Below are 56,593 nucleotides of genomic sequence, written 5' to 3' on the forward strand. Positions count from 1 at the left end.
CCAGGTGCCCTTCTGGGAGCCAGTCGTCCATGGAAGGGGGCAGAAGATAATCAGTCTTGCGGTCAGTATCGAGGAAGTGGGCCATAAAATCACTCATCACATTGAATCGTAAGTAATTATACGATAATTTTAGGCAAAATGAAAGTCCGACAAGCTGCTAGATCGCCAGACCGAGCGATTTTCTGGCCTGCGCAAGATTGTTGCCCATCCGAATGACGCATTCTGTCTCTCCTGATTCAAACCCCACAGGTTTGCCTGAGTATATAATTTATTATATATTTGTCCGGTGACCAACCAAAAACCTATCGTATTCCAAGGCACTTCTCTGGAAGATCTGCGCACCTTTCCCCTGTCGACCAGACGCGAAGCAGGATACCAGTTGGATCAGGTACAAAAAGGTCGAGATCCGGACGACTGGAAGCCCATGAATAGCGTGGGTCAAGGCGTTCGGGAAATTCGGATACGAGATGAAACAGGGGCCTTTCGAGTGATCTATGTGGCAAAACTTCCAGAAGCCGTTTATGTGCTGCACTGCTTTCAGAAGAAGACCCAAAAGACTCGCAAAACGGATCTGGATCTTGCGGGACAGCGTTACCGAGATTTATTAAAGGAGATGAAATCATGAGCGAAGAACGATTTGCGAGTGTGTGGGATGCGATTGAGGATACGCGGGAGGACGCTGAGAACATGAAACTACGTTCTCAGTTGATGATGTCACTCAAGAACCATATCGCCCGTAGTGGAATGAGCCAGACCCAAGCAGCGCAACTTTTTGGCGTAACACAGCCGCGTGTTTCCGATCTGGTGCGCGGTAAGATTGATCTTTTTAGTCTGGACATGTTGGTAAATATGGCGACGGCGGCAGGACTACATATAGAACTGCGGATACTGGATGCGGCTTGAGGCTTGATTGGTGACAACCACATTATTGATGCGGTGGACGAATTACTTGGCAACTTTCAAGTACCGGTTTGCAATGGCGATTTAACAACAAATCATCCCTAACCTTTGGATGCTGCTCTCAAAAACACCTCTTGATTCAGATTCTCGATTTCAGTCTCTGCATAGCGGGTTTTAAGAGCGTATGACCAGGTCCCAGCCCAAGCCCCCGCTTCGCAGCTAATCCGCCGCTTTCTCTACTTGAAGGGCAGGGCTTCGTGCTGGATTGGACCATCGGGAATGGATCAGCCTTCAAGCTTCTGCAGAACACCATTCTGCAGACGCAACACCCGTCCCATATGTGCTGCCAACGCGGGCTCATGGGTGACAATAACCAGCGCGGTGCCCAATTCCCGGTTCAGGCTGAGCATCAGATCATGGACACTCTCGGCTGATTCACTGTCCAGATTCCCCGTCGGTTCATCGGCCAGAAGCAGGGCCGGTCGGGTTACCAGGGCACGGGCCAAGGCCACCCGCTGTCTTTCGCCTCCTGACAGCATGCCCGGCTTGTGCTGCAAGCGCTCACCCAGACCGACCCGTGCCAGAATTTCTTCGCCCCAGGCCTGCACCGAATGCCGGGGCACCCGACGAATCAGGAGCGGCAAGAGCACATTTTCCAGGGCGGTAAACTCCGGCAACAGGCGATGTAACTGATACACAAAGCCGACACTCTGGTTGCGCAGGCGGCTGCGGGCAGATTCCCGGAGTTTGTAGATTTCCTGACCGAGAATGCGGACCACCCCCCCTGAGGGTTTTTCCAGTCCCCCCATCAGATGCATCAGGGTACTTTTGCCCTGCCCCGATGCGCCAACAATGGCCAGGCTTTCGCCTTTGCGGATTTGCAAATTGACGTCGCGGATGACCTCCAGCTTGTCTCTGCCAATGGCAAAACTCTGACGCAAATGCTCTACGGACAGGACCAATTCATCATTCATAGCGCAAAGCCTCCGCCGGAGCGACCCGTGATGCCCTCCAGGAGGGGTACAAGGTGGCAATCCAGCTCATGATCAGGGCCGCCACGGCCACATGCACCACATCCCAGGGTTCGAGCTTGGAGGGCAACTGACTGATGGAATACACCTCCGGAGAGATGAACTGAGTATGCAGTAATTGTTCAAGGGCGGGCACCAGGGTGGGAATATTCAGGGCCAGCAGGACACCAAAAAATACCCCCAGCAAAGTCCCTACCAGGCCGATTACCGCTCCCTGCACCATGAAAATCAGCATGATACTGCGTGGCGTGACGCCCAGGGTGCGCAAAATGGCAATATCGGTTTCCTTGTCGGTCACCACCATGACCAGGGTCGCCACAATATTGAAAGCCGCCACCGCAATAATCAGGGATAAAATAACGAACATGACCAGTTTTTCCATGCTCAGGGCCTTGAAAAAGTTTTCATGGGTCTGGGTCCAGTCCTGAATATAAAAGGCGGGCCCCAGTTGTTTCTGGAGATGGGCGGCAAAAGCCGGTGCAGCAAAGGGATTTTTGATCTGCATACGCAGGCCGGTCACCCCTTTATCCAGCCCATAAAGGCGCTGGGCATCCCCCAGATTGATGTACGCCATGCCGCTGTCATAGGCGTAAATACCCACAGAAAACAAACCGACCACGGTAAACTGGCGCAACGACGGACTCACGCCCAGAGGGGTGACTCCGCCCTGAGGCGAAATCAGGGTGATCTTATCGCCTACGGTCACTCCCAATTGCCGGGCCAGAGCCGTACCCAGCACGATACTCCAGGGATGACTTTGCAGGCTTTGCAGCTTGCCTACTTTCATATCCCTGGCCAGCTTATCCACTCTCCCTTCCAGAGCAGGATCAATGCCCTCAATCATCGCTCCACTGACCAGACCATCATGGGAAATCAGTGCCTGCGCCTGCACATAGGGTGCCACGCCAGTCACATCCGGCACCCGCGACAAACGTCGGGTAGCGGTCTGCCAGTCCATGACCGGCACCCCGTTGCCCTGAATGATGACATCGGAGGTCACCGCCAGGATCCGCGAACGCAGGGTGTGGTCAAAACCATTCATGACCGCCATGACCGCAATCAGGGCGGCTACCCCGATGACCATTCCGAGGATGGCCGTTCCGGTAATAAAAGAAATGAAATGATTATTTCTTTTGGCCCGGGTATAGCGCAGCCCGATCCACAACTCATAAGGGCGCATGATTATTCCGGTCGCAAGTGCGGGAAGAGAATGACTTCACGAATACTGGGCTGATCCGCCAGCAACATGACCAGACGATCAATACCCAGCCCGACGCCCGCAGTGGGCGGCATGCCATATTCCAGGGCGCGGATATAATCGGCATCATAGAACATGGCTTCTTCATCACCGGCATCCTTGGCCTCTACCTGGGCGCGGAACCGGGCGGCCTGATCTTCGGGATCATTGAGCTCCGAAAAACCATTGGCCAGCTCACGTCCGGCAATCATCAACTCAAAGCGGTCCGTCACCTCCGGGTCCAGATCATTGCGGCGCGCCAGAGGGCTGACCTCCAGAGGATATTCGGTAATGAACGTCGGTTGCTGCAAATTCCCTTCCACGGTCTTTTCAAAGATCTCGATCAGCCGTTTGCCCCAGCCCCAGGAAGCCTCACAGGGCATGTGCATCTGCGCCAGCTTGGCAGCCAGGACTTCAGGATCACGCAGATCAGCGTCGGCCAGGTCCGGATTGTAGGCGCGCACTGACTCGCTCACGCTCATCCGCACAAAAGCCTTGCCCAGATCAATTTCCAGGCCCTGATACTGAATCCGGGTGCCACCCAGGGCCGCTTGTGCCGCAGCGCGAATCAGGGTTTCGGTCAAATCCATGGCATCCCGATAATCGGCATAGGCCTCATACCATTCGAGCATGGTGAATTCCGGATTATGGCGGGTGGAAACCCCTTCATTACGAAAATTACGGTTGATTTCAAAAACCTGCTCAATACCACCCACTACCAGGCGTTTCAGGTAAAGTTCCGGGGCAATGCGCAGGTACAGCGTCATATCCAGGGCATGATGATGGGTCATGAAAGGGCGCGCTGTGGCGCCACCGGGAATGGCATGCATCATGGGCGTTTCTGCTTCAAAAAACCCGCGCTGGCGCAAGCCTTCGCGGAGAGCGGCCACGGTTTCCGCCCGGATCTGAAACGTCCGGCGGGCCGATTCGGTAACAATAAGATCCACATAACGCTGCCGAAAGCGGGTTTCCGGATCACTCAACCCATGCCATTTTTCCGGCAGGGGACGCAAGGCTTTACTGAGCAGTTGCAGACTGTGGACTTTCAGGGACAGTTCGCCGGTTTTGGTGCGGAACAAAGTCCCTTCCACGCCGATAATGTCGCCAAAATCCAGGGCCTTGAAACGCGCATAGTGCTCTTCCCCCAGGGCATCACGACTGACAAAAAGCTGAATACGTCCAGACTGATCCTGAATGTCGGCAAAACTGGCTTTACCCATGACCCGCCGGGTCATCAGACGTCCACCCAGGCGGGCCTGGATCGGCTCCAGCTCCAGCGCCAAGGCATCCATATCGTTATAGCGCGCCTGCAGATCTCCCGCCAGGGCATCGCGCCGAAAGTGGTTGGGGTAGGCCTGTCCCTCATGCCGCCACTGGGTCAGCTTGTCCTGGCGTACCTGCATCTGATCATTCAGTTCCTGATCCACTTTGTTCTCCTCGCGCCAATTGTGCGTGACTGCATTTTATAAGCCGGCCTTCAGTGCCGCTTCGATAAACAGGTCCAGTGCCCCATCCAGAACTTTCTGGGTATCTCCCACTTCGACCCCGGTGCGCAGGTCTTTGATCCGTGACTGGTCAAGCACATAAGAACGAATCTGATGCCCCCAGCCAATGTCACTCTTGCTGTCTTCCAGCGCCTGTTTTTCCGCATCACGCTTTTTCATTTCCATTTCAAAAAGCTTGGAGCGCAACATACGCATGGCTTCGGCCCGGTTTTTATGCTGGGAACGATCCGTCTGACAGGCGACAATAATGCCCGATGGGACGTGGGTAATCCGAATGGCCGAATCCGTCTTGTTGACGTGCTGCCCACCGGCACCACTGGCGCGGTAGGTATCCACCTTGAGGTCTGCTGGATTAATTTCGATTTCAAAGCTGTCGTCAATTTCGGGATAAATGAACACGCTGGCGAAACTGGTATGACGACGATTTCCTGAATCAAAGGGCGATTTGCGCACCAGACGATGCACACCGGTTTCACTACGCAGCCAGCCGAAGGCATGATCGCCCTTGACGTGAATACTGGCCGACTTGATACCCGCCACTTCTCCTTCCGAGACTTCCACCAGTTCCGCAGCAAAACCGTGCTGCTCACACCAGCGCAAGTACATGCGCAAAATCATCTCTGCCCAATCCTGGGCTTCGGTACCGCCCGCCCCCGCCTGAATATCGACAAAGCAATCGGAAGCATCATGCTCTCCCGAAAACATCCGCTGAAATTCCAGTTTTTCGACCATCGCCAGGGCCGTATCCAGATCGGCATCCACTGAAGCCAGCAGTTCCTGATCCTGCTCACTGAGCGCAAGTTCCAGCATTTCGTTACCGTCCGCCAGACTGGCACTCAACTTGTCCATCGGTCCGATGATGGCTTCCAGAGCCGCTCGTTCCCGTCCCAATTCCTGGGCTTTTTCAGCCTGGGTCCAGATGCCCGGATCTTCCAGTTCGCGCTGAACTTCTTCTAAACGGCCACGCTTTTCTTCGAGGTCAAAGATACCCCCTCAGGCCGCTCACCCGGGCCTGGAGATCTTCGTGCAACGCACGCATCTCATTCACTTCTCTCATGATTATTCCTTTTCCAGCGGACTGCGCCGGGATCAAACCCGCGCCAGGCCGTTCACCTAGCACACAAAGCCCATAATTATGCGCAGTTTCGGTGCTGATCTCCAGTGGAGTTTTGACGGTGTTGAGAGCAGGTCATGCCGTTACCCAGTTTTCTACCTGCAAGCCTTCCACCCGGCAAAACTCGCGTTCGTTATTGGTAACCAAAATCCAGCCTTCGGCGCGGGCGTGTGCTGCTATCCTTAAATCATTATTACCAATGGGTTGTCCACAGCTTTCCAGAGCAGGGCGGATCCGCCCATATTGGATCCCAACCTGAGGGGTGAGTTGGGCTACCCGAATGCTCTCCTGCAGATTTTGAATACTGGCCAGGGCCTTATCCCGCGCCTGACTTTTTTTCACCCCCCAGCTTAATTCACCAAGAGTTCGGCATTGAGGTTGACGATGCCCTGGAAATGGCCGAGCAAACCGAAGTGTAACGAAATTGATGTCAACCTTGATATGGTGCAATGATTTCCCTACTATGAAGCCATGACCAACTACTCCGTAGGGGATGACTGGCGTATACGCATCAATGGCCGGGAGCAGCATCCGCTTCCGCACGTCCATGTGCAGTTTCGTGACGGATCCCGTGTGTCGCTGGCCATTGAAACAGGCGCGCTTCTAGTCGGCTATGTCTCGCCCCGAAAGCGATTGGAACCGGTGCGGACCTGGATTCAGGCGCATCGGGATGCCCTATTGACGGAATAACGGAGGTTGAATCCATGAATCAAGCACCCAAAATTGAAACGGCGACGATTACTGGCCTGTTCCAGGTAGAAATCCATTGGTCCACCGGAGAAGTGATTACTACGGACCTTAAGGATCTTATCGGTCCACCACGGGCGGAAGATCCCTTTTGTGCACTTCATGATCCGGCTTTCTTTGCTCAGGGGCATGCAGATGACTGGGGCGATGGTCTGTGAGTTGGCCCGGCGGACTGGATCTGGGCGCAGGCCGTCTCTATGCCTTGGGGAGGAAGCAGACCGGATTACCAACACGTGAGGATTTCATCCTGTGGATGGAGCGGAACAAGCTCAGCTTAAGCCGTGCGGCGGAAGCCATCGGTATGACTCGGCGCATGATGGCCTACTACAAAAATGGCTCCCGCCCGATACCAAAGACCGTTTGGCTGGCCTGCATCGGTTATGAGGTGATTGAACGCCACGCAGCTTGAATAAGGTGAATAATGGGCGATTTTGCAGCGGAAGCGGTCATTCAGCGGGCTGACTGTCATGATTTTGAAACTCTCTACCATGGCTGAAAAACCGCAGTTAGTGTAGCGCTACAATCTTGATGAATCTTAAGGTTGATCATTAGAGTCAACAGGTTTTTTGCTTAATCCCTGTTAATCAGCGTCATTCGTTTGCCAACTGTCAGCATCAGGTGTTTACCACCGCATCTCGCGGAAAATGAATCATTAATCCGTTGAAATATTATGTGCATTAGCGAAATACCGAGGTTCCAAAAGGGGAACAATCCAAACGCTGATTTCTGCTGAAAAATGGCTAATCACCAGCGCTGTTTGACAACCGTGAAAAACGTGCCTTGGCCGAAGGTGTGCTTACCGACGGCGGAGAGGGCACAACATTTCCTTCCAGTGAGGAGCTGCTCTCCTTAATGCGTGAGGCACATATTCCCAAGAGTTGAGGCTTGAAAAGCGGGTTTGGGTAATACTACTTCTACTGCATTCATGTAGCGACTCGCTGAACCATCACCGGTTTCCCTGCAATAACCACCGCATGGCGGACGCGCAATTGCAAGGACGTCTCGTCTCTGAAGGTATTGGCCTCCAGCTCGAAAGTTACCCGGACAAGCTGCCCCGTTTCCACGGGACACACTCCATCACGAACCGCCCCAAACCAGATGGCATCGAATCGATTTGGCCCGATGCCCAGCAACAATTTGAGGTGGGTGCCATCCCCGACGGGACGCACACTGAGAATCTGACCTTCCGTACAGAAGACGGGCGCCTCCCATTGCCGACCGAAAGGCTCCAAAAGTGCGAACTCTTTGAGCAGTTCCAAACTTGGGAGCTGTTCGAGCGCCCCATCACTCAGTATCCGGGGGCCCGGGGTCCACGCTGCCAGGGCACGGGTTGCAGCTGCATTGAAGGCTGTCGCGAAACGATCAAACCCCTCACGTTTCAAGGTGACGCCGCCAGCACCGGCATGACCGCCCCAGGCAACGAAGTCGTCCGGATAGGATTCTGCAATCCCTGCCAGCGCGTTGCGTATATGAAATCCAGGCACGGTGCGCAGCGAAGCGGTGATATGCTCGCTTTCCTGCTTGGGCGAGAAATAGGCAGCAGGCCGTCCATAGGCTTCCACCAGACGGGCAGCGCAGACCCCATGTACGCCCGGATGCCCTTCCGGATCGAACACGGTAATGGCCATAGCCCCGTCCACCGCCTGCTCCTCCGCCAATGGCAGGATACGGCGCAGCATCTTGGATTGGACCCGCTTGCGCTCGCTATTGTGCTCCACCAAAACATGCGCCAGGCGTATGGCTTCCGCCTCGTCGTCGCACATCAACAGGTCGACGGCCCCCAGTGCGCAATCCAGCCTGCCCCGGGCATTGATGATCGGCCCGAAGGTAAAACTCAATGTCGCCGCTGTAATCGGGCCGCTGCAACGAGAGACCTTGTACAGGGCACGCCACACAGGTCGCGCCTCCGGTACGTTCATCAATGCGAGGCCGCGTGTCAGAACCGCACGATTATTCGCCGAGCGGGCCAGATCAACACAATCCGCCATGGTTCCCAGCGCAACCAGGTCGAGGAGACCGCCCAGACGGGGCGCATTGGCCGGAAGGTGCCCCCAGTCGATGAGCTTTTGCCGTACAGCACAGCAGAGTAGCCAGGCCACATGCACGCCCGCGATGTAGGGGTCGGCAAAGCTTGAATCCGTGCGGACGGGATTGACACAGGCGATGGCGGCGTGCGGCGGGCCTTGCTCTGGAACCCCATGGTGGTCCGTCACTATTGTCGTCAGACCATGATCGCGGAGCTTCTCGATGCGATCATGGTCCGAACTGCCCTGGTCCGCAGTAATGACAAGTGCAGGACGCGGTGCCGAGTCCAGAATCCGCTGGGTGACGCTTTCCGATACGCCATACCCTTCCCGCAGGCGATGGCCGATGTAGCTGTGTATCCGGTGTTCGGGCACACCGAAGTAGTCACGCAACGCAAACTTCAGCACCGCGTGCCCGGACGCTCCATCACAGTCGAAGTCCGACAGCAGAATCAACGGCAACCCTTGTTTCACAGCCCTTGCTACAGCCTCAGCGGCGACGTTGATGTCGGGTAAACGGTCTGGTGGATCGAGCGCACTCAGCGGCGGGCGCACAAGCAATCCCACCCTTCCCGCATCCTCATCACCCAATCGACCGGCGATGATACGCGATTGGAGTGGCGTATAACCAGCCGCTACTGCCGCATTAAAAACATCTTGTGACAATGGCCTGTCGATGATTTTTATGGGTTCTGGCATCACGCGCTACTCTTGTTCTGATTGACTCCGTGCAACTTATCGCGCTCCTTTGACCACGCCCGCCTCGGGTATTTTCACAGCCATTCACCAGACTCCCGGAAGCGCATGACCCGGTCGGGCTAGCCTGCGCCAGAAGCGCCAGCGATCAGCACTGCGCAGGGTCAGTCGCTCCACCCCACCATGGGCGAGCACGCCGGTCAAACATTGCAGAGTTCCACCCCGGCGCCAGAAGTTTTGCAGGGCAGGATGCAGCGCCGCGAATGATTTTGCGGCATCGGGATACAACCAGGCTCCGGACCAGACCCAGAGCAGATTATCGGGAAGTTTACCGGCTGCTTGCAGTGCTTTAGGATAAGCGAGCGGTAACCCAAGCCAGGCAGCAGCGGCCTGCAGATAATCGGCCTCCGCCGCCAAACTTTGCCACTTTGTCAGCGGACGCTGTTCCGGCAAGCAACCCTCCCCCCAGGCCCAGAACAAACACCAGGATTCCATTCCCACTGCATGGATATCCTGATTGACGGGATGGGCCGCCAGAAACATCTGCAATTCATTGAGAAAGGCATTCCAGCGCCGGGCATCCGCCCCGGTGACCTGCAAAGCCAGAGGCTCACGGCCCCACACCTGTTCCAGATCAGGACAGTGCAGATCGGGACTTGTACTGCTCAGCACATACCAGCGCCGCGCTCCACGCTTTAAAATCCAGGGTGTTTCTGCCAAAAATTCGACCGCAGCGTCAAACAACGCCACCGCATCACTTTCTTCCAGACCCGGCAACGGCTGCAATACCGCCCGCCCTGCCTGACCGCGAAAAGCTACCGGCTCCAGAGCAATGACCCAATGTCCGGCGGTATTTATCCCTTCGGCTTCTGCCAGGAGCGCCGCCGCCGGGAGTGCTCCGGCAAATCCCAGCAAACGACCGGCCACTTCCAGAGAAGATTCCGCTACCAATCGGGTGCGCTGCCCACGCCCCCAGTAGCGCGGTAATACTGCGCCCAGGTCCTCCTCCGGCATGCCGTGCAACCCCGACAGCCAGAGGCAGACATCGGCCATCAGCGATCCAGTATGGCGCGCTGTACCGCATCCAGAGTGGCATTGACGGTCACCACCTCGCCGCCCTGGGAAATGGCCGTGTCGGGATCCTTGAGACCATGTCCGGTAAGCGTACAAACCACCGTAGCCCCCGCCTCGATTTTTCCGGCGCGGGCAGCAGCAACAACGCCCGCCACCGAAGTGGCGGAGGCAGGCTCACAAAACACGCCTTCAAATTTGGCTAACCAGCGCTGGGCTTCGAGGATTTGAGCATCGCTGTGGCTGCCAAACCAGCCACCACTTTCTTCCTGCACCCGATGCGCCTGATCCCAGGACATGGGATGCCCGATACGAATGGCCGTCGCAATGGTTTCCGGATTTTTCACAAACTCACCGGCCATAAACGGCGCGCTGCCCTCTGCCTGAAAACCGAGCATCTTCGGACGTTTTCCGGGTTTGCCATGACCATAGCGACACACCCCGTTGCAGAATTTGCAGGCCGTGGTCAACACCTGAGAGACATCAGCACGGCCATCGGTGGCTTCGCAATAACCCATCCAGTGCGCGGTAATATTACCCGCATTACCTACTGGCAATACGTGATAATCAGGCGCCTCGCCCAAGGCCTCGATAATTTCAAAGGCAGCGGTTTTCTGTCCCTGCAGACGGTAGGGGTTCACGGAATTGACCAGGGTAATGGGCGCATTGGCAGCCACTTCCTGCACAATCTGCATGCCTTCGTCAAAATTGCCGCGAATTTGCAAGACCAACGCGCCGTGCATCATGGCCTGAGATAACTTGCCCAAAGCAATTTTCCCTTCCGGGATCACCACAAAAGCCTGCATTCCGGCCCGCGCAGCATAGGCCGCTGCAGCCGCAGAAGTATTTCCCGTAGAAGCGCAGATGACCATCTCACTGCCATCTTCCTTGGCCTTGGTCACCGCCATGGTCATGCCCCGATCCTTGAAAGAACCGGTGGGATTCAGCCCTTCGAATTTGAGAAACAAGCGGATATCCACCCCCAATTGGCGCGGAAGATTCAGACATTCGATGAGCGGTGTATTCCCCTCACCGAGGCTGACTGCCTGGGTATCCGGGGCCAGAGGCAAAAAATCACGGTAACGATCAATAATACCGGTGTAACGCGTCATAACTAATTCCTGAAGCAATAAAAAATGGATTCGGAAAGCGGATTCACTGTTCGGCCAGACTTTCGACACGCAGCCGTAAAACGGGACGAGCCACTACCGGAAGGGCTTCAATCCGGCGGATAGCCTGCTCCAGATCGCCTTCACGGCAACGGTGCAGCAACAGAACGATAGGAACCGTATCGGCTTCCGGCGATTCTTTTTGCAGCAAAGCCTCAATGGAAATCTGGTGTTCCGCCAGCATGGTCGCCACCTGGGCTAAAACACCAGCACGATTATGGGCATGAATGCGCAAATAGTAAGCGCTCTCCACTTCGGCCATGGGCAGCAGCGGCAAGGCACTCAAGGCATCCGGCTGAAAGGCCAGATGCGGCACGCGGTTGCTGGGGTCGGCCGTCATCGTCCGGGCCACATCCACCAGATCAGCCACCACCGCGCTGGCCGTAGGATCACCGCCCGCACCGCGCCCGTAATACAGGCTCTGTCCGGCCGCATCGCTTTCGACGAGAATGGCGTTGAAGGGTCCTTCGACATTGGCCAGCAAATGACTTTCGGGAATCAGGGTCGGATGAACGCGCAGTTCCACACCATCGGCGCGACGCCGGGAGATACCCAGCAGCTTGATGCGATAACCGAGTTCTGCTGCATACACCACATCATCCCGCTCCAGAGCACGAATGCCCTCGACATGGCAGTGAGCGAAGTCCACCGGGATGCCGAAAGCGATGGAGGCCATCAGCGTGATTTTGTGGGCTGCATCTCCCCCGTCCACATCCAGTCCGGGGTCCGCTTCGGCGTAGCCCAGGCGCTGGGCCTCGGTCAGCGCCTGCTGAAAATCCCAGCCTTCACGGAACATCTGGGTCAGAATATAGTTACTGGTGCCGTTGATGATACCCGCCAGCCATTGAATGCGGTTACCTGCCAAACCTTCGCGGATGGCTTTGATAATCGGAATGGCTCCGGCTACGGCTGCTTCAAAGGCCACCATCACCCCCTGTTGCTGGGCGGCGGCAAAAATTTCGTTACCATGTTCAGCCAGCAGGGCTTTATTGGCTGTCACCACATGCTTGCCTGCGGCAATGGCTGCCAGAATCAGTTCCCTGGCCAGCCCCGTACCGCCCATGACTTCCACCAGCACATCCACTTCCGGATCGCGCACCACGGCCCAGGGATCGGTGCTGATCCGCGCCTGCAGGTCCAATGCTTCCAGACGCGCCGGATTACGCACCGCAGCATGGACTACCCGTAAATCCCGACCGACCCGACGGGTGATTTCTTCGGCATTACGTGCCAGCACCCGCACCGTGCCCTGACCGACAGTGCCCATTCCCAGAATACCAATACGCACAGGATCCATGCTGTCGCTCATCATAAATCCTCACGGAACATTTGTTTGATTCCACGGATGGCCTGACGGGTACGATGTTCGTTTTCCACCAGACCAAAACGCACATATTCGTCACCCAGTTCACCAAAGCCAATACCGGGACTGACCGCCACCTTGGCCCGGTCCAACACCAGCTTGGAAAACTCCAGCGAACCCATTTTGCGCAGATTTTCCGGAATACGCGCCCAGACAAACATGGTTGCCATGGGCTTTTCCACCACCCAACCTGCTGCATCCAGCCCCTCGCAAAGCACATCGCGGCGTTGTTCATACATCAGGCGAATGTCTTCCACACAATCCTGAGGACCTTCCAGTGCCGTAATGGCCGCCACCTGAATGGGGGTGAAGGTGCCGTAATCCAGATAGCTTTTCATGCGCGCCAGGGCACCCACCAGCTTGGGATTACCTACGGCAAAGCCGACCCGCCAGCCGGGCATGTTATAGCTCTTGGACAGTGTGAAAAATTCCACCCCCACATCTTTGGCCCCCGGCACCTGCAAAAAGCTGGGCGCCTTATAGCCATCAAAGACGATGTCAGCATAAGCCAGATCATGCACCACCCAGATGCGATGCTCCTTGGCAAACTCCACAATCCGCCTGAAGAAATCCAGATCGACCACCGCTGCCGTCGGATTATGCGGGAAATTGATGACCAGCATTTTCGGCTTGGGCCAGGCGGCCTTGACGGCCTTTTCCAGTTCTTCGAAAAAATCCACGCCCGGCAGCATCGGCACATGGCGCACGTCTGCGCCGGCAATCACAAAACCGTAGGGATGTATGGGATAAGTCGGACTGGGAACCAGCACCGTATCCCCGGGGCCCATGGTAGCCAGGGCCAGATGCGCAATACCTTCCTTGGAGCCAATGGTCACTATGGCCTCTGATTCAGGATCAAGAGCCACCCCGAAGCGCTGTTCGTACCAGGTCGTGATAGCGCGCCGCAGCCGGGGAATACCCCGGGATACGCTGTAACGATGGGTATCCCCGCGCTGGGCGGTCTCGCAGAGCTTATCGACAATATTCTGGGGCGTGGGCTGGTCGGGATTTCCCATACCAAAGTCGATAATATCCTCACCGCGCTTACGGGCCTGATTTTTCAGGTCAGTGACAATATTAAACACGTAAGGGGGCAAACGGCGGATACGTTCAAAATCACTGTTCATGGGACACAGGCCTTCAAGGGTTGTCGTGAATACCGAAACCGAAGAACAATAGAGAGGCTACGCTGGCCTGTCAATCCGCATCATGGAGGAAAGTCATGAAATTACACCTGCAACAGGACGCCCAATACAATCTCATCAATGGCTATGGACAAGACGGCATCGTGGTACGCGGCCAGCATTACCGCCATGGATTGTTGGTAGCGGCGGACTGGCTGCAGAGCCCCTGGGGACCGGAAAGTGCTGAAGGGCTCGGCCTGGAGCATTTTAACGAAGTGCTCGCCCGCAAGCCCGACGTCATGCTCCTGGGCACCGGTAAAAAACAGCATTTTCCTTTGCAACTGATGGCAGCCCTGCGCGATGCCGGCATTCCTGTGGAAGTCATGGATACCAGCGCAGCCTGTCGGACCTACAATATTTTAATGGCCGAAGACCGCATGGTGCTGGCCGCCCTGATGCATCCAGAGGCTTGAAATTTTTGGGCCAGCGGTTTTCAAGAGCAGGCTCCGGCAGGCCGGTGGCGGGGAGGCTTTGCAGCGACTTTGTCCCGCGCCGTTGTTGTTCTTGGTGAAATCCTGCGCCCGTCAGGAGAGCTGTTTGAGCCCAAAGGGCGAGTTCTCTCCTGACAGCAGGATGAGCCGTAGAACAACAGGCAAGGGACGTTGGAGCAAAAAGCCTCACCGCCACCGGCCTGCCGGAGCCTGCGAAAGCCTGCTTCAGCCGAACAGGGATTCTGTGGTCAGACCTTCTTCTTCAATACGGTGACGTAACGCCAGCAAGGCTTCCACCTGGATTTGCCGCACCCGCTCCCGGGTGATACCCAGACGGTTACCGACATCTTCCAGAGTCGCCCCCTCCGTACCATCCAGACCAAAGCGCCAGAACAGTACCTGCCGATGTTTTTCAGACATGGATCCAATCCAGTGATGAATCTGCAGGGACAAATCCTGCTCAGCAAAAGCCGCTTCAACGCCAGGATTTGCCATATCAGCAATAACATCGGCCAGGGGGCGCTCAGATTCACGACCATGAGGTACATCGAGGCTGGTCACCTTGCCGTCATTTTCCAGACAGCCGCGAATTTCGTCCACAGGCCGATCCATGGCTGCCGCCACTTCCTCAGCCGTTGGATCACGCTGCAGGGTCTGGCCCAGACAGCGTGCTGCACGCAAGACGCTACTCAGTTCTTTCATCACATGAATAGGCAGACGAATGGTGCGTGTCTGATTCATCAGGGCCCGTTCGATATTCTGGCGTATCCACCAGGTAGCGTAGGTCGAAAAACGAAAACCCTTTTCCGGATCAAATTTTTCCACGGCACGAATCAGGCCCAGATTCCCCTCTTCAATCAAATCCAGAAGAGGCAGACCACGGTGGATGTAACGTCTGGCCAATTTGACCACCAGACGCAAGTTACTCTCTATCATGGTGCTGCGCGCGGCCGCATCACCCGCCTGAACGAGCCGCCCCAGGGAAATTTCCTGCTCTGCCGTCAGCAACGGATTATGACCGATTTCCCTCAGATAACAGCGGGTAGCATCCCAGTCGGGGGCCTCGCCGTAATCCTCCTCAGCAATTTCCGGCGTCTCATCTGCCGTATCCACGGACTCCACGGAAAGATCTTCTTCCTCTTCTCTGATCGCGTCGTTCATGCTTAACACTCTCCAGAGGCTAATGAAACCGTACCAGCCAGTAAGGGAACAAAAAAACAGTCACCCAGATGACTGATCCGGGCTTCATGACCATCCCAATGGCTGACCTGCAAATGTTGCTTGCCCCGATCTTCCACCGGCATCACCAGACGACCGCCAGGCCTTAACTGGCGATATAAGGGGGCCAAAGCGCAAGGAACCGCCGCCGTAATCACAATGGCATCATACGGCCCCTGCTCCGGCCAGCCGCCACTACCATCACCATGCAACAGATGTACCTGGGAATAACCCAGTCGGCTCAGCACCTTGTCCGCATGATGATGCAGGGGACCAATGCGTTCCACAGTAAATACTTCCGCCCCCAGTTCCGCAAGAAGCGCCGTCTGATAAGCAGAACCGGTCCCGATTTCCAGAATGCGTCGGGGAATCGGGTTGTTTTCGAGAATAGCCTCCATCATCCGCGCCACAGTCCACGGCTGGGAGATGGTCTGACCATAACCAATGGGCAGGGAGACCAGTTCGTAGGCCCGTCCCGCCAGGGCCTGGGCCACAAAATGATGGCGCGGCACCTGATTCATCACATCCAGCACGCGTTCATCACGAATACCCGCCGCCCGCAGGCGTAGCACCATCCTCCCCCGGGTGCGGGGAGAAATCATTCCTACTTCCGGGTTCAGGACTGGCAAGTGCGCAGCCACTGACTTAAGCCTTCCAGAAAATTGTATCGGGTCATATCCAGATCCAGGGGCGTAATGGAGACATACCCCCGACGTACCGCATCAAAATCCGTACCCGGCCCGGCGTCTGCTTCCCGCCCGGAAGGACCAATCCAGTAGACCGGATCACCGCGCGGGTCCGCAGCCGGAATCACCATATCACTTTTGTGGCGTCGCCCCAGACGGGTGACTTCAAAGCCCCGCAATTGTTCGTAAGGCAAATCCGGCACATTCACATTGAGAATGGTATCTGCGGGCAGCGCATGGCTGAGCACGCCGGTAACCAGGGTGGCAGCGACTCTGGCCGCCGTTTCAAAGTGACTGCAATCACGACCCGCGAGGGAGACGGCAATGGCTGGCAGCCCCAGAAAACGACCTTCGGTCGCTGCGGCGACGGTGCCGGAATAAAGCACGTCGTCACCCATATTGGCGCCCCGGTTGATACCGGACACCACCATGTCTGGGGCTTCGGCAAAAAGACCAGTCACTGCCAGATGCACGCAATCCGTTGGGGTACCGCCGACCAGATAGTGAAAACCATTGAGGCCGGTACGCATGCGCAGGGGGCGATCAAGGGTCAGGGAATTACTGGCGCCGCTGCGATCCTGCTCCGGTGCCAGAACCTCTACTTCGCCGAGAGGAGTGATTGCCTGAGCCAGTGCTGCCAGTCCCGGTGCCAGATATCCGTCATCGTTACTGAGCAAGAAACGTGGCATTTGATCTCCCTGACGGTCTTTATCCAGGCTGATATACTAAGCTACGAGGGCGTTACCGGTCTATCCCAATTCTCAATCGGGACCAGACCGCAACCCGACTCAGTGCGCCTGATGCCCTTGCATGGGTGAGGGTGATGCTGGAGCGGTCGTTTCCGGAATCTGTTCCAGTTGGTGCTGCAATAACATAACCCGCATTTGGGCATTATCCACTTCCTGCTTCAGACCATTTACCCGTTGTAAATAACGGGCATAATTTCTTTCATTACCGGTGCGGATAGCTTTGCCCTGTTGATAATTGTGGGTCGCCTGCAGCAACTGCAGACGCGCCGCCACCAGTTCGGCTTCCAGCCGTTTACGGGCAGGATTGCTCGCGTTCAGCTCCGGCTTGTCTACTCCGGGCTGAACATTCGGTGCCGCTTCCGGAGGGCGCTGAACCTCTGCGGGCGTACTCACCGATTGCTGAGGCGCACCGGCAATTTGCTCAACCCTCTTGGCGCCTGCGGGCGGATTTTCTCCGTAACTCACCACACCGTTGCTACCCACCCAGCGGTATATGGTTTCTGCGTTGGCAAGCACGCTGAAAGTCCCGGCCAGCAGCAAAGTCAACATCACACTGCGGCGTACGAAAGTGCCTGCTCCACCAAAAATACTTGCATTTTTCATCAACCGATCTCCCCATCATCCAGCGCAACTTATATGGTCGCCCCGCTCATGATTGTCAAGGCGCAGTAATAAAAAGGCCCCGCATGCTGCGAGGCCTTTACCTGTGCAAATCAGCGGGCCACCCGCCCGCCATGAGCTCAGAGGCTGTAGTACATCTGGAATTCCACCGGATGGGTAGTGACGCGCAGAGCCTGCACTTCCGCCCATTTCACATCCAGATAACCATCCAGCCAGCTCTGGCTGAATACGCCACCCTTCATCAGGAACTCATGGTCCGCTTCCAAAGCGCGCAAAGCTTCTTCCAGAGAAGCGGCCACGCCCGGGATATTGGACTGCTCTTCGGCGGGCAGATCATAGAGGTTCTTGTCCATGGCATCGCCGGGATGAATCTTGTTCTGAATACCATCCAGACCGGCCATCATCATCGCCGCAAAAGCCAGGTAGGGATTGGCCGTGGAATCCGGGAAGCGGACTTCAATACGACGCGCCTTGGGGCTATTGACGAAAGGAATACGAATGGAAGCAGAGCGGTTTTTTGCCGAATAGGCCAGCAACACCGGCGCTTCATAGTGGGGGACCAAACGCTTGTAACTGTTGGTGCTGGGATTGGTCAGCGCATTGATGGCCTTGGCGTGCTTGATGATACCGCCAATGTAATAAATGGCCAGTTCCGACAAACCACCGTACAAATCACCCGAAAACAGGTTTTTGCCGTCCTTGGCCAGCGACTGATGGACGTGCATGCCACTACCGTTGTCACCGACAATGGGCTTGGGCATGAAGGTTGCGGTCTGACCATAAGCCGCAGCGACATTGTGAATCACATATTTCAGAATCTGTACTTCGTCGGCTTTGCGGGTCAGGGTGCTGAAGCCCACACCAATTTCATGCTGACCGGCGGTAGCCACTTCGTGGTGATGGACTTCGACCTTCAGACCCATTTCCTCTAGCGCCAGACACATGGCTGAACGCAGATCCTGAGCAGAATCCACCGGAGGTACCGGAAAATATCCGCCCTTCACACCGGGACGATGGCCCATGTTGCCGGATTCATATTCCTTACCGGAATTCCAGGCAGCTTCTTCCGCATCGACCTTGTAACCACAGCCACTCATGTCGATATTCCAGGTCACGGAATCGAAGACAAAAAATTCATTTTCGGGGCCAAAATAAGCGGTATCGGCAATGCCAGTACTTTTCAGATAGGCTTCGGCACGTTTAGCCACTGAACGCGGATCGCGCTCATAACCCTGACCGGTAGCCGGTTCGATAACGTCACAACGAATGTTCAGGGTCGCTTCGTCGGTAAAGGGATCGAGCACGGCGGAATCTGGATCAGGCAGCAGAATCATGTCGGATTCATTGATCCCTTTCCAGCCGGCAATGGAAGAACCATCAAAGGCCTTGCCTTCTACAAAAGTATCTTCTTCCATGGTGTGGGAAGGCACAGAAACATGCTGCTCCTTGCCCTTGGTGTCGGTGAAACGGAAATCAATAAATTTGATGTCTTTTTCTTTAATCAACTTCAGCACATCTTTCGGGGTGTGACCCATCTGCTTCTCCTCCAATCAAGAAATATGTACGACCTGAATACCATTAAGCATGCAAAACTGATACCACTTTCAAATGAAGCACCCACAGAATCCTGGTGGATTATTGCACCAAATTAGCACCCCATAACAGTGCAATCAAACGCTTTGCACCAACATTGTGCACAACCGCTCATTCCTTCTCCGTGGCAGACGTCTGCCAGGCGACATCTACCCGCTGCAGGCCGGAAACCTTTCCCTGCAAGGCTTCCTGAATCTGTTTTTCCTGTGCTTGCAGACTCTCCAGACTCGCCGCAGGCGGAAAAGGATAACGCAGGCAAATCACCACACCATCTTTCAGATAATGCAAGGTCATTTGTTGAGGTAAAGGCAAATTACGGGCCAGCAATACGGATTCTACCTTTTCATCAATGACACTGCGCGGCGGCAGCACCGCACCACCCTCTTCGTCATTTTCACTATCAATATGAATGGTGGCGTCCACCAGATCATCTACCGCCTGCAACAGGGACATACGCACCCGCTCGGCAATCTGGTGCCCCTCGGAGACACTGAGCAGCGGATTGGTTACCTGCAAATGCACCTCAGCCAGAGCCTGATGCCCGACCTTGCGTGTCTTGAGCAGGTGCAGGTCGCGCACACCTTCGCAACCCAGAATCACCTCGCGAATTTGCGCCAAAACTGCATCGTCCAGCCCCCGGTCTGCCAGTTCCTGCAATGCCTCCCAGGCGGTCACCAGGCCAATGCGCAGCACCATCAAGGCCACAATCAGAGCCACCACCGAATCCAGATAAGGGGCACCCAGAAGGCTTCCGCCAATACCAATCAACACAATGACGCTGGAAATCGCATCGGTACGATGATCCCAGGCATTGGCCCGTAACGCTGCCGAGCGGGTTTTACGCGCCACCCGAATGGTAATCTGATAGAGGGTTTCCTTGGCGAAAATGGCAAAGGCGGCAATATACAAAGTCCAGACCGCAGGCATCCCGTAATGTCCAATCACCAGACGTTGCACAGCCTCATAGCCAATACCCGTGCCATTCAGCGCCAGCAGCGTACCCGTGCCCAGCGCCGCCAGCGTCTCGAAACGCTCATGCCCGTATGGATGTTCCTGATCCGGCGGCTGGCTGCTGAAATGCATGGCCAGAATCAGGCCCAAATCCGAAAGCAGATCAGATAAAGAATGCACCGCATCGGCCACCAAAGCATCGGAGTGGCCGAAAATGCCCCCCGCCAATTTGGTAAAAAACAGCACCAAATTGGTCCCTGCCCCCATCAGGGTCACCCGCATATTCTTTTTACCGCGATCACTGCGGCTGATGGTTTCTGTCACGCTTCCTGACCTCTGATGTTGTTGGGACACTTCTGGTGCTTTGGTGGCGACATGATAGCCGGAAATGGGTGTGCGGGATAAGTGGGGATTACTGGTTGGCTTTGGCCGGTTGCAACATTTCAACCGTCATTGTTGATGAAGGGCTTTTGCTGGTCCTTGGCTTTTGACGCCGTTTTTCTACAGCCCCGTAAAACGATGAATCAACGAAAAATACCAGCGATAGGGCAGGCAGCGCAGAAATTTGAGCTTGCGGGTAAAGGCGCGGGGAAAGTGAATTTCAAACGCGCTGCTTTCCATACCCGCCAGAATTTCCGTGGCTGCCTGTTCGGGGCTGATTAAATTGGGCATGGGAAAGTCGTTGTGCGCAGTCAGGGGCGTTGCAACAAAACCGGGATGAATGACCTGAACCTTGATCCCCTTGGGTTCCAGATCCAGATGCAGGACTTCGGCGAAATGGGTCAGTGCCGCCTTGCTGGGTCCGTAATATAATGACTGGGGCAAACCACGCAGACCAGCAACGCTGGAGGTCAGGACGATCTGCCCCTGTCCGGCCGCGAGCCAATCGGCAAGTACCGTATGTACCGCATCTACCGCGCCCAGATAATTGGTACTGATGGCCTGACGGGCCTGGTCCGGGTTAAGTTCCCAGCTCCGTGCGGCCTGATAGGTGCCGGCAAGAAACATCAGCACATCCAGACCACCCCATTGTTCGCGAATATCTGTATAGGCTTTGTGTAGTTCATCCGGAGTCGTCACATCGGCGGGGCAAACCAGGGTGTTATCGTTACCCAGCTTGGCGGCCAAGTCCGCAAGCTTGGCTGGATTGCGCGCCGTCAGCGCCAGCCGGGCACCTTGGGCATTCAGTGCTGCGGCGCAGGCAGCACCGATTCCCGTACTGGCCCCGATCAACCAGCAACGTTTACCCTGACAATAGGACTTATCGCTCATACGGGCACCGCATCGCCCACACGCGGTAACTGCAGCATAGTTTTACGATTTTCTGGCGTATCCGCCAAGCGATGGATTTCTATACTCACGTCACCCACAAAAAAGCCTAAAAAGCGCATTTTGCTCCGGTTAACAACATGATCTTTATCAATCAAATACATCCAGTCGTCCACCCGCAAATTGAAAAACCGTTTACCCACCGGTTGCCTTACCGTATATCGCCAGCGCATGGCAAAGCCTTCGGCTTCTCCCTGAGCAAGCCCCACAATATCCCCTGCAGAACCTTGTGCAGTGGCGGTAAATTTATGGGCACCAGTTACCTGCAATTGCCACAAACGCTCAGCGTGACTGGCCTTACCGTCATTATCCAGAAACAGAAATTTTTCGCTCAGGGAACCGACAGAATCAGTCTGCCACGTCCCCAATAAATACATGATAAAGCGATTGACCACCTTACCCGAGCGGTCTTGGAAAACTCCCGTAGCCACCGCAGGACCATTAAAAAATTGATTGATATGAAATACCGGAAGTGATGATTCGTATTGTTTCATAGCGCGCCTGTCACTGGAATTTGTGAATACTGTTTAAACATCTTTATACAGCAAAAAAGAGGGATGCATAGCATCCCTCAAGGCCACCAGAATTCACAACTGGAGAAAACTCAAAAATAAAGGAAAATCAGGCAGAGGCCGCCAGTAATTGATACAAATCAGCTACCGCCCGGGCACCCGCAGACTGGCCTTGTGCCATTGAATCATCAATGGTTTCAGGACCTGTAGCTGCGCCACAAACATAAATGCCCCTGCGGGTTGTTCCTTGAGTGTTGGTATATTGCTCGGCGCGATCAATAAAGCCGTGCTTCTCAAGACCGATACCAAACACTTTGGCAATTTCAGGATTCAGTGCATTAGGATCCATGCCAATAGCGTGCACTACCATGTCCATGGGAATAACAATAGGACGTTTAACCAGGGTATCTTCGCCTTTGACCAGTAAGCGTCCATCCGGAGATTTCGTTACTTCGGCAATACGAGCCTTGACGAACTTGGTTTTGAATTCTTCCTGGCTTTTCCAGTAGAACTTGTCCTCGTAAAGACCGAAGGTACGAATGTCCATATAATAGATGAACACATCGGTGGTCGGTGACATCTCCTTGATTTCCATAGCCAGATTAGTCGACACCGTGCAGCAGATCTTGGAACACCACTCTCTGCCGATCTGGCGGTCGCGAGAACCTACGCACAACAATATCGCGACCCGCTCCGGAACTCTTCCATCCGAGGGACAACGAATTTGTCCGGTTGCGACCATCTGTTCCATCTGGGTTGTGGTCAGCACGTCCTCATAGGTACCGAACCCCCATTCAGGTTTATTTATAGAGTCAAAATGCGTAAACCCGGTGGCCAGAACCACCGCACCCGCATCTACTTTCTCACCGGAACTCAAAGTCGCCGTAAAATTGCCTGCTTCACCTTCAAACCGGGTTACTTTTGTTGAAGTATGAATCGCCACATCTTTATTGCCGGTGACTCGACTTACCATACGACCGATGGCGTCCTTGGCCCATTCACCCGAGGGGACCAGACGCGCATAGCCGGAAATGATGGGGGCTCCACCCAGAACATCTTCTTTCTCGACGATGACGGCTTTTTTACCCATGGAGGCAATGGTTGCTGCTGCTGAAAGACCTGCGGGACCCGCTCCTACTACCAGTACTGAATCGGTGTTTGCCATGACACGCTCCTGGAATTCAATCAACGATTGAAATTTAGACCACACCCACAACTTTGTCAATCATTTGTAGTAAACAAATGTTAGTCACTTCCAAGGAATGTTCAGGCCCATTCGCGAATGGCTTTCAACATATCCTGCAAGCGCACAAAACAGGGTTCATCCTTTGCAGCTCCCAGCTCCTGGCAACCACTACCCCCCAACCATAAGCTGACTCCTGCAGGCATGCGTTGTTGCAAGTCATGTAATAGCTGGCGATTCTGCGCATTGACTGAAGCTGCAGATACCGCCAGATGAATCACCTGCACATGACAGGCTTCTGCCGCCGCAATCAAATCATCCACTTCGGGCTCCGAACCAATGAACAAAACATCCACGCCCTCACCCATCAGCAGGGCGCGGGTCATCTGCAATTCCAGCGTGCGGCCTTCTCCGGGAAAACTCGCCAGCAAAACCCGCAGGCGGGTTTCACCACCCGGCAACTGGCTGGTCGCGACATAAAGACATTCCATCAGCAGTTCCTGAAGGCAGCCCTCCCGATAAGCCTTTATTTCACCCATCATTCGGGCGCGAGCGACGCGCTGCAGCAAAGGCGCGGCGACCTGCAGCACAAAGCGGGGGAGTCCTTCCTGCTGCAGCTGGCGGCGCATGTAACTACGCAACTGCTCGGGACGATCGGAGGCCAGCATATTGAGCGCTTCTGCCAGCACGGCAGGATCTTCGCGGGGTGCAGAGTGCTGCGCAGGAATTTCAGCCAACAGGTTGTCGATTTTCTGCGCATCGGCACCCACCACAGCACCCGGCCGATACCCTGCTGCCAGTAATTGATTAATCCGGTGCAACCGCTCAATCTGCGCACGACTATACAGACGGTTACCTGCCGCATCCCGACCCGGCACCGGAAAGGCGTATCGCCGTTCCCACATGCGCAGTAACTCTTTTGAAATACCGGTTTCCTGCTCAACCACACTGATTGGAAATTGCGATACTTCTGTTTCATCCGTGCTGATATCCACAACCGTTCCCTTTTTGTATATGACGCCTTATTGACATATGGACCCTGAACAGCAATCTATTTTATCATTGTCGCTCAGGTTCCTGCACACATTGACTGGATGTATCGTCCCATAAATGATCAGGAAAGCCCATGAGTTGAGAGGATTCTGGCGGTCACCCCGCTGCCTGACAACATCATGGCACAGAATCTGTTCTGCCTGTTATTGTGTCTTTGTCCAAGGAACGTGAATGTTAGCCCACAATTTTGTTGCAGATGCCATCCTGAACAACCCCGACCAGATCAATGCGCAAATGGCTGACCGGCAGAGTTTTGGCATCATTGCTCTGGACAGTCACGCTCAGGTAAAAATTTTTAACGCAGCAGAGGCGCGGCTCAGTGGTTTGTCTGCGGACGAAGTTCTGGGGCGTAATTTTTTCACGGAAGTCGCACCCTGCACAGCCAGCCGCCTGTTTCGTGGAAGATTCCGCCAAGGTATTCAGGAGGGGTCTCTGGACGCGCATTTTTACTATACGTTCACCTATCGTATCCGCCCTATCTCTGCCCATGTGCACATGTTTTACGATATGCGTAAAAGTCCGCTTTTTTTTATTTTTATTGATCGCATTATTCAGTTGTACGAGGATCTGGGCTGATGCAGATTCCTGCGGAAAACCAAGTCATTACCCAGTTTCTGGCGTATGCCGATGAACTGCTGCAAGCGCTGATAGATCTGCCCGAGATACATCAGGAACAACGGCAACTTTACCTGGTCTGCCTGAACAGCCTGTGGCAAATGCTGAACAACGCCTTTCAGCAGGATGGCGGTCATTTCCTGAACGAGCAGCAAATTGCGCTTTTACAAATGGTTGACCGGGAAATCCAGCACATTGAAAGTGACATTCCCGAAGATTTTCGTAACCAGCTGCACTTGTTGTTAAGGCAAATGAATTTGGATCTGGTGTCCTGAACTTGTCAGGTCGCCATAAATTTCTGCATCAACTGGCAGAAGGTCTGCATCAGGGTTTTGCACTGGATTGGCACCGGAATGGTAATACCCATGCCTGGCCGGGACAGTCGCTCTGGGCCAGAGCCGCCCGTATCAAAACCCGCTGGCGCCGCGCCAAAATCATCCCCGGAAGCAGAATTGCAGTCAGCCTGCCCAACAGTCCCGCATATTTGGCCTATATGCTGGCCTGCTGGATGGGTGACTGGACATTCTGCCCCGTCCCTACCCTGCACCCATTGGAAATCCAGCGCCGCCTGCAACTGCTCCAGCCCGCACTTTGGATACATTACTCATCAGATCGTGTTCAGGAAGAAGTTCAGGAAGGTGGCATCCATGACGATCAGGATGCGGCCCTGATTTTGTGGAGCTCGGGCAGTATGGGTTCCGGAAATGCTTACCGACTCAGCTTTGCAGCGTTAGATTGGCAGGTTGCCACCCATTTACCGGCACTGCAACTCAGCGCCGATAGCCTGCTCTGGAACACCCTACCCTGGGCCCATGCCTTTGCGGGTGTGCTGGAATTACTGCCCGCCTGCATGGCAGGTAGTGTTATTCAGGTAGAAGCACAGCGCGCTCGCCATCCCCCCCGGGACTGCACCCATCTCTTGACGGTTCCGCGTATAGCACGCCTGCTTACCCCAAAATTCTTGCATAGCTTACAAGGTGGCATCATTGGCGGAGCCCCCATTGGTAAAGTCCTTGCCAATCAACTCCAGGGCACTGCGCTGCGGGTGGGTTATGGACAAAGCGAGGCCGGGCCGGGAATCACGCTGGGGCCTCCCGGAGAGTTTCAGCCATTTATCCTGGGACATTCCCTGGTGGAATATGCGTTGCGTGGCGAAACCCTCCATTATCATTCACCCGGGCAAGCTGATGCCCGCCTGTCCGCGTCGGGTTGGCAAAACATTCAGGATGATCAGGGCTGGATCAACAGTGGCGATGAAGTCAGCCAGGATCCTGACGGCTGCTTGTTTTGGTGCGGCCGTGAAGATGGGGGATTCAGTCTGGCAAATGGCCACAGCATCCGTCCTGAAGCGGAGGAAGCCCGGTTGACGGACCAGTATCCAGAGGCCGAAAGCATTATCATTGGCGCGCCAGGAGCACGGCACCTGACCGCCGTTGCAAAAGTACCCGGCGAGCAGGTCTCTACATTACGCAAACAATGGCAAGAGCCCTATCTGCTGTGCATTCCAGCGGCACGGTTCTGGGACGATGCGCCAGTGCCGCAGGGCAAGCCCAGTCGGCGCTGGCTGTATTCACACTGGCCGGACTAACGCTCTCATCGCTTTCATAGGGCCATCCCCTTATAATTTTTCACTACAGTCAGAATAATGGGTATCCCGATTTATGCACTCCAGCTCCAAGTCCGTCAGCCCCAGTGAAATTTGGGGCCATGCGGTCGCCAACATTACCCCCTCGGCAATGCCCGCCGTTACCATTTCCCTGGTGGCGGTGCACAGTGGCAATTTTACCTGGCTGGCCTATAGCGTCATAGGCATCCTGATGATGCTGGTCGCCCTGCAAATTGGTATTTTGGCACGGCATTTCCCTTCTCCGGGCTCCTTGTTTTTTTATCTGAGCAAAGCCTTGCACCCCATAGCCGGGATGCTGGCGGGCTTTGTCATGATTGCCGGATATTTTGGTGCCCTGGCAGCTGCGCCCCTGTTAGGAGGCCTGTTTCTGGAGCAGGCCCTGGCCTTTTTCTGGCCCATTCACGGCATCGGCTGGATTGCGCTTATTGCTTTTGTATACCTGCTGATTGCCTGGAGACTGGCGCGGCGCGGCATTGAAATTTCCGCCCGCTGGGGACTTTGGGTGGAAATTTTTTCCATCGCCTGCATTGTGCTGATTGCCGCATTTACGCTGGGACATTTTGGCTGGCGGGATCCGGCTCAATGGCATTTTGCGCAACTGCAGCAAAGCCCGTTTACCCAGGCTTTAATATTATCCCTGCTGGCTTACGGCGGTTTTGAAACAGCCGGAAACCTTGCCGGGGAAACCCGGGCTGCGCGCACGGCTATTCCCAAGGTCATGCTCTTTTCCGTGGGGATGGTCGGCTTGTTTTTTGTGGCTATGGCCTACATTGAAATTCTGGCCTTTGCCCACATCCCCACCGCCATTGGTAACAGCCCTGCTCCTCTCAACCGGATTGCCGAGGCTATTGGCAGGCCCTGGCTGGGCATTTTTTCGGATCTGGCCATGGCTACTGCTGCTTTTTCAGCGACCATCGCCACCCTGAATAGTATTTCCCGCATTTTATTCAGCATGGCGGGACATCAAGTCATCAGTCAGTATTTGCATTTCCGGCACCCCTCGCATGGGACCCCTACCCGCGCCCTGGGTCTCCTCGCTATGCTGGTTCTGTTCAGTATAGTGGTGGTGAGCGTGGGCCATTTTTCCATTTTGTCCGTGGTCGGGACTTTTGGCACATTTACCGGATTGGCTTTTTTGTTGATTTACAGCCTCGCCAATATTGCTACGCCTCTGTATTTATTTCGACAAAAACATGTCTGGCGCTGGTTCAGCCTTATCATCGCCGTCATTTCCCTGCCGCTGCTGCTCAAAGTACTGGAAGTCAGTTTATGGCCCTTACCTGCCGGCGGAGAAGGTGCTGCCACGGTGCTGTTTGTGCTACTCGTGCTATTGGTATTTATCTGGGGTTTGCTATGGGCCCGCTTCAAACCCCAGAAATTGCAGCAACTGGTTGAACTTGTTGATGAATAAAACTATTTAATTGCGGCGACTTTTTCCCGATTAGCCGCCGTATCCGGCAATTTATGCATCTCCAGAAAGATGTTGCCGGCATGGAATCCATACCAGGTGACGTCAGTGTGATCCATGACCGTATCGGGAGTGATCATGTACATCCAGTCATTGGCGTGCAGATTGTAAAAGCTTTTACCGACCGGCTGACGCACATCGTAGGACCAGTGCAGGGCAAATCCGAAGGCATCACCAGAAGCCTTTTTGACATCACAGGCCGAACCTTCAGCACTGCCAACAAAGTGATGTGTACTGGTTTCAGTAAGATGCCAGACCCGCTGTTGATAGGTCTTTTTACCGGCAGCATCAAAATAGGTGAAGTTTTCCACCAGAGTTCCCTGATTCCCCTGCCAGGAGCCCATCATGCGCACCACAAAACGATTGACGACCTTACCTGAACGATTTTCAAAAACGCCCTGGGCCATCAAGGGGCCATTAAAAAACGTCTTCAAATCAAATTTAGGATGGCTTTGTGCGTATTCCTGCGGCTGAGTGGCACAACCAGCCAGCGCCATCACCAAAGACAAGCCCAAAACTTTATGTACTGTATTCATGATACCCTCCCAGATATGGAACCAGAAAAACGTAACTCCCGACCTTCTACCGACCAATAGCCCATCAAAATAATGGCGATGATTTTGGTCAGCGCCGGAATCACGGCATAACAAAAAGACAAGGCCCAAAGATCTTTCCCTGAGGAATAACCGAGAGCCTGCAAAAGTGGCAATATCAAACCGGCGCCCAAGGCTGTAGCGGCTTTGCCCACCCAATTCAACAACCCGAAATAATTTCCCGGTCGACTGCGACTGTCCTGATCACTGTGATCTGCCAGAAGACTGGGCGGCAGGGCCTGATCTGCCCCGAGAGTCAAACCGGTAAATACACAAATCAGCGCGTAGCCCCAGACATCACCGCTGCGTAGAAAAAAAGCACAGAAAAATGCCAGGGTGGCAATGAACATGGAAAGGCGCCAGGCCAGACTCTTACTGAAATGACTGGATAACCACAACCATAAAGGCATTCCCAATGCGCCCGAAAGAAAGTAGGCCAGTAGAAATAAGGGAGCCAATTGATGCGCACCAAGAATTTCATCCACAAAAAAGAAAAACAGGGTTCCAGCTACGGCATTGGCAGACTGCGACAAGGTATAAATAATCAGCAAGTGCCGTAATGACTTACGTCGCAACGCGGAAAAAAATGCCCACCACGGCGTTTTCTCGCCGACCACCGGGCGCTGCATACTGCGCCTTTGCAAAGGCATTACGGCCAGAATGAGCAACATCGCAAAAATACCCGCAAAAATTTCCAGACCATGATGACGCCCAAAATGCTTCATCAACAGGTCGGGTAATGCGGCTGCAAGTAACACCCCAATTAATGCACCAGCCTCGCGGCTGGTCGTCAGCCAGGTCCGGCCATTGTAGTCATGGGAGAGTTCTGCACCCAAGGCCTGATAATTGACACTACTGACACTGAAAAATATATAAAAAACAATGAGAGACAAGCTCAGACTCAACCAGATCATGCCTGCCAGCGGATTGAACAGCAGATAAAAACCCAGAATCATTCCGGGAATACCCAGAAGAATCAGCAGACGCCGCCCCCGGTGCTGTTCTGCCCAGCGATCACTCCAAAGCCCGATCAAGGGATCCTGCACGGCATCCAGCAAGCGGACTGCCAACAAAATTACCCCCAGCAAACTCAGGGACATCCCAAAATCCGTGGCATATAAATGGGGTATTAACAGATATACAGGCAAGGCACCAAATGCCAAAGGCATTCCCAGCGGAGCGTAAAGCAGGAGCATTTTCAGGGAGGGCCTGTCCTGCTTATTCATGCAGGTCCAAAAGCTTTTTGCGCAAACCCGGTACCTGGGTATGGGGACTCAACCAGATGGCAAAAAAGTCCGGACAAAATTGCGGGTCATCAATTTTGCTATGGAGCACGCCATTATAATAAAATGCCGTGTATTTCCCGGGCATACACAAGCCGACAATCTGATCACCGGATTGCACATCCGGGAATGCATGCTGGAGGTCAGTCCGATATTTTGCCAACTGAGCGGCATCCAGATCATCCAGTCGCCGCATTTCCTTGAGCGAAGTCTTGACCAGCTCGTGGCTGCTGAAACTGCGCTCATAGTCAATGCCCAAGGCAAAAGTCCGGGTGGGTGTGTACTGATCGCCGCTGATCCACAACGCCGCGTTATAAACACTGAAAAAAAGCCAGTTCAGATGTCCCGCACCCAGCAAATGCAAATCCGGAGCCGCCGTTTTTACCGCTGCCGGCAATGGCACCTTGGGCGCTGCAGACCAAGCGAACGGGCTCATCAAAAGCAAACAGAAAATAGTCAGTAGCTTAGCCATGAGTCAGGGTTACCTGGGTCAGATCAATTTCTCCTTCCGCAAAACCGGCTTCGCAATAAACCAGATAAAAGCGCCACATTTTGCAGAATACCGAGTCATAACCGAGGCTTTTAACGGCCTCTTCCTGAATATCAAAACGATGACGCCAAATGCGCAAAGTCCTGGCGTAGTCCTGACCAAAATCTTTGCGTTCGAGCAATTGCAAACCGGCTGTAGATATTTCTTCCTGCAGCCGGGCCGGAGAAGGGAGCATCCCGCCTGGAAACACATAATGACGGATAAAATCAGAACTTCTCTGATAGGCCGAAAAACGCGCATCGGCGATGGTAATACTCTGGATCAGCGCCCGTCCGCCTCTGCGCAGCAGCTGGTGAATTTGCTGAAAATAAATGGACCACCATTCAGCACCCACCGCCTCGAGCATTTCGATGGAGACAATTCCATCATAACGACCCTGTAAATCCCGATAATCCATCAGGGAAAATTCCGTTAAATGACTGAGCCCCTGTTTTTCAAGCCGCTCTTTCGCATAAGCCAACTGCTCTTTTGACAGGGTAATACCATGCACAAAAAACCCGCAACGCGCTGCATATTCGGCAAATCCACCCCAACCACAGCCTATTTCCAGAAGTCTTGATCCAGGGGCCAAATTCAGGGCACTGAGCGCCCGTGCATATTTTCTTTCCTGGGCGTCAGTCAGCGTCAGGGAATCGTCACCATCATACAAGGCACTGGAATACGTCATACTCGAATCCAACCAGAGCTGGTAAAATTCATTGCCCAGGTCGTAGTGAAACGAAATATTCTTGCGGCTACCGCGCCGGGTATTGGCGCGCAACAGTCGGTTCAGCAGGGTGAATATCAAGCGCCGGAACCATGAACCCTCAACGAATTTTTCGACCATGGCACGATTGGCAATAGCCAGACGCAGCAATGCCACCGGATCACTGCTCTCCCACAAGCCTTCCATGTAACCGCGCCCGAAAGCAATATCACCATCCCGTGCCAGCAGCGACAAAATCCGCCAGTCATTCACCACCCACTCGGCTTGAATACCCGATTCTGCCCCCTGAAACTGCAAAATTTCCCCTTCCGGGGTTTTCAGCGTCAATTGTCCGCAATGCATGCCTTCCAGCATCTTCAGCAAGCTTTGTGCAGAGCGGGGAAGTCCTGACATAGGAATTCTTTGGTTACCAAGCGCTGTACTCATAAACTGATCTCCTGCTGGGGGGGCTCCGGTTTTTTATGAAAACGAATGTGCGCACGCCATAGTCGGATGGCCTGCCAATGAATAAAAAAAACGACTGAGAAGGTCATGAAAGGCTGCTGCAAAACGGCCCGCCAGATGCTGGAAATATTCAGATCACGGCGCTGCCCCGCAATTTGCGTGATGAGACATGGCGCGCCATCCGCATCCAGATAATGAATATCTGCCTGAAACCCTTGATCTTCGAGATGAAAGCGAAAGCGATACTGCCCTTCTACCGGTAAAAACGGGGATACATGAAAAGCCTTATTGGCAACCAGCCAGTCACCCTTGCCGATAGCGCGCCGGTCTGCGTGCGCCAGTAAATAACTATGGTGCTCGCCGAAAGTGTTGTTCACCTCAGCCAGCACGCCGCGCAGTCTGCCGGCTTCGTCCAGGCCCAGCCAGAAACTGACCGGATTAAAAACGTACCCCCAAAGACGGGGATAGGTGACCAGGACAAAGCGGCTGACTTCAATCTGCTGCTCGGCAAAAATGTCGCGAATCCAGGCTGAAAGTGGCGAATTATCACGGCCGCCATGATCACGACTGTGAAAACGCAGGGGACTGAAGCGGCAAAGAATTTTCTGCAGCAGCGACAAATCATCCAGATCAAAGCAAATACTGAAGGTCCGGTAATGAAATGCGCGTCGCAACGGCTGCAGGCGACGATGCATGACGCGGCCCAGCAGAAGCCCGCCCTTCAGCGTAGAACTTGTTGTGGCCATGTTTCCATCCGGGGTTCAGTGGCAGGACTTGCCTGCTCTTGCCAGGTAGCGCGAATACCCATGTCATTGGCGACTTCGACGGCACTGCGCAAACCGTCTTCATGAAAACCATGGCCCAGCCAGGCACCACAAAACCATAAGCCATCTCGACCCTGCAGACGACGCACGGCCTCCTGGCCAGCCAATGCCCCATGATCAAATACCGGATGGGCATAATGAAACTGTGCCCAGGTTTTTTGCGGATCCGGTACGCGCTGCGGGTTCAAAGTAACCATAACCGGCGTCTTGAAGGGCAGAGGTTGCAACTGATTGATCAAATAGGTGACAGCTACCGAACGCCGGGCGTCGGCAACCCCTTCTTCATGAAAATTCCAGGCAGCCCAAGCTTTGCGATGCTTGGGAAGAAAACTTTCATCCCAATGCAGGTAGGCTTCATTGTCCTGATATTGACACTGCGCCAGCGCCGCGCTTTGTTCTGGCCAATGGTCACCCAGCAACTTTCTGGCCTGATCGCCATGCAGGGCGCAAATGACCTGATCAAAGTGTTCTTTCTGATTGCCGGCAAACTGGACCATGACCCCGCCTTCCGGAGCCGGATGCAATGCTTCCACCGGCGCATTCAGACGGACATCGCTGAGCTGTCGAGTGATGCGCTGGACGTATTCACGGCCTCCACCAACAACTGTCCGCCATTGTGGCCGATCAAAAATCTGTAACAGTCCATGATTCCGGTAAAACTGCAAAATGGAACGCGCCGGATAAGCCAGCATGGTTGCGGTCGGGCAAGACCAGATGGCTGCCGCCATGGGAAGAAGATAGGCTGTTTTGAACCACTCCCCGTAGGCTCCCCGACGCAGAAACTCGTCCAGGGTGATGTCAGCATCGCTTATGTTTAACCAGGCCAACGCCTCGCGATTGAAGCGCAAAATATCCTTGAGCATTCCCCAAAAAGCCGGACGCAAAATATTCCGCTTCTGGGCGAAAAGCGTGCTCAGACTGGAGCCGCACCATTCCAGATTCAGGGCAGGAAGGCGCACACTGAGGGACATGTCACTGGCGGTCCAGGGTACATTCAGTTCCGCGAAAAGCCCCAGCAAATTCGGGTAGGTTCGATCGTTAAACACCAGAAAACCGGTATCTACAGGTGCTGAAACGCCCTGCAGGCTGACATCCAAGGTGTGAGTATGACCGCCGGGGTAGTCCGCCGCCTCGAAAACACTCACGCTATGCGTTTTCCGCAATATCCAGGCGGCCCCCAGCCCGGAAATACCTGCACCAATGATGGCAACTCGCATAAATCTCCTTTATTGTTTTTAAATGTATTGTACAAGTACTCACTTAGTATAGGATAACGCAAAGCTCCCCAAACATCCTATGTCGGTTCGAATGATCCAGAACCTGCAATGCCTCGGTACGCTCAAATCCCCACAGCACAACCGCAACACCCTGGCAAAGTGGCCTTATCAGCTATTACGCAAATACTTCGTCAGTGGATGCAGGTTCAGACACCTTGCGCATTGCGCCGAAGCCTTGTTAGTCTTATTGTACTATACAATTTCTAATTTTGTATAAGCCATGAAACCCCTACAACGTCATCAGGAAGAAAAAATCTGTGTGGTCTGCCAGCGCCCCTTTACCTGGCGTAAACGCTGGAAGCGCTGTTGGGATGAAGTACGTTATTGTTCAGCCGCCTGTCGAAAAAATCGGCATCACTCCGGAAACCAGCCCCATGTCTCAGACTGAAAGGACTGTTCGTCATCTGGTAGTGATTCTCGGTGACCATCTGGATCCGGACAGCCTGGCCCTGGAAGGCTTCGATCCGGATCAGGATCTGTGCTGGATGGCCGAAGTGCCCGAAGAGTCCAGCATAGTCTGGTCGCATAAGGCCCGCATTGCCCTGTTCCTGAGTGCCATGCGTCATCATGCTGCAGCCTTGCGGCAACGTCGCTTTCCTTTGGAGTATCTGACCTTTGGCACGCACCCCTATCAGAGCATGAGTCAGGCCCTGGAAGCGGCTCTACTACGCTGGCAGCCCCGGCAAATCATCAGCCTGCGTCCCGGCACCTGGCAGCTGCGCGAAACCATTCTTCACTGCGCAGAAAGTAGGCAGATTCCCTGGCAAGAACGGCGTAATCTTAATTTTCTGTTTTCAGTCCCGGAATTTGGCCAGTGGGCAGAAAATCGTCGCCAGATGCGTCTCGAGTTCTGGTACCGCCACGCCCGGCAAAAAACCGGGATACTCATGGATAATGATCAGCCGGTTGGCGGGCGCTGGAATTTTGATCCGGAAAACCGTCAGCGTCCCGGTTCTCAGGGTCCCGGCTGGATTCCGGAACCTTTGAGTTTTACTCCGGATGCCATCACCCGGGAAGTCATGGCCCTGGTCGAAACACAATTCGCCGAACACCCGGGTAACCTGCAACACTTTGACTGGCCGGTGACTTCCCAACAGGCCCAAGCTGCGCTTCAGGATTTTCTGGATAGTCGTCTTGCACAATTTGGCCCCCTGCAGGATGCTTTCTGGCCAGGACAGGTCTGGCTTTATCATTCCCGGCTGTCTGCAGCGCTGAATCTCGGCCTGATCCGTGCCATAACGGTCATTCAGGCGGTGGAAGAAAATTTCCGGGCTGGTAAAGTTTCCATCGCCTCTGCAGAAGGATTTATCCGGCAAATTTTGGGCTGGCGCGAATACATACACGGCCTCTATTGGCTGCACATGCCCCAATGGCTGCAGCAGAATATCCTCCAGGCCCATCAGCCCTTGCCGGAATTCTACTGGACGGCAAAAACCGACCTGTCCTGCCTGCAGGACACCATCGCGCGCACTCTGGAGCATGGTTATGCCCACCATATTGAAAGACTGATGATTACCGGTCTGTTTGCGTTGCTGCTGGGTGTCGAACCGCAAGCCATTCATCGCTGGTTTCTGGCCATTTACGTGGATGCCGTGGAGTGGGTGGAGCTGCCCAATGTCATCGGCATGTCCCAGTATGCAGATGGCGGCTGGATGGCATCCAAGCCCTATGTCGCCAGTGGTAATTATCTGCAGAAAATGGGCGGGCATTGTCAGCGCTGCCCGTATGAACCCAAATTGGCTAGCGGCGCAAAAGCCTGCCCCTTTACGGTGCTGTACTGGGATTTTCTGCAGACGCACCAGGAACGTTTCCGTCAGCATCCGCGTACCGCCCTGCAATGGAAGCATCTGGAACGCATGTCCGATGACCGTCTTGCGGCGATTCGCGCCCAGGCTCAGGTGATACGCAAAAACCTGGAAGATGGTCACGCATTCGAGGTGAATATAATGCATCCGGAACCCGAAATTTCACGTAATCTGGAATAAGTCTACAAGCGAGGCAAGACATGGCAGAAATCATTCATATTCCCGGCAGCGTATTCTCCGCTCAGACGCCTGAAAACCTGGTGGAATATCCTGTTTATGCCAAGATTTTGCATCTGGGACTGGTGCTGAGTGTTACCTTTGAGTTATGGAACAGCCTGGCCGCCTTGTGGTTTGCCAATTTCACCTGGTTCCCGCTGCATGTACTTGCCGGGCTGATTCTGACCGGCTGGCTGGTTCTTACCTGGTTGGTGTATTTACTCACACCCTGGGGACGTCATCTTTTGGGTACCTGGTTTTCCTGGCGCACCCCTCAAGCCGTAGGTCATGACCTTGCCCGGCTATTTCGCGGAAAATTACCCAGTCATGGGGTCAGGCCGGGTTTATCCAGCCTCTGGCAAGCCATTTTTTTCATCGGAGTCAGCATCGTGACCTTTGGGGGCTTTCTTGGCTGGCTCGTTCTGCGTGGAGACCTGCATCTGAGCGGAGGCGCACAAATTGGACTTACGCTAATGCGCCTGGGTACCCCCCTGTTAGCCTATTTCTGGATAGGCCATGTTGTCATGGCCACTTATCATGCACTGCGCGGCGACGCCCTTTGGCGTATATTCGCCGTCTGGAAAAGAGGATAAAAGTCATGTCAATCAATCGTCGAGAATTCCTACGCGCAGCGGGTGACCTGATTTTGGCGACTGGAGCAGGTAGTCTGGCATATCCTGCCCTGGCTTGGGCGGATACCAAAATCCCGGTTTTTCCGGAGTATTACACTTATGCCGGGTTTTATCCCAAAATCAATCCCGATACCTATCGTCTTGAGACTGCGGGACTCATCAACAAACCTCAAATTTTCACCCTTCCCGAGTTATATCAACTCAGCAAGGATCGGGAAATCGAAACCTTTCACTGCGTAACCGGCTGGATTGTCAACAATGTTCACTGGCAGGGTATTGCCCTGTCGCATTTTCTGGAGCAGATACAACCTCAGGCAAGCGCCCGCTATGTCGCTTTTTACAGCGCCGATGGCGTCTACGTAGACAGTCTTTCCATGGATCAGGCTCGCGCCCCCGGAGTCATTCTCGCCACGCACATTTCCGGACAGCCGCTGCTGCGAAAAGGCGGATATCCGCTGCGTCTGCTGGTCCCGCAAATGTACGGCTACAAAAGTGTCAAATGGGTCAACAAGATTGTGCTGGACAGCACCCGCCCACAGGGCACCTGGGAGAAGGACGGTTATGCCAACAATGCCTACATCAAGAAGGGTTTCAGCTTCATGGACCTGCTGTAAACCGGAAACGTTGATTTCTCTGCCATTTAGCGGAATTTAACTGGTCGCCGGAAACGGCGGCCAATCAACAGAACAATCAACCCGACCACAAATAAAATAGCTCCACGGATAATCCAGATGGTTTCATTGATCATGAAACTGCTTTTCGGGTAGGGAAATATTCCGGTGCCCTGCAGAAAAAACAACAGGCCTGAAAGCATCAGAAAAATGCCGATGATACTGAGTATGACCAATGCTGTTTTGCGCATGACAACACCCTCAAATGAATCCACGGTTATTTAAATTAACATCTGCCAGGACTGATTTTTCCGCTTACAGAACCACTCAAGCCTTGGGAAGAGTCACACCACTTTGGCCCTGATATTTACCACGCCGATCCGCATAGGACACTTCGCAGACCTCATCAGACTCAAGAAAAAGTACCTGGGCGACACCTTCATTGGCGTATATTTTGGCCGGCAACGGCGTGGTATTGGAAAATTCCAGGGTCACATAGCCTTCCCACTCCGGCTCAAAGGGCGTGACATTCACAATAATACCGCAACGCGCGTAGGTACTTTTACCCAGACAAATGGTGAGCACATTGCGGGGAATCCGGAAATATTCCAGGGTACGCGCCAAGGCAAATGAATTGGGTGGAATAACGCAGGTATCCCCACTGAAATCCACAAAAGAATCTTCGCTGAAATTTTTGGGATCGACGATGGCACTGCGCACATTGGTAAATACCTTAAATTCACCGGCGCAGCGAATATCATAACCATATGACGACAAGCCGTAGGAAATGATGGGACTGCCCTCTACATGGCGCACCTGACGGGGGGAAAAGGGCTCGATCATCCCCTCATTTTCTGCCATGTGCCGAATCCAGCGATCGGATTTGATACTCATTTTAGCGATTCTGCACGACAATATTGGGGAATTTGTGGCTATGATCCACGGCCTGATTGGCCACCCGCCCGGCCACATGACGCGCCAGTTCGATGTAGATTTTGGCCAGACGCGAATCGGGTTGCGCCACCACCGTGGGCGCTCCATTATCAGCTTCGCTGCGAATGCTGCGGTCCAGAGGGATGGCGCCCAGAAATTCCACACCATCCTGCTCGGCCATGCTGGCACCGCCGCCATGTCCGAAAATATCGTCCTCATTGCCACATTTGGGACAAATATAAAAACTCATGTTCTCGATGATCCCGAGGATTGGAACCCCGACTTTCTCAAACATTTTCAGACCCTTGCGAGCATCCAGCAAGGCAATATCCTGGGGCGTGGTGACAATGACCGCCCCGGAAACCGGCACTTTCTGCGCCAGGGTCAACTGGGTATCGCCCGTACCCGGTGGCAGATCGATGACCAGATAATCCAGTTCTCCCCAGCGGGTATCCGAGAGCAGCTGCTCCAGCGCCTGCATGACCATAGGCCCGCGCCAGACCATGGGGGTTTCTTCGTCAATCAGAAAACCGATGGACATGGCTTTAAGGCCATGCCCCTCCATGGGTTCCATCTTTTTTCCATCCTTGCTGGTGGGTTTACCGGAAATACCCAGCATGCGCGGCTGGCTGGGACCGTAAATATCGGCATCCAGAATCCCTACCCGGGCACCTTCCCTGGCCAGCGCCAGCGCCAGATTTACTGAGGTGGTTGACTTGCCCACGCCACCCTTGCCCGACGCTACCGCAATAATATTGCGCACGCCTTCCATGAGCTTGACGCCGCGCTGGACCTGATGGGTGACAATACGATGACTGACCGAAACATCCGCCTGCAGGCCGTGGTCATTTTGAATCTGCCGCGCCACATCCTGACTCAGACTGATAGCTACACCAGCGCTGGGATAGGGTAATTCCAGTTTGACCTGGTTACCGTCCACACTTTTGAGTACGCCGGCTTTTGCGAGGGTTTTACCCAGATAAGGGTCTTCCATTGCCTGCAATGACTGCTCTACTTGTTCCCGCGTCAATTCTGCCATGCTCGTCCTCATCTCCGGCATCCAAAGCTGCCGTCATATTAAGTGGTGTATCCGCAAAAATCTGTTTTTTCGCGGCAGTGGATCAAGGTGCGGTCTCTGCACTGATCACGACTTCGTGACGCTCCAGACCGCCCCCTTCACCAAAGGCTTCCTTGGGCAGCGGATTGGTATGGGCCGCCTTGAAATCGTCACTTTTCATCCAGGCCTCGAACGCTGCCTGATCAGCCCAGTGCGTCAGCACGACATAAACGCCGTCATCATTGACCGGACGCAAAACCTCCATGCGCACAAATCCCGGCTGCTTATCCACTTCTCCCGCGCGTTTTTGAAAACGTGCCTCAAACTCGGCCCGATATTCGGCCTTTACAGGTACCCGATTCGCGACAACACATTGCATGATAGCTGCTCCTCGTTACTTAAGTGCAGGGAAAATTACAGGACCGGCCCCTGCTTCAAACCCAGAACGTCCTGCATATCGTAAAATCCGGGGCTTTGTACCGCCAACCAGTGCGCCGCCCGCAGTGCGCCCTCGGCAAAATTCAGACGGCTGGCGGCACGATGGGTCAATTCCAGTCGCTCGCCCGCGCCCGCCAGCCATACCGTATGTTCACCCACCACGTCAGCAGCACGCAAAGTGGCAAAGCCAATACTGCCTTCCTGGCGTGGCCCCCGGATGGTATTACGATCAAGGCACTCCACGTCCTTGAGATCGACACCGCGTCCCTTGGCAACGGCGCGCCCCAAAGCCAGCGCGGTTCCGGATGGCGCGTCCACCTTGTGACGATGGTGGGCCTCGACAATTTCCACATCGTAACTTTCCCCCAGCGCCTTGGTGATAGCCGGAAGATAAGCCAGCAACACATTGATGCCAACACTCATATTGGGGGCCAGGAGCAGGGGAATATCCCGGCTGGCGGTTTTCAGCACATTTTGCTGTTCGGAAGAAAACCCCGTCGTACCAATGACGATGGGCGTGTTCGTTCTCTGACAAGCCAGCACATGGTCCAGCGCGGCGGCTACCGGACCGAATTCAACGACCACATCCACGGCCTTGTCCTGCGCCAACACCGCACGCAAATCTGCCGTGACCGGCACGCCCAGTGGCATAACCCCAGCAAGACGGCCGGCGTCTTGCGTCAGATATTCGGCACCTGCACGACCAATGGCTGCGCTCAGCTGCAGGTCATCGCGCCCCTCCAAAGCCTGGATCAGCGCCCGGCCCATACGTCCCGAGACTGCGGTTATAGCGACGCGGGTTGGCTGGTTCATCAGAGCCCCATCCGGTCCAGAAAGTCTTTGGCCTTGTTCCACCAGCTTTCCTGCTGGGGATGCTGACTCTGATCTGCGGCAGTGCTGGCAAATTCTTCCAGCAGTTCTTTTTGTCGGGCCGACAGATGCACGGGCACTTCCACCTGCAGGCGACAATGCAAGTCACCATGCAGCTTGCTGCGCACCCCCTTGATACCCTTACCGCGCAGGCGGAACACCATGCCGGACTGGGTTCCCGGCGCAATCTGGATTTTGGCCCGACCCGTCAAAGTGGGCACTTCCAGTTCGCCCCCCATGGCCATGGTCGTGAAATTCACCGGAACAGCACAATGCAGATCATCTCCATCGCGCTCGAACAAGCTGTGCGGCTGGACCCGCACCTGAATGTACAGATCACCCGCCGCTGCGCCGCGTTCCCCAGCTTCCCCTTCACCATTCAGACGGATGCGGTCGCCCGTATCTACTCCGGCCGGCACTTTGACTTCGAGATCACGGGTTTTGCGGACCCTGCCGTGCCCCTGACAATTGCTGCAGGGATCCTTGATGGTTTTGCCGCTGCCATTACATTGCGGACAGGGACGTGTCACCGAGAAAAAACCCTGAACCATCCGCACCTGACCGCGCCCCGCACAGGTACTGCAATCTTCTACCTTACTGCCCGGTTTTGCCCCGGTACCATGACAAACCTCACAAGGTGCGGAACTGGGAATCTGAATAGTGACCTGCTTACCCAGTGCCGCTTCTTCCAGCGTCAGATCCAGCTCATAACGCAAATCCGAGCCGCGCCCGGAATCCTGGCCACGCCCACCGCCACCAAAAGCCTGTTCAAAAAGATCCCCGAAAATATCGCCAAAGCCAGCACTGCCGCCTCCAAAACCTCCGAAGCCGCCACCAAAACCACCGCCGGGACCAGAACCACCCTGCACCCCGGCGTGCCCGAAGCGGTCATAAGCCTGACGCTTGGAAGCGTCGGACAATACCTCATAGGCTTCGTTGATTTCCTTGAAGCGGTCTTCCGCACTGGGATCATCGGGATTGCGGTCCGGATGATAGCGCATCGCCAGACGACGGTAGGATTTTTTGATTTCCCCATCGTCGGCGCTGCGGGTAATTTCCAAAATTTCGTAATAATCGCGTGTAGCCATTTTTTATCCTGAAACAGGCAAGGGGACAGGATACCAGATCCTGCCCCCTTATCACCAAAGTCTGAATTACTTTTTATCGACTTCTTCAAACTCCGCGTCGACCACATCATCCGCCTTGGCTTGCCCTTCACCCTGAGCAGTTGCGCCGGGCTCCGCCTGACTGCCTGCCGCACTTTGCAGCAGCGTGGACATGGCCGCCATCAAGGTCGCCACGGCGCTCTTGATAGCTTCCGGGTCTTCACCCTTGGCAGCATTTTCCGTCGCCGTAATGGCTTCAGTGACCTTAGCCTTGTCCGCTTCCGGTGCCGATGCCTGTTCAGTCAGCGCCTTGCGTGCGCCGTGAATGCTGGCATCCGCTTCGTTACGGGCTTCAATCAATGCCCGCGCCTTCTTGTCATCGGCTGCGTGCGCTTCAGCTTCGGCGACCATCCGCTTGATTTCTTCCTCGGAAAGGCCGGAACCTGCGGTGATCTTGATAGACTGCTCCTTGCCGGTCTGGTTGTCCTTGGCCGACACATGGAGGATACCGTTGGCATCAATATCAAAAGTCACTTCAATCTGCGGCATACCCCGTGGCGCCGGAGCAATATCGGCAAGATCAAAACGGGCCAGGGATTTGTTATCCCGGGCCAGTTCACGCTCACCCTGCAAAACATGCACGGTCACTGCCGACTGGTTGTCTTCTGCCGTAGAAAACACCTGGGACTTGCGGGTCGGGATGGTCGTGTTTTTTTCGATCAGCTTGGTCATTACGCCGCCCAGGGTTTCGATGCCCAGAGACAGGGGGGTGACGTCCATGAGCAGCACGTCCTTTTTGTCGCCAGACAGCACTGCACCCTGAATGGCCGCACCAATGGCCACCGCCTCATCAGGATTCACGTCCTTGCGCGGATCCTGACCAAAAAAGTCTTTGACCTTTTCCTGAACCTTGGGCATCCGGCTCTGACCACCCACCAGAATCACATCAGTCACCTGACTGGTGGACAGGTTGGCGTCCTTCATGGCAACCCGGCAGGGGGCCATACTGCGGTCAATAATGTCTTCCACCAGAGATTCCAGCTTGGCCCGGGTCAACTTCATGTTCAGATGCTTGGGACCACTCTGGTCGGCGGTGATGAAAGGCAGGTTGACATCAGTCTGCTGCGCCGAAGAAAGCTCAATTTTGGCTTTTTCCGCCGCTTCCTTCAGACGCTGCATGGCCAGACGGTCACTGCGCAGGTCGATACCGGCTTCGGCTTTGAAAGAATCCGCCAGATAATTGATGATACGATTGTCGAAGTCACCACCACCCAGGAAAGTATCCCCATTGGTAGACAGCACTTCAAACTGGTGTTCACCGTCCATTTCGGCAATTTCGATGATGGATACGTCAAACGTCCCACCGCCAAGATCGTATACCGCAATTTTGCTGTCGCCGGGCTTTTTGTCTTCACCAAAAGCCAGGGCCGCTGCGGTAGGCTCATTGATGATACGCTTCACTTCCAGACCGGCAATTCGACCCGCATCCTTGGTAGCCTGACGTTGGGCATCGTTGAAGTAGGCAGGGACGGTAATGACAGCCTCACTGACCGTTTCACCGAGATAATCTTCCGCCGTCTTTTTCATTTTCTGCAAAATGAAGGCCGATACCTGTTGCGCGGAATATTTTTTATCGCGCACTTCCACCCAGGCATCGCCGTTCTCAGCCTTCACCACCTTATAGGGAACGTGCTTCAGATCTTTCTGAACTTCGGCATCGTCGTATTTACGACCAATCAGACGCTTCACTTCATAAATAGTGTTTTCGGGATTGGTGACTGCCTGACGTTTTGCCGCTTCGCCAACCAACACCTCGCCCTCTTCAGTGATCGCGACAATGGAAGGCGTCGTCCGCTTGCCCTCACTGTTTTCAATGACCTTGACCTTGTCGCCTTCCATGACGGCGACGCAAGAATTGGTGGTGCCCAAATCGATGCCAATTACCTTAGCCATTATATGTTCTCCTGAATTAAAAAATTTGTGTTTATATCAACAATGATTACGCAGTTTTGGGTGCCTTGGACACCGAAACCATGGCGGGACGCAGCAGACGGTCATGCATGAGATAACCTTTCTGATGCACCGCAAGAATCCGGTTTGCATCTCCTTCCGATTCCACCATGGCAATCGCCTGATGCAGATGCGGATCAAAACGCCCTTCGCCCATTTCTATGGGGGCGATGCCCGCTTTTCCCAAGGCCTGGGCAAACAGAGTCAGCGTATTTTCAATACCCTGGCGAAACTGCGTGACCGCTTCATCGCCTTCCAGAGGCGTCGCCAGGGCCAGTTCGAGACTGTCGATAACCGGCAGCAATTCCCGGGCAAAGCGGTCTACGGCATAATTACGGGCATCTTCAATCTGCTTTTCCGAGCGCTTGCGCTGGTTTTCGGCATCGGCCAAGGCCCGCAGATAATCATTGCGATAGGCTTCCGCCTTCTCCTCCCAATTGACTTCTTCCGCCTCGGATGCGGCTGGTGTATCGGTGTCTTCTGGCGACGCTACGGGTTTTTCTTCTTCACTCATGCGCAATTCACTCCTGATCGTTTGGATGTCCTCCATATGGGGAGGACCCGGCGGCATTTCAAGCCAAGCCACTCAAGATTGTGACAAGGCCCGCCCCAGTAAATGGGCGGTGCCATCCACCAGGGGAATAATCTGTTGATAGGGCATACGCATGGGTCCAATCACGCCGAGCACGCCCAGCACCTCGCCATCAACCACGTACGGCGCTGAGACGACACTGCAATCGCTCAAGGGCGCAAAGCCCGATTCCTCACCAATGAAGAGGCGCACTTCACTGCCGCGCATGCTGCCATCCAGAAGATGGACCAGGTCACGCTTCTGCCGCACCGCATTGAGTAACTCGCGCAGACGTTCACTACCGGCCAGTTCCGGCAGGTCCAGCAATTGAAACTCCCCTTCAATAAGCATGCGCTGCTGATCTTCTTCCAGCATTTCCTCACCCAGCTCCATGGCACTGCGCAATATGCGGTCCATTTCGTGACGGGATTGCTGCAGATCGCGCTGCAAATGCTGGATGACTTCCTGCAAGGGGCGACCACCATAACTTTCATTGAAGAAATTGGCCGCCTGATTGAGTTCAGCGGCACTGAGGGCGTGTTCGGTGCGAATCAGGCGGTTTTCGACATCGCCCTTATCGGTCACAAAAATGGCCAGCACTTCCTTTTCGCGCAGTGCCAGAAAATCCACATGGCGCAACGTTCGATTGGCACGTCGGGGCACACGGACAAACCCCGCCATGTGGGTCAATTCCGAAAGCACCTCCGTGGCCGCATGGAGCACCTGCTCGGTATCCGGAATGTAGTGCCCCAACCGATGAATCAGCAGTTGATGGGACTCAGGGGACAGCGGCACCACCCGCAGCAGCGCATCCACAAAAAAGCGGTAACCAACATGGGTAGGAATGCGTCCGGCAGAAGTATGGGGGGAAATCAGATAACCTTCATCTTCAAGATCCGCCATGACATTACGGACCGTAGCAGGACTGATATTGAGACCGGCGCCCTTGGCCAACTGGCGACTGCCGACCGGTACACCATTGGCTATATGCTGCTCGATGAGGGATTTGAGCAGGTGCCGCGCACGTTCATCCATAGCCATCAGATTTGTCCCCAACAGACGAGATTATCCTGTGCTGTTGCCAGGCCGCATGAATATCCGGAGAACAAGAAATTGTGGACGATGCACATATGATTGGAATGGGGTCCTTGGCACTCAACCATCAGGAGTGCTAATAACTTAGCAAAATATGATGGTTGAGCAAAGAACCAACCGGCCTCTCCTGAAGATTCAGGGCAGACCGCAGGGAGGCACAGAAAATTACTTGATTTTGTCTTCCCGGTAAGCCACGTGCTTACGGACTTTGGGATCGTACTTTTTCATTTCCAGCTTGTCCGGTGTGGTCTTCTTGTTTTTGGTCGTGGTGTAGAAATGACCGGTACCGGCCGTGGAAACCAATTTGATTTTGTCGCGCATCAGTTAAATCCTCAGATTTTTTCGCCGGCAGCACGCAGTTCAGCCAGAACCGCATCAATACCTTTTTTGTCGATGGTACGAATACCCTTGGTGCTCACCCGCATACGCACCCAACGATTTTCACTTTCTACCCAGAAACGATGATACTGGAGATTGGGCAGAAAACGCCGACGGGTCTTGTTGTGGGCGTGCGAAACATTGTTTCCGGCCATAGGCTTTTTGCCGGTCACCTTGCAAACTCTGGACATCAGATAAATCTCCCTGAAAAATGGCGCCCTTTATACCATGGATCAGCAGTGACTGCCAGCATCAAAAATCGTTCAACAGCATTGCCTGACAAGCGCTTCCCCTGTAATTTATGGCTACTATGACTAAACGCATCCTGATTACCAGCGCCCTGCCCTACGCCAATGGTCCGATTCACCTTGGCCATCTGGTTGAATACACCCAAACCGACATCTGGGCCCGCTATCAGCGCCTGCGGGGTCATGATTGCGTTTACGTCTGCGCCGATGATGCCCATGGCACGCCCATCATGCTGCGCGCCCAGAGTGAAGGCATCACTCCGGAAGCCTTGATAGCACGCATGCATGAAGAGCATCTGCGCGATTTTACCGGCTTTGGCATCGGTTTTGATTTGTACCATAGCACCCACTCACCGGAAAACTTCGAGGTATCGCAGGAGATTTATCGGGCTTTGCGCAGTGCCGATTTCATCAACATCCGCGAAATCGAACAGGCTTATGATGCCGTTGCTGGCATCTTTCTACCGGATCGTTTTATACGCGGGACCTGCCCCCGTTGCCAGGCACCCGATCAATATGGAGACAGCTGCGAGGTCTGTGGCGCTACATACAGCCCCACCGACCTGATCAATCCGGTGTCTGCCGTATCGGGTGCAGTACCCGAACGTCGCCAATCCGAGCATTACTTTTTCCAGTTGGGGGATTTTACCGGGTTCCTCAAACAATGGATTCACAGCGGCACCCTCCAGGAAGAAGTCGCCCACAAGCTGGATGAGTGGTTCAGTATTGGGCTGGCCGACTGGGACATCAGCCGCGATGCACCTTACTTCGGCATCCCCATTCCCGATGCGCCGGGCAAGTTTTTTTATGTCTGGCTGGATGCCCTGCCCGGTTACATGGCAGCCACCCGCCACTGGTGTGCCAGTCATGGTCGTGATTTCAGTGATTACTGGGGACCCGACGCCAGCGCCGAAATTTATCATTTCATTGGCAAGGATATTATTTATTTTCATGGCCTGTTCTGGCCGGCGATGCTCAAGGGCTCCGGACATCGTCTGCCTACCGGTATTTTTGCTCACGGACACCTGACCGTAAACGGTGCCAAAATGAGCAAGTCCCGGGGGACTTCCATCACTGCCGGACAATATCTGCAACATCTCAATCCCGAATTTTTACGCTATTACATTGCCACCCGACTCAACAGTCATGTCGAAGACATTGACCTCAACCTTGAAGATTTCCTGCTGAAAGGCAACGGGGATCTGGTTGGCAAGGTCGTCAATCTGGCCTCGCGGGCGGCAGGATTCATTCATCGCTTTTTTGCCGGGCAACTGGCCCCATCACTGGGATCCGATCAGGCATTTTACGATAGTCTGCTGGACAGCCAGGAAGCGATTGGCGAGGCTTATGAAAGTCGCGAATATGGCAAAGCCATGCGCGACATTATGGCGCTTGCCGACCAGATTAATGCCTACGTAGACCAGAATGCCCCCTGGGCGATGGCCAAAAATCCTGAACAGCGCGAAGCATTACATCGCGTTGTCACTGTGACTCTGAATGGCTTCCGCATTCTGGTGACTTTACTCAGCCCGGTCATTCCCGAACTGGCGCGCAAATCGCTGGCATTTTTACAAACGGAGCTCAGCTGGCCGGGACTCAGCCAACCCCTGTTGAAGCACAACATTCAGCCCTACACCCATTTATTGCAACGTATGGATAAATCCCAGGTGGACGCCTTGATTCAATCCCCCACAGAAACACCCGGTACCCAAGGTACAGCAACGAAGCCCGAACATGACGGCAAAGCGGCAGCAAAAACAGCAGCAGCTGCGCCCGGCACGGAAAGCAGCACCATCAGTATTGAGGATTTCAGCAAGATCGATTTGCGCATTGCCCGGATTGTTGCGGCGGAAGCGGTGGAAGGTGCGGACAAGTTACTGCATCTAACCCTGGATATTGGCGAAGAAAAAACCCGTTCGGTGTTTGCGGGTATCAAGAGTGCCTATGATCCGGCCAGCCTGGTGGGACGTCTGACGGTCATGGTGGCCAATCTCGCGCCGCGTAAAATGCGTTTTGGCCTGTCTGAGGGCATGGTCATGGCCGCCAGTGGTCCGGCGGGGGGGCCTTTCCTCCTGTCTCCAGATGCCGGTGCCGAACCCGGCATGCGGGTGAAGTAGGACTGCGACCCTACTCCGCGACACCCTGAGCGGCGGCCAGAAGCACCCGCTCTTCGTAGGTTTCCCGGGCCAGACGGACATCTTCCAGAAACCAGGGTAACTCTTTCAGCAGCAAGGCCTGAGGACCATCTACCAGCGCAGTTGCCGGATCCGGATGAAAATCCACCAGAACCATGTTGGCCCCCGCCACAACCCCCTCTGCGGTAGCATGAAAAACGTCAGGAATTCCGTCCGGCCCGGCATCACGACTGCCCACGGAGTGAGAGGGATCAATGCAGACCGGCATCCGGGTAAGACGCTTCACGGTGGGCACCTGGGCAAAATCCACAAAATTGCGATGGGGGTCACCAAGGTTGGTTTTCATGCCACGCAAGCCAAACACCACCTTGGTATTCCCCTCTGAGGCCAGATATTCTGCTGCGTTGAGGGACTCTTCCAACGTGATGCCGAAACCACGCTTGAGCAGCACCGGAAACTCGGTCTGCCTTCCCACGGCCTTGAGGAGTTCAAAATTCTGGGTATTACGGGTGCCAATCTGGAGCATCACTCCGGTTGGATGTCCGGTTTTTTCCAAAGCCTCACGGATCTCATCCATGTGCGACTCGTGGAGAATTTCCATGGCAATCACCCGCATTCCATATTTGCCAGCCAGCTCAAATACATAGGGTAAACAGGCCTGGCCATGTCCTTGAAAGGCATAAGGGCTGGTGCGTGGCTTGTAGGCCCCCATACGGGTGCAGACCTGGCCGTTTTCCTGGAGTGCTTTCATCATCTGCTCAACGTGCTCGGGCGTATCGACCGCGCAGAGACCCGCAAATACATTGAGGTTATCCTGCCCAAAATGGACGCCGTTGTAGTCAAAACCCTGGCTGCGATGATCGCCGGAATGCCGCCCAAGCATCCGATACTCCTTGGAAACCCGAATAGCCTGCTTCACGCCGGGCAAGGCTTCCATGTCTTCCACCCGCAACGATTTGGTATTGCCAATCAGATAAATTTCGCTGAGCAACTGCTCGACGCCCTGTTCCTGATGAATCCGGTATTGGATATCAGACATGGCCTTGAGACGGGTCAGCAACTGTTGAAAAATGGGCGACTGCTCCGCCAGATCTGCTTCTAAAATCAGGATCATGTTCTAAGTCCTCTTGCGCTGTCTGAATGCTGATGGATTAGCCGGACCAAAGGATAACATGATCCGGCGATGATCCTCCAGAACAGTCCCTTCTCGGCCTGCCTGAGTGGGGCTTTTAGAGCATGTCCTGCGGCCGCACCTGCGCGTCGAAGTCTTCTCCCGAGAGGAAACCCAACTGAATCACCGCATCCCGGAGTGTACAGTGATTGCGGTGGGCGTGCTGGGCCACGGCCGCCGCGCGCTCATAACCCATCACGGGGGTCAGGGAAGTCACCAGCATCAAGGATTTTTCCATGTTTTCCTGCAAGCGTTCATTAACCGGCTCCAGCCCCTGCAGACAATGCTCGGCAAAAGACCGGGCCGCATCCCCCAGCAGCTCGATGGACTGCAGGATATTGAAGGCAATCAGCGGCTTGTAAACATTCAGCTCAAAATTTCCCTGGGATGCGGCGAAGGCAATGGCCGCGTCATTTCCATAAACCTGCACGCAAACCATGGTCAACGCCTCAGCCTGGGTGGGGTTCACCTTGCCGGGCATAATGGAAGACCCCGGTTCATTTTCAGGAAGCTGCAGTTCGCCCAGACCCGCCCGGGGGCCGGATGCCATCCAGCGAATATCGTTGGCTATTTTCAGCAAGGACATGGCAACCAGGCGCAGACTGCTGCTCAGTTGCTGGAGGGCTTCATGGCCCGCCAGCGCCGCGAAAAAATTGGCTGCCGGATGAAAAGGCAAGCCCAGTTCAGCATGCAGGTGCGCACAAGCCTGTCTGGCGAAATCTGGATGACAGTTGAGGCCCGTGCCCACCGCCGTAGCCCCCAAAGCCAGTCCGTACAGTCCGGGCAAAGCCTGCTCAATGGCCTGAATGCCCATCTGCAACTGCGCCTGGTACCCGGAAAACTCCTGACCCAGGGTCAGCGGAACAGCATCCATCAGATGCGTGCGTCCGACCTTGATCAGTGCCGCAAATTGCTGGCTTTTAGCCGCCAGCAGGCTTTCCAGATGGATCAGCGCGGGCAGCAGATTTTGCTGCGCCGCCAATGCGGCGGCAATATGCATGGCCGCCGGAAAAGTATCATTGGAAGACTGACCAAGATTCACATGATCGTTGGGATGCACGGGGTTTTTCGTGCCCCGGACCTGACCAGCCAGCTCGTTGGCGCGATTGGCAATCACTTCATTGACATTCATATTGCTCTGGGTGCCGCTACCCGTCTGCCAGACCCGCAGCGGAAACTGTTCATCCCAGCGTCCATCGATGATTTCGCTGGCGGCAAGCTGAATATAATCGGCAATATCCTTACCCAAAAGACCCAATTCGTGGTTGACCTGAGCAGCAGCACGCTTGATTCTGGCCAGGGCATAAATGACCGCCATGGGCATCCGTTCGCTGCCGATGGCAAAGTAATTCAGGGAGCGTTGGGTTTGCGCCCCCCACAGTGCGGTATCTTCCACCTCCACCAGACCCATGCTGTCTTTTTCCTGACGCATGCTCAACGGACTCTGGCCAGGGCTTCTGCCTCATCCACCATACTGGCCAGATAATCCAGGGCTTTTGCCCACAAATCCGGATCTTCCAGATTGACACCCGTTTCTGCCACCACCTCGGCAGGCGTTTTGCTGCCCCCAAGCTTCAGCATGGCGATATAGCCCGACACAAAACCCTGGGGATTTTCCCGATAACGCTGAATTAAAGCCAAAGTCAGCAATTCACCAAAAGCATAAGCGTACACATAGCCGGGAGAGCCGATAAAATGGGGGATATAACTCCACCACCAGCGATATCCGGGACTGAACTGGATACTGTCGGCAAACTGCTCGGTCTGGGTTTGCATCCACAGCTCTGCGAGCCTTTCCTTGCTGAGTTCCCCCTCGCTGCGACGGGCATTGTGCATCACCACCTCAAAGCGATGCATGGCCATCTGCCGGAATACCGTGGCAAAGGTGTCCTCAATTTTGCCGCAGAGCAAGGTCAGACGTTGCTGCGGGTCCTGCTCCTCGCGCATCAGCCGTTCAAAAGTCAGCATTTCTCCGAACACCGAGGCAGTTTCCGCTGTAGTCAGCGGCGTATCGGCATTCAGATAGCCCTGCTCACGCGCCAGATACTGATGGATGCCGTGCCCGAGTTCGTGGGCCACGGTCATCACGTCGCGCACCGTACCGGTATAATTGACCATCAGGTAAGGATGTACGTCGGGAGTCACCGGATGAGCAAAAGCCCCACCCCGTTTACCGGGTGCCAGAGCCGCATCAATCCAGTGTTCGTCAAAAAAACGTTGACCGATGGCACCCAGCTCCGGCGAAAAATCATGGACCGCCGCCAGCACAATACGCTGACATTCCGCCCAGTCGTAACGCCGCGCCGCGCTGGAAATAGGGGCATAGCGGTCATAGTCCATCAGCGGCGCTACCCGCAGCAGTTTGGCCTTGAGTCGATAATAGCGGGCCACCAGAGCGTAGCGGGACACCACGGCCGTCTCCAGGGCCTCGACCATGCTGTCGGAAATTTCATTACTCAGATTGCGCTCACTGAGCCAATGGGGATAAGAACGCAGCCGGTCATCCAGGGCCTTGTCGGCCAGAATGGCATTAAAACAGGTAGTCAAAGTATGCAGGCGGCTTTCCAGTCCCGTACTCAGGGACTCTGCCGCATCATGACGCAATGTCCGGTCAGGATTGGACAGCAGGGTCAGCACTTCCTGCTCGGTCATCGCCTTACCGCGCAGATTGAAACGCATCTCTGTCAGCGTTTCGTCAAAAAGGCGCTCCCAGAGTGCCCGACCAGTTACCCGCTTTTCCGAAAGAATCTGTTCTTCGCTCTCACTGCGCAGGTGACTGCGATATTGCCGCCAGTTGCGGAGCAGATGCGCCCAGTGGGCGAGAGCGGGATCCTGAAGTAACTGTTCAGCACGATTCTCATCGACTGCATTCCAGGCAATATCAAAAAATATCAACTGATTGCTGACTTGAGTCGCGGCTTCTTCATAAGCCTGCAACGCCGCCCCATACGCGGGCTGATCGGCATGGGTGACATAACTCAGATAACGAAAAGTCCCTACCCGACCCAACCGTTGACGAATGGCCTCCAGACTTTGCATGGCTGTGGCCAGGGCAGCCGCATCCAGATCACCCAAACCCGGTCGATACTGCCGGGCAAAATCTTCTGCTGCGCTGCTGGCCCAAAGCATATCGGCTTCCAGGCGCGGATCATCCGAACCCGCATAAAGGTCCTGTAAACGCCAGTGAATACTTTCAGCGCCGGTTGTTGTCGATTGCACTGCTTTTACCATGAATTTTCTCCCAAATGCCCCTCAGGGCCGTATCAAGCCGGATCTGGCAACGCCAGTCCGCGCCGCACACAAGCCAGCAGGGCACCCATATCCGGAGGCACCCCCGCCCTTTGTGCCTGCCACATCATCTCGCCCATACAGTCGACAAAAAGATGTTCGGCATCATGTTCACCCCGTTTTTCGCAGGCCGTCGCGTAAAGGTGGACGATACCCTGTGGCTGATTCATTGCCAACATTTCTGCCAGCCCCACATGCAGAGACATATGCAGAAAGGGATTGCTTTGCCCCTGTTCAGGGGAAAAGTCCTGGTACAATCCTCGTTCGGCATCTTCCAGCAAGGGCTGATACTCGGGGTGATCCAGAATAGCGGCCACAATTCTGGTCTGCACGCCTTCGAGGGGCCGCCCCTCGCGAAAAGCTTGCCAACTGTCCAGAAATACCTGCCGATATGTTTCTCGTTTACTGCCATAAAGCATAATAATTAGCCTGCAAAAGCCTCGTTGACGATGATAGGGCACATTGACATGGGTAGGAAAGGGACGCTTTTTGTGGTAAATAAGGCAAGTCTTAACAAAGCTTGCTTTGTTCTATTAAAAGCACTTATCACAGCATTATTTCAGCGGGAGATTAGCGCAACATGGCCAACGCGAATACAGTACCAGCAGCAGTAGTAAGTCTCAACGAACGCCAGTGGGAAGGGCTCGGAAAAGTCGGCGAAGCCGCCCTGCAGGTGCAAAACATGCTGCAGATGCTGCGCGACGTCCTGAATGAGCTCCCTCAGGCCATCGACACAGACAAATTGATGGAAACCATGCAGCCCTACATGGAAAAACTGCAGGGCATTTCCGAATCTCTGCAATCTTTCGTCAAGGGCAACTCCGATGAAGAACCGCTGGATCGCCTGCGTGCGCTCATCAATGACGCCCAGCAGGCCGAACTGGACAAAACCCTCAAGGAAGTCCTGCAACTTCTCGGCAATCTGCAACGCTCCGGATTTTTCAGCTCCATGGCCGCCCTCAGCGCCGAGTTGAAGTGCCCCATCATCGGTGAAAATCCCGAAGAAATGATCCAGAAAATCCATAGCAGTACGGCCACCATCCAGTACTGGCTAGAAAGCGCCAAGCAGGGTGTAAGCGTTGTTGGCAACATGGTTGGTCAACTGGACCTGCCGGATCGTCTTGATGAAATCCAGGAAATGGCCGACCAGTGGATTCAGATGGCCAAGCGTGCTCAGCGCCTGATTCAGGGTGATGCTCCCGATCTGCAGACCCGTCTGAGCGGCATGCTCGACATGGCGGAAATTTTGGGCGGGCAGATGAATATTGCCATTGGCACCCTGCGCGACACCATGCCTGAAGTTCTGGAAAGCGCCAATATGGGCAATGCGCTGGCCAGCATCGGTTCGGGCGGCAACCGCTGGATGCAGGTGGCCATGCGCGTCAAGCATCTAACCCAGGGTGACGGCTCCGTGGACATGGTCAGTCGGGTTGAAGGTCTGCTGGATCAGGTAGAACATCTGGCCGGTTATGCGGCCAGTGCCGGATTTTTTGTGCAGGCGGGTAAAGATGGCCTTGGTGCCGTTAAAGGCATCATCTCCGACCTCGATCTTCCGGACAAACTGGATGATATTGCCGAAGAGGCCGAAAAATGGCTGAAAATTGCCATGCGCGCCAAAGATCTAGCCCAGGGTGATGCAGACAGCCTTGCCGATCGCGTAGGCTCACTGCTCAAAGTGGCCGAAACAGTAGGGGGTTCCCTGCAGGCTGCCGCCAAGGCCCTGGAGGCCAAGGGCATCCGTCTGGAAGAAATCCTGACCCCGCGCGGCGATCTGAATATTGCCTTCGGTACCGGTGCAGATTTTGTTGCCGAACTGTGGCATGACGGCACCATCCAGCACATTGGCAGCACCATCAGTCAGGGTGCCCTGATCTGGATGGAAATTGCCCAGATTGGTGCCAAAGCACTCAAGGGGGATGCAGAAAGCATCAACCATCGGATTAAGGGGATTGTTCAGGGCCTCCATGATGCCCATCTGATCGACATGTTACCTGAAGTATTTGCCTTGGTCGGCAACCTGCAGAAGGCCGGTCTGGTTGGCAAAATCAACATGGTCATGAGCAAGGTTGTGCCCATGATCCCCTCTGATGAAGTGTTTGCAGGAGGCGTTGACAAGGCTGTCAAGGCGCTGGAACTGACCAAAACCGAAATGCAGAATGAAGCCAACAAGGGTGGCGGTATTTTTGGCCTGATGAAAATCGTCTTCGCCAAGGACACCCAGTACCTGCTCAAATTCTTCATTCGTTTTGCGACGATTTTCATGAAGTCACTGCAAGCCAGCTAAGTATTTCATCATTCTGGCTTCATGAAAGCCCCGGTCTGTTGTTAGATCGGGGCTTTTTAATGATTATGGATGGATGCGCTGATCGTGACCCTCCTTGATGAAAGCCACCACATCGTCCAGCACCGGGGCCATCCAGCGTAATGGCTTGGCAAAAGCGCCAATCAAGGTTTCGTGGTTTACACCGCGATACATTTTCAACTCGACACTGACCCCCGCCTTTTTCAGCATGGCCGCCAATACTTCAGTATTCACTTTCGGATTCACCAGATTGTCATGCACTGCAGCCCCTAAAAAAGTTCGGGGAATATCCGCATTATTGGCAAAATCAATCGGCATACTATTGGGGGGATAATCCGGGTAGAAAAATATGGGACGGACCGGTTTATAAGTAATTGGATAAAAATTGTAGGGTCCCGCCAATCCTATCCAGCCACAAAAAATATCCGGCTTGAGTCCCACTGCCTGCAGCCAGCGCGGATCCATCACCAACATGGCGGCATTATAGGCCCCTGCACTATGGCCCATGATATAAAAATCCCGGATATTGCCACCGAAAGCGGCGATGTGCTGATAAGTCCAGGCTACAGCACGTGCATTATCCTTTAAAAAAGCAGGATAACGTACCTGTGGATAAATGCGATAATTGGGTATGACCACCACCAAACCACGGGCTGCCAGGGCTTCACCTACAAACTTGTATTCTTGCCGGTTGCCGCTATCCCAGGCACCGCCGTAAATAAACAGCACCACGGGATAGCCTCCCGCCGGTTCAGGATAACCATCCCTGGCAACGGGTTCATATACATCCAGATGTCCGCGTGCCTGATGCTGATAACGAATACCCTGAGTGACCTTATAGGTATTTGTCGGGGTAAGACGATTGATAATTTGTAGCGGAGAACAGGCGGAAAGAACGCCCGTCATCCCGGCAATGAATAATTTGCTAATTCTCACAGCTAAGGACATGATTGGTCATCCACAGAAAATACCGACAATTTAAAAGTAAACCCAGTCTTCAGGACCTGAATGAATAACCAATCTCTCGTGTATTAACCCAACGGACCATTGGCCGTAACAATTTGTGGTTCCATGGCTGCCAGTTGCGCCAAAAGATAGTTCTGCGCCGGTTTGGCAATATCACGCTGATCCATCGCCTTGATCATATCCTGTGCCAGATAATTGAATGCTGCTGTAGTAACGTGCAAGCCTTTGTGTGCTGCAGTCATGGTCGGGCCAGTGTAGGTACAGGGTCCGCCCACCACTTCGCAAACCTGTTGCGTCAGATTATATTTCAGGGCCTTGATGTTGGTATGGGCAAAATAATAATTAATATGGGGATCTGCCGCCACATAACCAACAAACGTATTAATGAGCGCTTTAACTCCGGACTTGCCACCAAAAGCATCAATATGATTTTGAATCGGCATTTTGATATCTGCCCGCTGCACCGATGCAGCACTCGGAGCGGCCTGAGCCAAAGGCGCCACGAGGCTCACAGCCAATCCTGCCATCAACACTGCAACTCCTGATCTAAAATATTTCATTAAATTCTCCTTAACACCGTTTTCAGCTTCAACAGGGAGGCAACAGCCTCAACATAGATGAATACGTATTTTTTGTGCAGACGGATGCAGCAGGATTTTTTGCATCCAGGTCAGTATATTCCACGTAATCATCGCCATGACAGAAATATGACTATCTGGCCTGAAAAAACCACCAGAATAGGGGGCATTGGTGAAAAAGATAATTTTGAGTTTTGTATTTATATGGTTTTCTATCGGCAGCCTGGCACATTTTATCTTTACAGGCAGCGAAGCAAAAATAATTCCGGACTACATCCCCTGGCATATGGCCGACGTTTATGTGAGCGGTTTTCTTGAAATGCTCGGAGCCTTGGGGTTGCTATCAAAAAAGACCAGGCCCTATGCCGGATTTGGTCTTTTTTGTTTAACCATTGCCGTGACACCGGCCAATGTTTATATGGCAATGCA

Annotated in this window: 59 protein-coding genes and 1 pseudogene (1 of these 60 cut by a window edge); 17 read left to right on the top strand and 43 right to left on the bottom strand. The window is 54.3% G+C overall.

The annotated features are described in order from the left end of the window. Positions 1-286 precede the first annotated feature (286 nt). Both H7F08_RS03530 and H7F08_RS03535 read left to right on the top strand, forming a co-directional pair. Positions 287-625, top strand: a complete 339-nt coding sequence (locus tag H7F08_RS03530; protein WP_075323242.1) for a type II toxin-antitoxin system RelE/ParE family toxin — start codon at positions 287-289, stop codon at positions 623-625. Further along, on the top strand, positions 622-903 hold the full coding sequence (locus H7F08_RS03535; RefSeq protein ID WP_075323243.1) for a helix-turn-helix domain-containing protein: 282 nt from the start codon (positions 622-624) through the stop codon (positions 901-903). The genes H7F08_RS03530 and H7F08_RS03535 overlap by 4 nt, the downstream gene beginning before the upstream one ends. Before the next feature lie 281 nt (positions 904-1,184). On the opposite strand, the gene H7F08_RS03540 is transcribed toward H7F08_RS03535, so the two are convergent. The 5 genes from H7F08_RS03540 to H7F08_RS03560 all read right to left on the bottom strand — a co-directional run bounded on the left by H7F08_RS03540 (position 1,185) and on the right by H7F08_RS03560 (position 6,336). After that, positions 1,185-1,874 carry an ABC transporter ATP-binding protein gene (locus H7F08_RS03540; RefSeq protein ID WP_193639887.1) on the bottom strand — a complete coding sequence of 230 codons (690 nt, stop codon included), beginning with the start codon at positions 1,872-1,874 and terminating at the stop codon, positions 1,185-1,187. Beyond that, the gene (locus H7F08_RS03545) at positions 1,867-3,111 is read right to left on the bottom strand and encodes a lipoprotein-releasing ABC transporter permease subunit (protein WP_010637137.1); all 1,245 of its coding nucleotides are present in this window, start codon (positions 3,109-3,111) and stop codon (positions 1,867-1,869) included. The genes H7F08_RS03540 and H7F08_RS03545 overlap by 8 nt, the downstream gene beginning before the upstream one ends. Positions 3,112-3,113: 2 nt before the next feature. Further along, entirely contained in the window at positions 3,114-4,595 is a 1,482-nt protein-coding gene (gene lysS, locus H7F08_RS03550; protein WP_215866581.1) for a lysine--tRNA ligase, read from the bottom strand. A 36-nt stretch (positions 4,596-4,631) separates the two neighbouring features. Then, positions 4,632-5,730 (bottom strand): peptide chain release factor 2 gene (prfB, locus tag H7F08_RS03555; RefSeq protein WP_139110756.1). Its coding sequence is split into 2 segments (ribosomal slippage): positions 4,632-5,654 and positions 5,656-5,730, totalling 1,098 coding nucleotides; the frame shifts between segments, so codons are not numbered across the junction. Between the two features lie 132 nt (positions 5,731-5,862). After that, entirely contained in the window at positions 5,863-6,336 is a 474-nt protein-coding gene (locus tag H7F08_RS03560; RefSeq protein WP_319803960.1) for a PIN domain-containing protein, read from the bottom strand. On the opposite strand from H7F08_RS03560, the gene H7F08_RS03565 reads away from it, so the two are divergent. The 3 genes from H7F08_RS03565 to H7F08_RS15380 are packed head-to-tail and all read left to right on the top strand — an operon-like array spanning position 6,259 to position 6,943. Continuing rightward, a complete protein-coding gene (locus H7F08_RS03565) occupies positions 6,259-6,477 on the top strand; it encodes a DUF4160 domain-containing protein (RefSeq protein ID WP_193639888.1) in 219 nt (72 codons plus the stop codon). The two genes, H7F08_RS03560 and H7F08_RS03565, sit on opposite strands and share 78 nt — an antisense overlap. Before the next feature lie 14 nt (positions 6,478-6,491). Next, complete coding sequence (locus H7F08_RS15375) at positions 6,492-6,692, top strand: hypothetical protein (protein WP_226842675.1); 201 nt, start codon at positions 6,492-6,494, stop codon at positions 6,690-6,692. Continuing rightward, a complete protein-coding gene (locus H7F08_RS15380) occupies positions 6,689-6,943 on the top strand; it encodes a hypothetical protein (RefSeq protein ID WP_226842674.1) in 255 nt (84 codons plus the stop codon). The genes H7F08_RS15375 and H7F08_RS15380 overlap by 4 nt, the downstream gene beginning before the upstream one ends. 514 nt (positions 6,944-7,457) lie before the next feature. Here H7F08_RS15380 and H7F08_RS03575 read toward each other — a convergent pair. The 5 genes from H7F08_RS03575 to alaC all read right to left on the bottom strand — a co-directional run bounded on the left by H7F08_RS03575 (position 7,458) and on the right by alaC (position 13,984). Next, complete coding sequence (locus H7F08_RS03575; protein ID WP_193639919.1) at positions 7,458-9,257, bottom strand: single-stranded-DNA-specific exonuclease RecJ; 1,800 nt, start codon at positions 9,255-9,257, stop codon at positions 7,458-7,460. An 84-nt stretch (positions 9,258-9,341) separates the two neighbouring features. Next, positions 9,342-10,307 (bottom strand): hypothetical protein, encoded by a 966-nt coding sequence (locus H7F08_RS03580; RefSeq protein WP_193639889.1) that lies wholly within the window; start codon positions 10,305-10,307, stop codon positions 9,342-9,344. After that, positions 10,307-11,437, bottom strand: coding sequence for a threonine synthase (gene thrC / locus H7F08_RS03585; RefSeq protein ID WP_031571334.1), 1,131 nt, complete (start codon positions 11,435-11,437; stop codon positions 10,307-10,309). The genes H7F08_RS03580 and thrC overlap by 1 nt, the downstream gene beginning before the upstream one ends. Before the next feature lie 43 nt (positions 11,438-11,480). Further along, on the bottom strand, positions 11,481-12,791 hold the full coding sequence (locus H7F08_RS03590; RefSeq protein ID WP_024894807.1) for a homoserine dehydrogenase: 1,311 nt from the start codon (positions 12,789-12,791) through the stop codon (positions 11,481-11,483). An 11-nt stretch (positions 12,792-12,802) separates the two neighbouring features. Continuing rightward, positions 12,803-13,984, bottom strand: a complete 1,182-nt coding sequence (alaC, locus tag H7F08_RS03595) for an alanine transaminase (protein WP_031571331.1) — start codon at positions 13,982-13,984, stop codon at positions 12,803-12,805. Between the two features lie 95 nt (positions 13,985-14,079). Here alaC and H7F08_RS03600 point away from each other — a divergent pair, with 95 nt between their 5' ends. Next, on the top strand, positions 14,080-14,454 hold the full coding sequence (locus H7F08_RS03600; protein ID WP_010637117.1) for an Mth938-like domain-containing protein: 375 nt from the start codon (positions 14,080-14,082) through the stop codon (positions 14,452-14,454). Between the two features lie 243 nt (positions 14,455-14,697). On the opposite strand, the gene rpoS is transcribed toward H7F08_RS03600, so the two are convergent. The 10 genes and pseudogenes from rpoS to H7F08_RS03650 all read right to left on the bottom strand — a co-directional run bounded on the left by rpoS (position 14,698) and on the right by H7F08_RS03650 (position 24,309). Next, positions 14,698-15,633, bottom strand: a complete 936-nt coding sequence (gene rpoS / locus H7F08_RS03605; RefSeq protein ID WP_031571328.1) for an RNA polymerase sigma factor RpoS — start codon at positions 15,631-15,633, stop codon at positions 14,698-14,700. Between the two features lie 2 nt (positions 15,634-15,635). Next, complete coding sequence (locus H7F08_RS03610; RefSeq protein ID WP_024894773.1) at positions 15,636-16,331, bottom strand: protein-L-isoaspartate(D-aspartate) O-methyltransferase; 696 nt, start codon at positions 16,329-16,331, stop codon at positions 15,636-15,638. After that, positions 16,307-17,065: a 5'/3'-nucleotidase SurE gene (gene surE, locus H7F08_RS03615; RefSeq protein ID WP_010641154.1), complete on the bottom strand. Its 759-nt coding sequence runs from the start codon at positions 17,063-17,065 to the stop codon at positions 16,307-16,309. The genes H7F08_RS03610 and surE overlap by 25 nt, the downstream gene beginning before the upstream one ends. Before the next feature lie 99 nt (positions 17,066-17,164). Then, positions 17,165-17,728 carry a DUF4124 domain-containing protein gene (locus H7F08_RS03620; RefSeq protein WP_193639890.1) on the bottom strand — a complete coding sequence of 188 codons (564 nt, stop codon included), beginning with the start codon at positions 17,726-17,728 and terminating at the stop codon, positions 17,165-17,167. 137 nt (positions 17,729-17,865) lie between these two features. Beyond that, entirely contained in the window at positions 17,866-19,281 is a 1,416-nt protein-coding gene (glnA, locus tag H7F08_RS03625; protein WP_193639891.1) for a glutamate--ammonia ligase, read from the bottom strand. Between the two features lie 169 nt (positions 19,282-19,450). After that, complete coding sequence (locus tag H7F08_RS03630; protein WP_031571322.1) at positions 19,451-20,614, bottom strand: cation diffusion facilitator family transporter; 1,164 nt, start codon at positions 20,612-20,614, stop codon at positions 19,451-19,453. A gap of 177 nt (positions 20,615-20,791) precedes the next feature. Next, a complete protein-coding gene (locus H7F08_RS03635) occupies positions 20,792-21,562 on the bottom strand; it encodes an SDR family NAD(P)-dependent oxidoreductase (protein WP_193639892.1) in 771 nt (256 codons plus the stop codon). After that, positions 21,559-22,122: pseudogene (locus H7F08_RS03640) on the bottom strand (DUF3833 family protein); the annotation flags it as partial. The pseudogene H7F08_RS03640 and the gene H7F08_RS03635, both read right to left, overlap by 4 nt. 118 nt (positions 22,123-22,240) lie before the next feature. Next, positions 22,241-23,296: a CoB--CoM heterodisulfide reductase iron-sulfur subunit A family protein gene (locus tag H7F08_RS03645; protein WP_010642931.1), complete on the bottom strand. Its 1,056-nt coding sequence runs from the start codon at positions 23,294-23,296 to the stop codon at positions 22,241-22,243. A gap of 101 nt (positions 23,297-23,397) precedes the next feature. Next, positions 23,398-24,309, bottom strand: a complete 912-nt coding sequence (locus tag H7F08_RS03650) for a MerR family transcriptional regulator (protein ID WP_193639893.1) — start codon at positions 24,307-24,309, stop codon at positions 23,398-23,400. A gap of 229 nt (positions 24,310-24,538) precedes the next feature. Here H7F08_RS03650 and H7F08_RS03655 point away from each other — a divergent pair, with 229 nt between their 5' ends. The 4 genes from H7F08_RS03655 (at position 24,539) to H7F08_RS03670 (ending at position 28,020) form a co-directional block, all read left to right on the top strand. Beyond that, positions 24,539-24,943, top strand: coding sequence for a PAS domain-containing protein (locus H7F08_RS03655; RefSeq protein WP_193639894.1), 405 nt, complete (start codon positions 24,539-24,541; stop codon positions 24,941-24,943). Continuing rightward, entirely contained in the window at positions 24,943-25,257 is a 315-nt protein-coding gene (locus H7F08_RS03660; protein ID WP_031571313.1) for a hypothetical protein, read from the top strand. Before H7F08_RS03655 ends, H7F08_RS03660 begins: the two co-directional genes overlap by 1 nt. A 2-nt stretch (positions 25,258-25,259) precedes the next feature. Next, on the top strand, positions 25,260-26,570 hold the full coding sequence (locus H7F08_RS03665) for an AMP-binding protein (protein WP_193639895.1): 1,311 nt from the start codon (positions 25,260-25,262) through the stop codon (positions 26,568-26,570). Positions 26,571-26,643: 73 nt separating this feature from the next. Beyond that, entirely contained in the window at positions 26,644-28,020 is a 1,377-nt protein-coding gene (locus H7F08_RS03670) for an APC family permease (protein WP_193639896.1), read from the top strand. Positions 28,021-28,022: 2 nt separating this feature from the next. On the opposite strand, the gene H7F08_RS03675 is transcribed toward H7F08_RS03670, so the two are convergent. From H7F08_RS03675 to H7F08_RS03700, 6 genes are read right to left on the bottom strand one after another with little or no spacing between them, the layout of a single operon-like run. Continuing rightward, on the bottom strand, positions 28,023-28,613 hold the full coding sequence (locus tag H7F08_RS03675; RefSeq protein ID WP_193639897.1) for a DUF3833 domain-containing protein: 591 nt from the start codon (positions 28,611-28,613) through the stop codon (positions 28,023-28,025). Further along, the gene (locus tag H7F08_RS03680) at positions 28,610-29,896 is read right to left on the bottom strand and encodes an MFS transporter (RefSeq protein ID WP_031571305.1); all 1,287 of its coding nucleotides are present in this window, start codon (positions 29,894-29,896) and stop codon (positions 28,610-28,612) included. Before H7F08_RS03680 ends, H7F08_RS03675 begins: the two co-directional genes overlap by 4 nt. Next, the gene (locus tag H7F08_RS03685) at positions 29,889-30,425 is read right to left on the bottom strand and encodes a chalcone isomerase family protein (RefSeq protein WP_024894761.1); all 537 of its coding nucleotides are present in this window, start codon (positions 30,423-30,425) and stop codon (positions 29,889-29,891) included. The genes H7F08_RS03680 and H7F08_RS03685 overlap by 8 nt, the downstream gene beginning before the upstream one ends. After that, positions 30,418-31,635 (bottom strand): SAM-dependent methyltransferase, encoded by a 1,218-nt coding sequence (locus H7F08_RS03690; RefSeq protein WP_051690533.1) that lies wholly within the window; start codon positions 31,633-31,635, stop codon positions 30,418-30,420. The genes H7F08_RS03685 and H7F08_RS03690 overlap by 8 nt, the downstream gene beginning before the upstream one ends. Continuing rightward, positions 31,632-32,399 (bottom strand): DUF1365 domain-containing protein, encoded by a 768-nt coding sequence (locus tag H7F08_RS03695; protein ID WP_193639898.1) that lies wholly within the window; start codon positions 32,397-32,399, stop codon positions 31,632-31,634. Before H7F08_RS03695 ends, H7F08_RS03690 begins: the two co-directional genes overlap by 4 nt. After that, positions 32,375-33,694 carry an NAD(P)/FAD-dependent oxidoreductase gene (locus H7F08_RS03700; protein ID WP_193639899.1) on the bottom strand — a complete coding sequence of 440 codons (1,320 nt, stop codon included), beginning with the start codon at positions 33,692-33,694 and terminating at the stop codon, positions 32,375-32,377. The genes H7F08_RS03695 and H7F08_RS03700 overlap by 25 nt, the downstream gene beginning before the upstream one ends. Positions 33,695-33,974: 280 nt before the next feature. Between H7F08_RS03700 and H7F08_RS03705 the strand changes: the two genes are divergently transcribed. The 4 genes from H7F08_RS03705 to H7F08_RS03720 are packed head-to-tail and all read left to right on the top strand — an operon-like array spanning position 33,975 to position 37,021. After that, a complete protein-coding gene (locus H7F08_RS03705; protein ID WP_080707771.1) occupies positions 33,975-34,142 on the top strand; it encodes a DUF2256 domain-containing protein in 168 nt (55 codons plus the stop codon). Continuing rightward, the gene (locus H7F08_RS03710; RefSeq protein WP_193639900.1) at positions 34,066-35,739 is read left to right on the top strand and encodes a cryptochrome/photolyase family protein; all 1,674 of its coding nucleotides are present in this window, start codon (positions 34,066-34,068) and stop codon (positions 35,737-35,739) included. Before H7F08_RS03705 ends, H7F08_RS03710 begins: the two co-directional genes overlap by 77 nt. A 20-nt stretch (positions 35,740-35,759) precedes the next feature. Continuing rightward, the gene (locus tag H7F08_RS03715) at positions 35,760-36,368 is read left to right on the top strand and encodes a hypothetical protein (RefSeq protein WP_193639901.1); all 609 of its coding nucleotides are present in this window, start codon (positions 35,760-35,762) and stop codon (positions 36,366-36,368) included. Positions 36,369-36,373: 5 nt separating this feature from the next. Continuing rightward, complete coding sequence (locus H7F08_RS03720) at positions 36,374-37,021, top strand: molybdopterin-dependent oxidoreductase (RefSeq protein ID WP_031571292.1); 648 nt, start codon at positions 36,374-36,376, stop codon at positions 37,019-37,021. Between the two features lie 26 nt (positions 37,022-37,047). Here H7F08_RS03720 and H7F08_RS03725 read toward each other — a convergent pair whose 3' ends face one another. From H7F08_RS03725 to rpmB, 11 genes are all read right to left on the bottom strand, one after another. Next, entirely contained in the window at positions 37,048-37,269 is a 222-nt protein-coding gene (locus H7F08_RS03725) for a hypothetical protein (protein WP_031571290.1), read from the bottom strand. A gap of 76 nt (positions 37,270-37,345) precedes the next feature. After that, entirely contained in the window at positions 37,346-37,912 is a 567-nt protein-coding gene (gene dcd, locus H7F08_RS03730; protein ID WP_010637093.1) for a dCTP deaminase, read from the bottom strand. A gap of 1 nt (position 37,913) precedes the next feature. After that, positions 37,914-38,990 (bottom strand): iron-sulfur cluster carrier protein ApbC, encoded by a 1,077-nt coding sequence (apbC, locus tag H7F08_RS03735; RefSeq protein WP_010637091.1) that lies wholly within the window; start codon positions 38,988-38,990, stop codon positions 37,914-37,916. A gap of 82 nt (positions 38,991-39,072) precedes the next feature. Then, complete coding sequence (locus tag H7F08_RS03740) at positions 39,073-39,387, bottom strand: antibiotic biosynthesis monooxygenase family protein (RefSeq protein ID WP_193639902.1); 315 nt, start codon at positions 39,385-39,387, stop codon at positions 39,073-39,075. Between the two features lie 35 nt (positions 39,388-39,422). Beyond that, entirely contained in the window at positions 39,423-40,259 is an 837-nt protein-coding gene (gene dapB / locus H7F08_RS03745) for a 4-hydroxy-tetrahydrodipicolinate reductase (protein WP_031571285.1), read from the bottom strand. Further along, on the bottom strand, positions 40,259-41,404 hold the full coding sequence (gene dnaJ, locus H7F08_RS03750) for a molecular chaperone DnaJ (RefSeq protein ID WP_193639903.1): 1,146 nt from the start codon (positions 41,402-41,404) through the stop codon (positions 40,259-40,261). Before dnaJ ends, dapB begins: the two co-directional genes overlap by 1 nt. Positions 41,405-41,470: 66 nt before the next feature. After that, complete coding sequence (gene dnaK, locus H7F08_RS03755; RefSeq protein ID WP_031571281.1) at positions 41,471-43,375, bottom strand: molecular chaperone DnaK; 1,905 nt, start codon at positions 43,373-43,375, stop codon at positions 41,471-41,473. Positions 43,376-43,421: 46 nt separating this feature from the next. After that, positions 43,422-43,946, bottom strand: coding sequence for a nucleotide exchange factor GrpE (locus tag H7F08_RS03760; protein WP_193639904.1), 525 nt, complete (start codon positions 43,944-43,946; stop codon positions 43,422-43,424). Between the two features lie 72 nt (positions 43,947-44,018). Next, on the bottom strand, positions 44,019-45,044 hold the full coding sequence (hrcA, locus tag H7F08_RS03765; protein WP_024892957.1) for a heat-inducible transcriptional repressor HrcA: 1,026 nt from the start codon (positions 45,042-45,044) through the stop codon (positions 44,019-44,021). 219 nt (positions 45,045-45,263) lie between these two features. Next, the gene (gene rpmG, locus H7F08_RS03770) at positions 45,264-45,419 is read right to left on the bottom strand and encodes a 50S ribosomal protein L33 (protein WP_010637078.1); all 156 of its coding nucleotides are present in this window, start codon (positions 45,417-45,419) and stop codon (positions 45,264-45,266) included. 11 nt (positions 45,420-45,430) lie between these two features. Next, complete coding sequence (gene rpmB, locus H7F08_RS03775) at positions 45,431-45,667, bottom strand: 50S ribosomal protein L28 (protein ID WP_024892956.1); 237 nt, start codon at positions 45,665-45,667, stop codon at positions 45,431-45,433. A gap of 119 nt (positions 45,668-45,786) precedes the next feature. Here rpmB and metG point away from each other — a divergent pair, with 119 nt between their 5' ends. Further along, entirely contained in the window at positions 45,787-47,841 is a 2,055-nt protein-coding gene (gene metG / locus H7F08_RS03780) for a methionine--tRNA ligase (RefSeq protein WP_193639905.1), read from the top strand. Positions 47,842-47,851: 10 nt separating this feature from the next. On the opposite strand, the gene H7F08_RS03785 is transcribed toward metG, so the two are convergent. The 4 genes from H7F08_RS03785 to H7F08_RS03800 all read right to left on the bottom strand — a co-directional run bounded on the left by H7F08_RS03785 (position 47,852) and on the right by H7F08_RS03800 (position 52,737). Beyond that, positions 47,852-48,973, bottom strand: coding sequence for a 3-deoxy-7-phosphoheptulonate synthase (locus tag H7F08_RS03785; protein WP_010637072.1), 1,122 nt, complete (start codon positions 48,971-48,973; stop codon positions 47,852-47,854). Positions 48,974-49,088: 115 nt separating this feature from the next. Continuing rightward, entirely contained in the window at positions 49,089-50,462 is a 1,374-nt protein-coding gene (gene fumC, locus H7F08_RS03790; protein ID WP_193639906.1) for a class II fumarate hydratase, read from the bottom strand. A gap of 2 nt (positions 50,463-50,464) precedes the next feature. Next, entirely contained in the window at positions 50,465-52,261 is a 1,797-nt protein-coding gene (locus H7F08_RS03795) for a M3 family oligoendopeptidase (RefSeq protein ID WP_193639907.1), read from the bottom strand. Between the two features lie 32 nt (positions 52,262-52,293). Beyond that, positions 52,294-52,737, bottom strand: coding sequence for a DUF1841 family protein (locus H7F08_RS03800; RefSeq protein WP_010637067.1), 444 nt, complete (start codon positions 52,735-52,737; stop codon positions 52,294-52,296). Between the two features lie 161 nt (positions 52,738-52,898). Here H7F08_RS03800 and H7F08_RS03805 point away from each other — a divergent pair, with 161 nt between their 5' ends. Next, on the top strand, positions 52,899-54,602 hold the full coding sequence (locus tag H7F08_RS03805; RefSeq protein ID WP_075323273.1) for a hypothetical protein: 1,704 nt from the start codon (positions 52,899-52,901) through the stop codon (positions 54,600-54,602). A gap of 63 nt (positions 54,603-54,665) precedes the next feature. On the opposite strand, the gene H7F08_RS03810 is transcribed toward H7F08_RS03805, so the two are convergent. Then, the gene (locus H7F08_RS03810; protein ID WP_193639908.1) at positions 54,666-55,568 is read right to left on the bottom strand and encodes an alpha/beta hydrolase; all 903 of its coding nucleotides are present in this window, start codon (positions 55,566-55,568) and stop codon (positions 54,666-54,668) included. Positions 55,569-55,651: 83 nt separating this feature from the next. Next, positions 55,652-56,146 (bottom strand): group I truncated hemoglobin, encoded by a 495-nt coding sequence (locus tag H7F08_RS03815; RefSeq protein ID WP_029315963.1) that lies wholly within the window; start codon positions 56,144-56,146, stop codon positions 55,652-55,654. Between the two features lie 190 nt (positions 56,147-56,336). On the opposite strand from H7F08_RS03815, the gene H7F08_RS03820 reads away from it, so the two are divergent. Then, positions 56,337-56,593, top strand: the 5' portion of a protein-coding gene (locus tag H7F08_RS03820) for a hypothetical protein (protein ID WP_193639909.1). 115 nt of this gene lie beyond the right edge of the window; 257 of the gene's 372 nt are visible here — the first part of the coding sequence; it begins with the start codon at positions 56,337-56,339; its stop codon lies beyond the right edge, outside the window.

The sequence above is a fragment of the Acidithiobacillus sp. HP-11 genome, assembly GCF_015100075.1.
GTDB lineage: Bacteria > Pseudomonadota > Gammaproteobacteria > Acidithiobacillales > Acidithiobacillaceae > Acidithiobacillus > Acidithiobacillus thiooxidans.

Coding starts and splice junctions, on each gene's coding strand:
- H7F08_RS03785 (WP_010637072.1), bottom strand. CDS start 48,973: ATGATCCTGATTTTAGAAGCAGATCTGGCGGAGCAGTCGCCCATTTTT.
- H7F08_RS03800 (WP_010637067.1), bottom strand. CDS start 52,737: ATGCTTTATGGCAGTAAACGAGAAACATATCGGCAGGTATTTCTGGAC.
- H7F08_RS03540 (WP_193639887.1), bottom strand. CDS start 1,874: ATGAATGATGAATTGGTCCTGTCCGTAGAGCATTTGCGTCAGAGTTTT.
- H7F08_RS03590 (WP_024894807.1), bottom strand. CDS start 12,791: ATGGATCCTGTGCGTATTGGTATTCTGGGAATGGGCACTGTCGGTCAG.
- H7F08_RS03740 (WP_193639902.1), bottom strand. CDS start 39,387: ATGCAATGTGTTGTCGCGAATCGGGTACCTGTAAAGGCCGAATATCGG.
- dcd (WP_010637093.1), bottom strand. CDS start 37,912: ATGAGTATCAAATCCGATCGCTGGATTCGGCACATGGCAGAAAATGAG.
- H7F08_RS03760 (WP_193639904.1), bottom strand. CDS start 43,946: ATGAGTGAAGAAGAAAAACCCGTAGCGTCGCCAGAAGACACCGATACA.
- H7F08_RS03620 (WP_193639890.1), bottom strand. CDS start 17,728: ATGAAAAATGCAAGTATTTTTGGTGGAGCAGGCACTTTCGTACGCCGC.
- H7F08_RS03560 (WP_319803960.1), bottom strand. CDS start 6,336: ATGGACGTGCGGAAGCGGATGCTGCTCCCGGCCATTGATGCGTATACG.
- H7F08_RS03545 (WP_010637137.1), bottom strand. CDS start 3,111: ATGCGCCCTTATGAGTTGTGGATCGGGCTGCGCTATACCCGGGCCAAA.
- H7F08_RS03535 (WP_075323243.1), top strand. CDS start 622: ATGAGCGAAGAACGATTTGCGAGTGTGTGGGATGCGATTGAGGATACG.
- surE (WP_010641154.1), bottom strand. CDS start 17,065: ATGCCACGTTTCTTGCTCAGTAACGATGACGGATATCTGGCACCGGGA.
- H7F08_RS03705 (WP_080707771.1), top strand. CDS start 33,975: ATGAAACCCCTACAACGTCATCAGGAAGAAAAAATCTGTGTGGTCTGC.
- H7F08_RS03580 (WP_193639889.1), bottom strand. CDS start 10,307: ATGGCCGATGTCTGCCTCTGGCTGTCGGGGTTGCACGGCATGCCGGAG.
- H7F08_RS03635 (WP_193639892.1), bottom strand. CDS start 21,562: ATGAGCGATAAGTCCTATTGTCAGGGTAAACGTTGCTGGTTGATCGGG.
- rpoS (WP_031571328.1), bottom strand. CDS start 15,633: ATGAACGACGCGATCAGAGAAGAGGAAGAAGATCTTTCCGTGGAGTCC.
- H7F08_RS03685 (WP_024894761.1), bottom strand. CDS start 30,425: ATGGCTAAGCTACTGACTATTTTCTGTTTGCTTTTGATGAGCCCGTTC.
- H7F08_RS03810 (WP_193639908.1), bottom strand. CDS start 55,568: ATGTCCTTAGCTGTGAGAATTAGCAAATTATTCATTGCCGGGATGACG.
- thrC (WP_031571334.1), bottom strand. CDS start 11,437: ATGACGCGTTACACCGGTATTATTGATCGTTACCGTGATTTTTTGCCT.
- H7F08_RS03795 (WP_193639907.1), bottom strand. CDS start 52,261: ATGGTAAAAGCAGTGCAATCGACAACAACCGGCGCTGAAAGTATTCAC.
- rpmG (WP_010637078.1), bottom strand. CDS start 45,419: ATGCGCGACAAAATCAAATTGGTTTCCACGGCCGGTACCGGTCATTTC.
- dnaJ (WP_193639903.1), bottom strand. CDS start 41,404: ATGGCTACACGCGATTATTACGAAATTTTGGAAATTACCCGCAGCGCC.
- H7F08_RS03715 (WP_193639901.1), top strand. CDS start 35,760: ATGGCAGAAATCATTCATATTCCCGGCAGCGTATTCTCCGCTCAGACG.
- H7F08_RS15375 (WP_226842675.1), top strand. CDS start 6,492: ATGAATCAAGCACCCAAAATTGAAACGGCGACGATTACTGGCCTGTTC.
- H7F08_RS03565 (WP_193639888.1), top strand. CDS start 6,259: ATGACCAACTACTCCGTAGGGGATGACTGGCGTATACGCATCAATGGC.
- H7F08_RS03680 (WP_031571305.1), bottom strand. CDS start 29,896: ATGAATAAGCAGGACAGGCCCTCCCTGAAAATGCTCCTGCTTTACGCT.
- apbC (WP_010637091.1), bottom strand. CDS start 38,990: ATGGCAGAATTGACGCGGGAACAAGTAGAGCAGTCATTGCAGGCAATG.
- alaC (WP_031571331.1), bottom strand. CDS start 13,984: ATGAACAGTGATTTTGAACGTATCCGCCGTTTGCCCCCTTACGTGTTT.
- H7F08_RS03600 (WP_010637117.1), top strand. CDS start 14,080: ATGAAATTACACCTGCAACAGGACGCCCAATACAATCTCATCAATGGC.
- rpmB (WP_024892956.1), bottom strand. CDS start 45,667: ATGTCCAGAGTTTGCAAGGTGACCGGCAAAAAGCCTATGGCCGGAAAC.
- fumC (WP_193639906.1), bottom strand. CDS start 50,462: ATGCGTCAGGAAAAAGACAGCATGGGTCTGGTGGAGGTGGAAGATACC.
- H7F08_RS03805 (WP_075323273.1), top strand. CDS start 52,899: ATGGCCAACGCGAATACAGTACCAGCAGCAGTAGTAAGTCTCAACGAA.
- dnaK (WP_031571281.1), bottom strand. CDS start 43,375: ATGGCTAAGGTAATTGGCATCGATTTGGGCACCACCAATTCTTGCGTC.
- H7F08_RS03645 (WP_010642931.1), bottom strand. CDS start 23,296: ATGGCAAACACCGATTCAGTACTGGTAGTAGGAGCGGGTCCCGCAGGT.
- glnA (WP_193639891.1), bottom strand. CDS start 19,281: ATGGGTCACACCCCGAAAGATGTGCTGAAGTTGATTAAAGAAAAAGAC.
- H7F08_RS03675 (WP_193639897.1), bottom strand. CDS start 28,613: ATGAATACAGTACATAAAGTTTTGGGCTTGTCTTTGGTGATGGCGCTG.
- H7F08_RS03720 (WP_031571292.1), top strand. CDS start 36,374: ATGTCAATCAATCGTCGAGAATTCCTACGCGCAGCGGGTGACCTGATT.
- H7F08_RS03660 (WP_031571313.1), top strand. CDS start 24,943: ATGCAGATTCCTGCGGAAAACCAAGTCATTACCCAGTTTCTGGCGTAT.
- H7F08_RS03690 (WP_051690533.1), bottom strand. CDS start 31,635: ATGAGTACAGCGCTTGGTAACCAAAGAATTCCTATGTCAGGACTTCCC.
- H7F08_RS03655 (WP_193639894.1), top strand. CDS start 24,539: ATGTTAGCCCACAATTTTGTTGCAGATGCCATCCTGAACAACCCCGAC.
- H7F08_RS03670 (WP_193639896.1), top strand. CDS start 26,644: ATGCACTCCAGCTCCAAGTCCGTCAGCCCCAGTGAAATTTGGGGCCAT.
- H7F08_RS03725 (WP_031571290.1), bottom strand. CDS start 37,269: ATGCGCAAAACAGCATTGGTCATACTCAGTATCATCGGCATTTTTCTG.
- dapB (WP_031571285.1), bottom strand. CDS start 40,259: ATGAACCAGCCAACCCGCGTCGCTATAACCGCAGTCTCGGGACGTATG.
- H7F08_RS03815 (WP_029315963.1), bottom strand. CDS start 56,146: ATGAAATATTTTAGATCAGGAGTTGCAGTGTTGATGGCAGGATTGGCT.
- H7F08_RS03575 (WP_193639919.1), bottom strand. CDS start 9,257: ATGCCAGAACCCATAAAAATCATCGACAGGCCATTGTCACAAGATGTT.
- H7F08_RS03710 (WP_193639900.1), top strand. CDS start 34,066: ATGAAGTACGTTATTGTTCAGCCGCCTGTCGAAAAAATCGGCATCACT.
- H7F08_RS03700 (WP_193639899.1), bottom strand. CDS start 33,694: ATGCGAGTTGCCATCATTGGTGCAGGTATTTCCGGGCTGGGGGCCGCC.
- H7F08_RS03695 (WP_193639898.1), bottom strand. CDS start 32,399: ATGGCCACAACAAGTTCTACGCTGAAGGGCGGGCTTCTGCTGGGCCGC.
- hrcA (WP_024892957.1), bottom strand. CDS start 45,044: ATGGCTATGGATGAACGTGCGCGGCACCTGCTCAAATCCCTCATCGAG.
- metG (WP_193639905.1), top strand. CDS start 45,787: ATGACTAAACGCATCCTGATTACCAGCGCCCTGCCCTACGCCAATGGT.